The sequence below is a fragment of the Ruminococcus sp. J1101004sp1_RTP21198st1_B9_RTP21198_201120 genome (assembly GCF_040924245.1).
Classification (GTDB): domain Bacteria; phylum Bacillota; class Clostridia; order Lachnospirales; family Lachnospiraceae; genus Blautia_A; species Blautia_A faecis.
On sequence record NZ_JBCOMI010000007.1, the window covers coordinates 57,672 to 115,342 of the forward strand.

Genomic DNA, 57,671 nt, shown 5'->3' on the forward strand with positions numbered 1-57,671 from the left:
CCAACTGGTAACAATACCGCAAAGACCACCAATTATCAGGACTTTAGCCATATTAGCATTATTAAATGCAACACCCATTGCATCGGCAGTTACAAGGCCGGTGGCGGAAGACGTCGATGTCTTAATCTGTCCTGCATCCATAACATATCCAACAGCCAGAACAACCAGAACATAAAAAGAAACTGCCATAATGATAGAAAAAATCATCATCTTCCCCAATTTTTTCAATGGGACATTAATTTCCTCAGCTGCCTGTGGTATAACATCAAATCCAAAAAGAAAAAAAGGCGTCATTATAGCAACTTTCGCAATATTTTGAATAATCTCGCCACTGGTGTCTCCAATCAACAACTGATTCTGAAGATTGCTTACGTTTCCTGAATATGCAGCTCCTGCAACCAGTGCGATTCCTACTGCCGCAATTACACAAGTTAATATTTTCTGAAATCTTGCAGCTTTCTTCATTCCAATAATATTGAGGAATAGAATTAACAGCGCCATTCCAATTGCAATAAGCAGCCATGTAAAATATATATCAAATCCGCCAACCGAATATAAATATCCTCTGGCTATTTTAGGAAAAACATATTGAAGGATAGTTGGAAATGATACTGCCTCATAGCATACAACGCCAATGTAGCTTAAAATAATAGACCATGTACATATATAGGCTCCAATAGAGCCAAATGCCTTATAGCTAAATACATGTTCACCACCACATTTCGGCATTGCGGTAGTCAGTTCAGCATAACACAAACCTACAAAGTAGATCATAATACCGCCAATAATAAATCCAAGTACCGTTCCAAGAACTCCACCACTGGTAATCCACTGACCAGAGGACACAACCCATCCCCATCCAATCATAGCACCAAATGCTACGACCAAAACATCACCCGTGTTGAGCACTTTGCTAAATTCTGACTCTCTATTACTCACTAACATCCTCTCTTTCCTTAATCCTGCGAGAATTTTATACCGTCATTCTTTAATATGGATGACCTCCAATTCTCCCAACAAGTACTTTTTTACCATCTCCAACCTGATTGTCCATCCATGATTTGTTCTGAACAAACTCATGGATTGTAGTTAATCTTTCCACACCGTCAATAACACTCTTATGCCCATTTTCATCTTCATCAAAACAAAACGAAGAAAATTGCATACGCAATAAAATAATTTGTATCTATATCATCTATGTCCTGCTCTTCAATTCCAATATAATCCTTTTCAAAATTTTTCTTAGCTTCCAGATACTCAGTAATTTTATTCACTCTTAGCTGTTTCATTTATACGTCACCTCAAAAAAAATCCCATGGAAACACTATCTTCATTTAAGATAATGATACCATGGAATTGTAAAAAAATCTATAAAATTTGGCACCTGTTAAAAGATCAATCTCATAATCATGTTACAGTTACAGAGATTTTTATGAAGCATACCTTATATAGCGGCTGATTGTATGATTGATATCATAACTTCCATTACCATACACACCACGATACCAGCCCGCAAACTGAGCTTCCGGATCATAATATGCTCCATCAATCATTACCCATCCATGTCTGGTAAGACCATCCGCAGCACCATCTCTTGTACCAGAAACGCGACCAAGAACTACATACGGATTATATCCCAATTCTCGTGCCATCGCTGCAAATGTGCAGGCAAACCCATAACAATCTCCACCGCCTGTAGTAAGCATGTTATATGCAACCTCACGCTGCCATCCTTTTTTATTCAGATCCGGCCAGTATGTTGAATAATAGAAATTTCCACTGCTGGTAAGATATCGCCAACAGGAATAAAGCTTTTCAGATTTACTCATTTCTGTAGTCGTAATTCTGGAAATTATAGTCATAAGTTTCATCTTTAGTTTGGCATTTAAATCATTTTTGGCATATCCCTTGCTGTTAAAGGTAACGTTTGCAACCGTTTTGTTTTTTGTCAGACGTCCTTTAATGTCGCCTCTGTAGAGTTTGTTTCCGATTTTGAAAAATCCTTTTATTGCCTGTCCTTTTTTGTTTACATAATATAATTGCTTTCCTACTTGTACAATTTTCGACTTTGATGGCTTGAGCAATCTTCCCTGGAGATCAAAAACATATGTGTATTTTCCAATTTTTGTTCCACCAACTGCTGCTGTTCCATCAGCTTTAAAATAGTAACGTCTTTTCTGAATGGTTTTCCATTTACTTTTCAGTTTATTGCCTTTCTTATCATAGAAAAAGTATTTTGTACCTTCTTTTATAAGACCGCTTTTCTTCACTGTCACTGGCTGAATCTGAATTGTATCAGAAGCACCTCCATTTTCTGCCTGAACAGGTACTGTGCAAACAGTCATTACAGATATCGCGGCAATGGCAAGAATTTTTCTTATCCTTTGCATACTTTCTTCCCCTTATGTACTACAACATTCAAATCAGTCTTTCAGACGGCAGACCATTTCCCAAAGCGCCGTTGCAGAGTTAAAGTTCTCCGGAATAATATCTGCCGGAGTAATAGCAATATCAAACTCATCTTGAAGTTCGCTGACAATTGACAAAATTGCAAAAGAATCAAGCAAACCATCATCAATCAGAGTATCACAGGTTTCATAATCTACCCCTGGCTTAATATCCTCAAGAATTTCTATTAATTTGTCCATTTTTGTTTCCTCGCTTTCCAATTATCGTTTTTGCACAAATACCTGCTGAAGCAGGATACATTTATTTTCCAATTACGAGCATAACACAAATCCTAAATCATTTCAATACGAAGAAAGCTTCACTTCTTTATACGTTACTGTTCAGCTAATCTGTGTTGCCAGAAGTTTTCTGTTAATTTTTCCATTCTGATTATGAGGCATTTCAGGTAAATGATTGATTTTTCTTGGCTGCATATAATCCGGTAATTTTGACCTTAATGTTTTTAGCAATGTTTTATCGTCAATTGCGCCAGAATAGAATAACACAATTCTCTTTTTAGCCGAATCAAATACACAACAATTTTCATCTACTCCATCAATGCTGCTTACATTTGCCTCAATTTCGCCGAGTTCAATTCTTCTTCCCATATATTTAATCTGGAAATCTTTGCGACCATAGTACTCCAATTCACCATACTCATTGAAACGTACCAGATCGCCCATTTTATATACTGTTTCCGGATAACAGGAATTCAGTGGATTCTGAATAAATACTTCCGCGGTCTTTTCGGGATCTTTATAATATCCATATCCTACTGAATTTCCTCTGACAACCAACTCACCAACACCTTCTGTTATAGGATTGCCATGCTCGTCAATCACAAGAACATCACAATTGCTGTACGGAATGCCGATTGGAAGGATATCTTCATCTTTAAATTCCCGGTCTACAATATAGTAAGTACATCCATCTGTAATCTCAGTAGAACCATATGCATTAATATATACAGCATCCGGAACCGCTTGCTGCCATGCCTTCAGCTGTTTTATTGGCATAACTTCACCGCCGAAAACAATGAGTCTGATTGCTGACAGATCTGCTACAGAAAATGCATTTGTATTAGCTATCATGCAAAGTGCAGATGGAACCCAGCTAAGTAAATTAATCTTATTTTCGTACAAATATTGAACCAGATAAGCTGGGAAAAGAAATTTGCTTTTGGGAATCAGGTAAGCATGTGCTTTGGCCGCAATTGTTCCATAAATATCAAGAGCCGTCATAACATAGTAAAACGGAACCTGAACACCCAGTACATAGGTATCGTCCATTTTATAGTCTGAAACCAATGCAACTATGTAACTGGTGATTGCTTTATGAGGTGTGACTACTCCTTTTGGAACTCCTGTCGATCCAGAAGTAAAAAGGACATAAAGCACATCCGTCTCCAGAATCTTTGCTTTACTCTCTTCAATTGTTTCTTCAAATATTTCAGAATCATTTAATTCCTCTGTAACAATAATCCTGTCTTCACAAAAAAACTCTTTTGCATTTTCAAAATGCTTTCTGTCTGTAAGTACCAGTTCTGGCTCAAGTACTTCAAATATTTTATTAATTCGCTCAACCGGCATTTCCGTATCAATTACAGAATAAAAATTGCCACTATAAGCGACTGCCATCATTGATGAAATACAGTAAATGGATTTATCAAAATAAAGGGCTACTGGTTTCTTACGAAATCCCGACTTTATAATCGGCATTGCAATCCTGTAAGCCTCTTCCTGAAGCTCTTTATATGTAAGGGATCTTGCTTCTTCCGTAAAAGCAGCTTTATTTGGATGTGTTTTTACAGCATCATCCAGAAAATCTGTCATAATTCTTGGCATATGACACCTCCATATATTAAATTTGGTTTAAAATATTTGCCAACACTTTAGAATACTCTTTTGCAGCATTTCCATTCATATGACCATTATAGTCCGTATAACTGCTTAAGTCGTGAGAAAATGCCTTGAAGTATTGTGTATTAAAATTCAGGTAAGTAATTCCTTTTTGATTAAAATACTCTCCCAAATATTTTGAAGCCGCATTAAAATTATCACTGTAAACTTTCAGTGTATCAATTGGAATCGGAGTAGTTACAGCTACAAATTCAATATTATTTTCCGCGCAAAAATCAATCAGCTTTCCAAGATATTCCATATTCTGCGGGTTTACCTGATCTTCTGTAAAATCCTTCATAGACTGCATTTTCAGCTTGGTTGTATCAACCGGATAACGCTCAATCAGGCCACTTTCATGGTATTCCTGGGTATCGCTCTTTAAATGGGAAATATCATAATCTTTATTCCATTTCTGAGAAAAAGTTTCCTTTACTTTTCCAAGCTCATAGCTAAGTGAATATTCATACCACGGAAACAGAACAGTTCTGAAATTGCAGTCCGCAATAGAATTCCAGAAATATTCCAATTTAGCTTTTGAGAAAGGAAACTCGTGATAAAACAGAAGATAATTGTTTCCTTCTTCTTTTTTGGAAACCAGATATTCCGGATCCACTTCATAAATAATTCTGGTAGGCTTCTGCTTCTCTGCAATCAGCTTCGCAATATGATACGCGTCAATTACGTATTCTCCTCCAACGCACATATTGTGACCAGTTCTTCCTGTAATTTCTTCCATTACTGCCGGATCAATATCTGTCATTCCGTGAGAAGTTCCCAGAATAATGTCATCATATTGATTATTTACCACTGCATGAATATCATTCCTCATAAAGGTACATGGATAAAGCGCCATATCCAATCCTACAAGAAGTGTTATACACACAGCAAGTACCAGTACTGTCTTTACGATTTTCTTAAAATTGTGCATAAATAAAACCTCTCGCTACTGCAGTGGAACCAAACAAGCCAATGGATACCAGCATGCAAAAATAAATGGCAGCTGTAACAGGTAAAGGAAGCTTTGCAAGAGACTCGCGAATTTTCACTCCTCTTTCCTGAAGTACACTGACAATAAACTGAATCACACATAAAACACCAATGATCAAAAGAGCATAAGGAGTAAATGCAGTCCCCTGTTTACCTGCCGGAATCATAAGAAGCTGAGATGGAGCAAAACTTGTCAGGGACTGCTTCATCATAAGAAAAGCCTGTCCTACACTGTCTGCCCGATCAAAATAATTACCAATAAGAACCAGTATAAACGTTCTGACTACTGTAAATACGTAATACCAGGTTTCTTTACCGGAAATATTCAGTTTTTTCTTCCAACTGCGATAGTTATCAGCCATAATTCCACTAAATGCAATAATGATACCATTATACATACCATATACGATATATTTCCATGCAGCTCCATGCCAAATACCCACAAGGAAAAATACAATCAGATTTGCTGCACCAATTGGAATAGCACGGCCGATTTTCTTACCAAATACTTTTTTGCATTTCTTACCGAATTTACTCATCCAACGAGATAATGTAACCGGATAGAATACATAATCCTTCATCCAGGTTCCAAGGGTGATGTGCCAGCGATGCCAGAAATCTGCAGTCGATACTGCAAAATAAGGTCTTTTAAAGTTCTCATCCAATTCAATTCCAAACATAGAAGAAATACCGATCACAACATCCATTCCACCAGAGAAATCTGCATAAATCTGAATCAGATAAAATAATACTCCAAGCAGAGCAACTCCATTGTATTTCTCCGGATCACAAAAAATCGCATCTGAAAAAACCGCAGCCCAATCTGCAAGAATCATCTTCTTAAAAAAGCCCCAGAGAATTCGTTCAAACCCTCTGACAATATTCTGACTTTCAAATTTGTGCTCTGCATAAAGCTGGTTTGCCAGACGACTGTATCTACCAATAGGTCCCTGTAAAATCTGGGGAAAATAAGATACAAACAGCGCATACTTAAACGGCTGTCTTTCTGCCTTACATCTCTTCCAATATACATCCAGAAGATATCCGGAAGACTGAAATGTGTAGAAAGAAATTCCAAGGGGAAACAGAAGTTCAATTCCTCTTAAATGTAAATGAAACAGGGCGTTGATATTCTCTATTGTAAAGTTGGTATACTTTACCACGCCAAGCATCCCGAAATTGAGAATCAGCCCAAGAATTAAAAGTTTTTTTGCACCTTTGTGATTGCCGTTTCCTTCTGTTTTTTCAATGAGAAGAGCCAGCAGCCAGGTTACAAGGGTGGAAAAAAGAATAAAGACAACGTAACGGGGACCGCCTGCTATGTAATAGATATAACTGAAAGCAAGAAGAACGATCCACTGAAATCTGCGTGGGACAAGATAGTAAATAAGTACACTTGCCGCCACAAATAGTATAAACAGATTAGATACTAACGACATATTTTTCTCCTAAACCGGACATGGCTCTGCACTGCTCCTCACAGTGCAAGAGCCATGTCCTGTATTTGAGTTGCAAAGCAACTGAAAGTCCTATATGGTGTGCCCCTCTATAGGAAGCAAATCTTTTTAATTTAAAAGACCATTATCCAGGCAGCCGTCTCCGCCGTCATCACCGCCGCTATAATCATCCCCACCGCCGTAATCATAGGAATAATCATTGTTGTCGTAGGAGTAATCATAACTCTCTGTCTGCTGTGCAGCTGCCGCCTGGTCTGCTGCTGCCTGAGCTGCGGCTGCATCAGCAGCTGCCTGGTCAGCGATTGCTTTCTCAGTATCGTATGTACTCTTCTTCTCTTTGGTGCTCTTCAGTTTATAAGTACCATAAATAATTCCATCCTTCTCGCGAAGAGTAAGGGTACCAAGATCCTCAAGTACAATACCGTGAACATCTGCTGTTGTTCCGTCTTCAAAGGTAAGCTGCATATCATAAGTTGGAGCAGTATCCTCAGAAGTTTCTTCCGCTGTCTCTGCTTCACTGTTTTCTTTGGAAAAATATACTCTCTTCTTCTCTTTTAACTCAAATACATCGTCAGCTTCCATCATATTCTCAGGGAATTCTGTCTCATCAGCAGTCTTGATCGCAAGTCCTGTAATCTTTTTGCCTGTACCATTTCTCAGTTTAAAAGCAATGCAGCCTTCTGTCTTTTCGCCAACTGTTTTTAAGTCTTCTTTCTTTTTGGCAGCGGTCCTTTCTTCTTTTGCATCATCAGAATCAGCTGATTCCGCATCTGCCTCTTCTGCATCTGCATCCTCTTCCTCATCAGAGCTGTCTTCTGCAGCATCTGCCTCAGCTGCTTCAGTTGTCTCTGCTGCAAAGCAGCTTACCGGAGCTGCAATGGCTAATGTGCCTGCTAATAATGCCATTAATAATTTTCTCTTCATGATCAATCTCCTTATGTCATTCTTTTTAGTTATAAAAAATCAGAAGCTGATTTTTGTTCTTTTTTCATTATATTTGTAAGTTCCCTTAGCACCGTATTTGAATTTGTATCCACTGTTGACATTTGGGTTATTGCGGTATGTATATGCAAAGTTCGGATCATATACATAAGTGGTTTTGCCGGATTTAATCTCGCACCATGCATGCTCGCCGTCTTTGCCGTTGCGCTGCGGCACAGAACCCATAACAAATTTAACATTCAGCCCTTTTACTTTCGCCATCATAGCAAAAGTTGCAGCCATTACATAGCAGTCACCTTTGCCATATTTAAAGCCATACGCTGCATAATATTCAACTGCATTCTTACTTTTTCCCGGTTTCTTTACGCCGCCGAAATATTTAATTTTTGTGGAGCTCCAGGTAAATGCTTTTTTAAGGTTTCCGCCGCATTTTTTAAGTCGGATTGCTGCCAGTTTCTCGGCTGTGGAAGCTGTGGTTACCACACCTTTTTTGTTGATATGATAATATTTATTTTTGATTTTGTAGCCATATTTGTTTTTTACAAGTTTTCCATTCTTGTAATAATAGGTCTTACCTGCTTTTTTGTAGAAACCTGTTTTCGGTGGTTTGTTTTCCTGCGCAGGTGTAGGTGTAACAACCGGAGCTTCAACTACAGTTGTCACAGTAGTACTGCTGTCCGCGGTTCCTTCTGCAAATACAGGAGTTCCCATTGTAAGTGTCATACTCAGTGACAGAACAACTGCCAATGTTTTGGTAATCTTTCTCATATTTATTTTCTCCAATCTTATATTTCTTTTATTATTTAGAGTCCGTTAATCTAAAAATCCGGCTCCAAATATCATTTTTGCAATCTGCATATTCTATCGGGGCTGAATACCGTATATGATTTCACCACCGCTGATTTTTTTTCCAAGTGATACATAGATATTTGCATATGTCAGTTTCATATCTTTGCTTACACCATTCATACAGCTGGAATAGGATCTGGTCTTGGAGGGTTTGCCAAGAAGTTTGCGAAGTTTCACACCGTTTTCCATATATTTGCTGGCTTTTTTCAGCTGGCTGCTCTTCTTGGCTACACGTACACCATTCTTATCAAAGTAATAAGGGGTTCCTTTCAGGTCTGCATATACACCTTTTTTTACTTTATATCCATTTCGGTCAAATCCATAGTACTTTTTGCCAATCTTCTTAACTACAACATTTTTCTTATAACCGCTCTCCTTCGGCGCTGCATAAGCCACTCCGTTTTTACCAAAGTACTGTTTCTTATCTGCACTCCAGCAGTTCTTCTGCATTACGCCGTCTTTGTAATAATAGGTTTTGGAACCTTTCTTAATAATTCCATTTAATAATGCAGGTGTGGGAGCTGCAACCGGATTTTCGACTACAGCGGCTGCTCCATCACTGCTGCCAGCTACCTCTGCATTTGCAATTACTGGTGTCTGCAGCATAAATACACACATTGCAGGAAGAAGTAATTTTTTCCACTTTTTCATTTTCTAAATCTCCTTTATAAAAATTTTTAGCTTTGTAACTTTTTCGTACCTTCTCAGTTGAATCATGATTTGCATGAATTCGCGCACCTTGCGGAATACTGTCTTCTGAATAGTTACTTCGCTTTTTATTTTTAAAGCAGTTTCTGCCTTAAAATTTCACACTTGATCTTACAGAATATGCAAAATGGGTAGATGCCCCGAACAAAGGTCCCATATTGTCATAATAAAGCCCATCAATCATTACAAATCCATGATCGCCAGTGGTGGCAATTACATACGGCTCATATCCTAAAACCTTGGCACATGCAGCAACTGCACTTGCAACACCGTAACAGCATCCTGAAAGATTATTATCAAACATGTAAATGGCAGACTGATAAGGCCAGATCTGAGTCCTAAACTCTTCATCAGTAGGATAAATCCATGGCTTGAAATCAGTATAGCCCATAAGATAATTGAAACAGGTTCTGAATTTCTGGCTGTTGGACATATTCGGAGCAGTATGCTTCTCCACAAATTTCCTTGCTTTTCGCATACACTCAGCTTTAAGTGCAGAAACCTGAATGGCAACTCCTTCTGAATTGATCTCGTATTCCTTTCCCTTTATCTTATAGCTGGTTTTATTTCTGATGAGAACACCTTTTGAATTAAAATAGTATTTCTTCCCCTTAATGGTCTGTAAACCGGTCAGCCGATAGCCTTTTCTTCCAATGTAATATCTCTTACCTTTCACAGTAAGCCATTTACTCTTCGGCGCGCTGGTTCCGTTCTTTCGGATGTAATAATAGTTTCCTTTGTATTTTATCCATCTGTTTCTTGCCGCATCACCATTCGACAGATAATAGCGTTTTTTGTTCTTATATATCTGCCAGCCTGAATAGCGAATTCCACTCTTATGGAGATAATATTTCCTGCCGTTGATCGTTACCCAACCCGATTTCTGAAGTAAAGTACCATCTTCCTGCCGCCATTGATACCCTTTTTCTACAGCTACCCAGCCAGGATCAGCTTTCGGTGGAACAACTGCAGAGTTATCTGCATTTTCCTCTTTTGGATTAACGGAAGTACTTTCAGAAGTCACAGGCGTCGCTTCTGCAGTTTCCGCATATACAATTTGGACTGGTTCTGTGGAAAGCATGGCTGTCAGTATCAATACCAGAATGCGACTTCTCTTTTTCATATTCCTTTCCTCCCATATCTTGTTTCATTATAACAGCATTTCTTCTTCCACTGTAAAAGCATTTTTCCATATTATACCAAAATCATATACAAATTTCCATGTTTGTTGCGTAAAATGTATAAAATTAACTTTTCTGTAAAGACTTTTATATAAACTTTACAAGGAGGTTTTTATGTTGCCTGTAATTTTACTTATTGTTTTATTTTTTGCGTTGCAGCTGCTTGTACTTTTCTGTTGTGTTGCGGCGGGAAATGATCCTTATTCACAGTTTCTTTCAGACGAGGAACAGGTGGAATATCTGGCGCGCTGGAAAAAAGAACATGGATATAAATAATCTTTGATAAGGAAAGGGAAGCACCACAGTTTTCCGTATATTGGTAAGTACCCATAAAGTATTTTTATATATGAAAAAAAGGCAGTGCTTATAACAATACTGCCTTTTTTCATAAAAATGCCTATATGATAATACACACAAGACCGCCTTTACTGTCATTTACGATTTTCTGCATGGTATCCTGGAGCTTCACCTGGCTTTCCTCGCTGATCATGGTCAGCTTGCTGCGGATGCCATCCTGTACCAGCTGTTCAATGGATTTTCCGAAAATATTCGTCTCCCAGATGCTCTCTCCTCTTGCATCGCTTTCCCCAATATAAGTGATCAGGTCTTTTGCCTGCTGCTCCGTACCTACGATCGGAGCAATTTCAGTTTCAATATTTGCTTTGATCATATGAATAGACGGACTCTTTGATTTAATTTTCACACCATATTTATTTCCCTGGCGGATCACAGCCGGCTCTTCCAGCTGAATCTGGGAAAGCTCTGGTACAACTACACCGTAGCCGCTGCTATTTACTGCATCCAGGGCATCTTTAACCTTTACATACTTTTCCTTCATTGCAGCAAGCTCCTTCATCGTATGGATCAGCTCATACTCACTTTCCATAGGAATTCCACTCATATCGCTAAGCATCTTATAGTAATATTTATCATCTATCTGAAGCCGTATCTGAATGGTTCCATCAGAAAGACCTACGTGATTCAGAAGAGTATCCTGTACATAAGGACCTTCCAGTTTTACCGATTCCCTGGTAACATCACGAATGTGTAAAAGCTTCTTCATGCACACTTTGATCTGGGAAAGGATCTGGCTTTTCAATTCGCTGTCTGCAGGCAGCATTTCCACCCATTTGGGAATAAAAAACTGCAGCTGGGTAATGGGAAATTCATATAGGATTTTTTCCAGGAGCAATGCGACATCTTCTTTTTTCAACTGCTCACAGTTAACCGCAACAACTGGTACCTGGTACTTCTTCTGAAGCCCGTTAACCATCTGAGTGGTTTCTTCTTTATAGGGAAACTGAGAGTTTACTACAATGAGAAATGGCTTTCCCTGTGTTTTCAATTCAGCCACAGTCTGTTCCTCGGCCGGAACAAAATTTTCCCTTGCTATTTCTCCAAAACTTCCATCGGTGGTGATCACAAGACCGATCGTAGAATGTTCCTGGATAACCTTTTCTGTTCCTGCTTTTGCAGCTTCATGAAAGGGGATTGCCCTGGAAAACCAGGGTGTTTTTACCATCCTCTCTTTACCATCCTCAACGTTTCCTCCAGCATCCTTTACAAGAAAACCAACACAATCGATAAGCCGCACTTTCGCCTTCCTGTCTTCGCCAAGATCAACTGATACAGCTTCTTTTGGGATAAATTTGGGTTCCACAGTTGTGATCATTTTTCCGGAACCACTTAATGGAAGCTGGTCCCTGACCTCTTTCTGCATTTTTTCATCCATTCCGGGCAAAGCCACCAGTTCCATAAATCTGCGGATAAATGTTGATTTTCCTGTACGGACAGGGCCTACAACGCCTATGTATATATCGCCTCCGGTTCTGGCCTGTATATCACGGTAAACCTGAAAATTTTCCATACAAAAAAGCCCTCCTGCCTGATTATTTAAAGGTCTGCAAGATTTGTTTACAGCGTAATGCTTATATTCTTCCTCTAAATAATATGCAGTCGGGCTTTTTATTATACCAGTCTTAATTATTCTCTGGAGCGTGTCCAGCTACTATACATCAGCATCAATAGAAATCATTGTGGAGCAGTTTGTGCTCTTTTCCTTTAAGCAGTCCCTGATACAGTTCCAGAACCATAGGGTTCTCGTCGGATTTCTTGATCAGCATTGTATTGTCGGCATTATACAAACCTTTCGCTCTTGCAGCTTTGGTTCTGTCACCGGCCCGTACCGGCTGGCCACCGCCCATAATACAGCCACGGCGGCATGCCATTACTTCAATGAGATGATAGTTTGCTTCGCCGTTCTTTACACGTTCCATAACGGTTCTTGCATTTGCAAGACCACTGGCCACACATACATTGATATCCATTCCCTTGTATGGAACTGTGAATTCTTTGATTCCTTCATCTCCACGGACACCACACTCAGAAATCTCCCGCATGGTCTCCTTGGAATGATCCGGGCTTAAGCGGCGTAGAACCGCCTCTGTAACACCGCCGGTAACACCAAAAATAACGCCTCCGCCGGAGCCAAATCCAAATGGCATATCACATGCTTCAGGCTCTAACTGTGCAAAATCAAGGCCAAAGTTATCGATCATGCGCAGCAGCTCTGTGGTTGTAATTACAATATCCGTATCCTGTTTCTCATCAGTAAAACTGTTCGGACGGATTGCCTCCGCCTTCTTGGCTGTACATGGCATAATAGATACCATAACGGTCTTTTTACCCTTGGCATTCTCCGGATCACGGAAGTATTCTTTAATAACTGCAGACATCATTCCCTGTGGGGATCTACAGGTAGACAAATTCGGGATATAATCCTTATACTGGTCTGTAATAAATTTCACCCATGCAGGGCAACAGGAGGTAAGAAGTGGAAGCTTCTCCCCCTTCTCAACTCTTTTTAGAAATTCTGCTGTCTCCTCCATAATAGTAAGATCGGCGCTGAAAGTAGTATCATAAATCTCGTCAAATCCCATTCTGTGGAGTGCATTGACAATTTTGCCCATTACGCTCCGTCCCTTCGGAAGGCTGTAATGATCACCTACCGCAACACGAACTGCCGGCGCAATCTGTGCTACTACACGTACATCCGGATCTGCAAGAGCTTCCCAGACTTCATCCATATGCGTCTTAATGGAAATGGCACCTGTCGGACAATATACACGGCACTGTCCGCAGTTTACACACTGGGTTTCTGCGATTTTCTTATTAAACGCAGGAATTACAATAGCCTCTGTTCCACGGTATGCAAAGTTCAATGCTCCGATTCCCTGAAGCTCCTCGCAGGCACGGACACAGTCACCGCAAAGGATACATTTGTTCGGGTCACGGATCAGAGATGGTGAACTATCATCAATCTCATACTGCTCTCTTGTATTCTGAAAACGGATGTTATGTACTCCAAGACGGTGAGCCAGCTCCTGAAGCACGCATTCTCCACTCTTTACACAGGTTGTACAGTCACGGCAATGTGCTGCGAGAAGCAGTTCCACAATCAGTTTCCTGTATTTTTTGATCTTACCTGAGTTTGTATAAATTACCATTCCATCCCTTGGCTCCTCAGAACAGGAAGCGAAGGTTCTTCCTCTGTCATCCTCTACTGTGCATAGACGACAGGCTCCAAAAGTGGAAACCTCTGAGTGATAACAAAGTGTAGGAATATTAATGCCTGCCTTGCGGATTACGGTCAGGACATTTTTTTCATCTGTAAATTCGACTTTTCTGCCGTCAATCGTCATTGTACCCATAATCTGTCCTCCCTACATTTCCACATATATTGCATCAAAGTTACAGTTATCCTTACAGCTGCCGCACTTGATGCATACATCATTATTAATATGATAAGGTGATTTAATCTTGCCGGAAATTGCCCCGGCAGGACAGTTCTTGGCACATTTTCCGCAGCCAATACAGAATTCCGGATTAATGTGGAACTGACGGAGTGCTGTGCAGACCTTGGCCCGGCACTTCTTGTCCCGGATATGCTCTTCGTATTCCTCGCGAAAACGCTTCATGGTACTGAGGACAGGAAGAGGTGCACTCTTTCCAAGTCCGCAAAGAGCCATGCTCTGAACCATTTTGGCAAGCTCTTCCAGCTCGTCAAGATCAGACATCTCCCCATTGCCTGCTACAATCTTCTCCAGGATCTCCAGCATGCGCTTGGTACCCTCACGGCATGGAACGCATTTTCCACAGCTCTCCCGCTGGGTAAAGCTCATGAAGAAACGGGCAACCTCTACCATACAGGTATTCTCATCCATGACAACAAGACCGCCTGATCCCATAATAGCATCAAGCTTCTTTACAGAATCAAAATCAAGAGGAGCATCCAGCTGGTCTTCTACAAGACATCCGCCAGATGGTCCGCCAATCTGAACGCCTTTAAATGCAGCGCCGCTCTTCAGACCGCCTCCAATATCATAAATAATCTCACGAAGTGTGGTTCCCATTGGAACTTCAATAAGACCTGTATTCTCGATTGCTCCGGTCAGAGAGAAGGTCTTGGTTCCCGGGCTTCCCTCTGTTCCGATGGTGTGGAACCATTCAGCACCCTGCAGGATAATCTTCGGAACATTTGCGTAAGTCTCAACGTTATTTAATACAGTTGGCTTGCCCCACAGACCTTTCTCAACAGTACGAGGTGGTTTTACACGAGGCATACCTCTGTTTCCCTCAATGGAAGAGGTAAGGGCAGAACCTTCACCACATACGAAAGCTCCTGCACCACGATTAATATGTAAATGGAAATTCACACCGCTGCCAAGGATATGATCTCCAAGGAGACCATATTTCTCAGCCTGGGAAATAGCAAGACGAAGTCTGGCTACGGAAAGAGGATACTCTGCACGAACATATATGTATCCGTTCTCAGCGCCAACTGCGTAAGCGGCAATGATCATGCCCTCGATCATCTTATACGGATCGCCTTCCATAACGGAACCATCCATAAATGCTCCCGGGTCACCCTCATCACCGTTACATACTACATATCGAGTTTTCTCAGCCTGTCTGGCTACCTGAGACCACTTCTTGCCTGCCGGGAAGCCGGCGCCTCCGCGTCCGCGAAGACCAGATCTGGTAACTTCATCAATTACATCCTGGGGAGTCATCTCTGTAACTGCCTTGGCAAGAGCAGAAAAACCGCCTGCTGCAATATATTCGTCAATGGATTCCGCGTCAATCTTACCACAGTTTTCAAGAACGATCCTAGTCTGACGGTTAAGGAACGGGATATCCTCAGGCTTCGGACAGACTTCATCTCCATGGCGGTAAAACAGACGATCTACAGGATGTCCAAGGCGTACAGTTCGCTCCACGATCTCCAGGCAGTCCTCCTCCTGAACATGTACATACTGATATCCGTATGGTTCAATCCTTACAAGAGGTCCCAGCTCGCAAAGACCCTGGCAGCCAGTCTTGATAACGCCTACGTGAGGGATATCTTTCTGCATTTCAATCTCTACACCATCAATACCTTCACAGAGTCTTACCATCTCATCATAGATTTTCTGAGCACCGGAAGCCATACATCCGGTACCGGAACAGACAAGAACACGGCATGTGAAGCTCTGGATATTTTGTTCGATCTCAGCTTTTTTGCTTTGCAGCTCTTCTTTACTGTTAATCCTCATCCGTTCTCACCTCTCAATCTGTTAATAAGCTCTACTACCTTCTCCGGTGTCATCTTGGCATGCACTTCTTCATTCACCATACAGGTGGGAGCAAGCCCGCAGGCACCAAGACAGGATACGGTCTCCACAGTGAACATCATATCATCTGTGGTATGCTTCTTATTGCTTAATCCCAGTTCTTTCATGAATGCTTCTTTAACCGGGATTGACTTTCTTACATGACAGGCTGTGCCATCGCATACCTTGATAATGTATTTTCCTTTCGGTTCAAAAGAAAAGTTCTCATAAAAGGTTGCAACACTGAAGGCCTTCGCTTCAGTAACGCCGATCTGTCCGGCTACGTAGGTCAGAAGTTCTGCAGGCAGGTACCGATATTCCGCCTGGATATCCTGCATGATGGGGATTAATGAGGCAGCACACCGCTCATAATGCTCAATAATCTCATCTGCTTTCTTGTAATATGACTGATCTACCATTTTGTTAACCTCCTTACTTGCCAGATGCCTCCAGGTCTTTTGTCCCCGTCCTCCAAAGCTTCCGGCTTTGCGTATTTTTTAACAGACATGACTATTTTTGTAATGAAATTATATATTTTTTTGTTCATTTTGGCAAGCAAATATGAATAAGTTTATTTATTAACAATATTTTTGCACAATTTTGTATCTGAAATTATATTGAAATATACAAAAAGCCGGATTGCTTAAGTTGTACAAATGATACAACAGCAAATCCGACTTTTCTAAATTGTGTTTTCTTTTATTTTTCAAAATCATCCACCGATTTGAGCCATGATGTGGGATTCTTCGTTTCCCTTCTTATGTTCCTGAAAATTGTGGCCTACAGGCTTTTCATAAATGACTTTTTCTATCGTTTCTTTAAGCATCCCATCAGAACAACCACTTCGAAACAAAACCTTCAGATCTGCTCCGTCCTCAAATTGCAGGCAGCCTTTCAGAAATCCGGTAGAAGTAAGCCTTACACGGTTGCAGCTGTCACAGAATTTGTGGGACAGGGCACTGATAAATCCGATCCTGCCTGTAAACTTCTCCAGGGTATAATAATGACAGGGACCATTTCCAAGCTTTTCTTCCGTTGGTGTCATTGACCCATATTTCTTTTCCAGAACAGACTTTATCTGTTCCTCTCCCCTGGCTGCAAACTCCTTGCCCAGACCGATTGGCATCATTTCAATGAAACGCACATGAAGAGGATTCTCCCTTGCAAGAGCTGCCACCTGTAAAAGTTCCTCGTCCGACTGAAAAGTGGGGACACAGTTCAATTTCACTTTCAGGGAAGGGTAGGAAAGTGCTGCCCTAAGTCCCTTTAAAACCTGGTGAAAATCGTCCCTGCGGGTGATTTTGCGAAATGTGGTTTCTTCTAAAGTATCCAGACTGATGTTTACGGCATCCAGACCGGCCTCCATCAGTCCCGGAAGCTGTTCTCCCAAAAGGATTCCGTTGGTGGTCAGTGTAACCTGACAGATCCCTGGAATGGCTTTCAGTTCTTTTACTAATGGGGTGCAGATTCTGCGGACAAGAGGCTCTCCTCCTGTCAGTTTGATTCTGGAAATCCCAAGTTCACTGGCTGCCTTACAGATTCTCACGATTTCATCTGTATTCAGAAGTTCTGTCCTTGGAATCTGACGGATTCCATCTTCCGGCATACAGTAGATACAGCGGAGATTGCACCTGTCTGTCAAAGATATCCGCAGATAGTCAATATTTCTTCCGTATCTGTCAAGCATAAACCATTTCATCTCCCTCAGAGATCATACCGCCTTTGATTACTCTGGCAAAAACACCTTCGCGGGGCATAATGCAGTCTCCCATGATTTTGAAAATCTCGCAGCCGTTGTGACACTGCTTTCCAATCTGCGTGATTTCCAGAATCACATCGTTGCATTTCAGACGGGTTCCTACTGGAAGGGTCTTAAAGTCAAATCCCTGTACGATCAGATTTTCCCCGAAAGCACCATCCTTTACTGGTGCGCCTTTCGCCTTAAATTCTTCTATTTTTTCATAAGACAGAAGGCTGACCTGACGGTGCCAGTTTCCTGCGTGGGCGTCATTCTCCAGTCCATAATTTTCAATCAGTTTTACAGTGTGCACATTGACCTTCTGAGTTCCTCTTTTAACACTGATGTTCACTGCCATCACTTTTCCCATAATGAGTTACCTCCATATATCTGTACCCTCTATAGTACAATATCTTACGGAGAAAAGCAAATTTTTTGTAATAGCAAAACAAACTTTTGCCGCAATAAGGATTTCAATAAAGTTTTCTGCAACAAAAAAACTCTCCAGTTTTTACCCTGAAGAGTTTTTCTTCCGCTTGTACACATGATGTACTTCAGGTACATCGTTCTATTAACTCTAAACCAATTAAATATTAAGCGTTCACTTTGCGCATAGCAGCCTCTACAACATGTCCAACCAGGACAGATGTTGTAACGCTTCCAACTCCGCCAGGAACTGGTGTAATAGCATCTACGATCGGCTCTACTGCTGCGTAGTCAACGTCTCCGCAGAGCTTGCCTTCTGCATTTACGTTGATTCCTACATCAATAACTACCTGTCCTGCTTTTACATAATCAGCGCCAACAACGCCAGCACGGCCTGCTGCTACGATGATAATATCCGCTTCGCGTGCCACAGACGGCATATCCACTGTTCTTGTGTGGCAGATGGTTACAGTTGCGTTTTTCTTAACAAGCATCATAGCTGCCGGTTTACCTACAACAAGGCTTCTTCCGATTACTACTGCCTTCTTGCCTGTGCAGTCGATTCCGTAATGATCAAGGATTTCCATACATGCCTGTGGTGTACATGGCGGGAAACCGATCTTCTTGCCTGTAAAAACACCAGACATGGAAAGGTCTGTCATACAGTCAACGTCTTTCTCAGGAGCAAGTGCATTCTCGATCACAGCCTGATCCAGATGTTTCGGAAGCGGACGGAACAGAAGGACACCATGGATATGATCGTCTTTGTTTACTTTATCAATAACTGCAAGAAGCTCGTCCTGAGCAACATCCTCCGGAAGAAGAATTTTCTCACATGCAACGCCTAATGTCTCACAACGCTTTGTTGCACCTTTCTCATAGGAAATATCACTTGGATTCTCTCCTACACGGATAATGCAAAGTGTGGGGTTAACGCCTTTTTCCTGAAGAGCTGCCACATTGCCTTTGATACGCTCGTTTAATGCAGCAGTTACTTCTTTACCTAATAACTGTTTTGCCATTTTTTAGTAATCTCCTTATATTATGATAAATCCAGTCATGCTCATACCAATTTCATGATAATACAGCATTTTGAGACCGCAAAAAAGACTTGCAGGATTTTGCTCCTGACAGTTCTTTTCTTTTTTATCTTTATTTCAGTCTTCCAAGTACGCTGTCAAATGTCTCGTCTGCAAGCTTGCAGTATTTTTCAAGCATTGCATCTGCCTTTGCATTTAATTCTTCTGCATACTCTCTGTCTGCCATGGACTTTGTGTTGATATAAACGTTCAGGCTTGCACCTTTTAATGCAGCTTTGCAGAAGGTTGCAGCTACACCAGCGTCACTGATGGCAAGCTTGGAGCCTTTTGCAGCAAATTCCTTGATCAGGTCAAGTGCCTCACAGCATTTCTCCATGATTTCCATAGGAACAGAGCAGGCATCTTTTAATACGATTGCCATAACTCTTGCTTTTTCAGCTTTCTCTTCTTCTGTTTCTTTCGGCATTCCATATGCTTTGGAAAGCGGCTCGAATACTTCGGCGTCACGCTCGATCAGACGAAGGAAATCTTTCTGAAGCTGGTCGCATTTACCTTTCAGCTCCCACATTTCTTCCTCAACATCAGCATATTTCTTCTTACCAACAGTAAGGCTTCCTACCATGTTTCCAAGTGCAGTTCCCACAGCACCTACCAGTGCAGATGCTCCGCCGCCGCCTGGAACCGGGGCTTTAGAAGCAAGAACTTCTACAAATTCTGTACATGTACTTGTTGAAAATCCCATTTCGTTGTCTCCTTATTGTTCTTAGTCATCATGTAAGCCATGACCTTTTTATAACGCCAGGCGGACAGGTATATCCGCCTGATGTTTCTTTTTTCTTTGATTAGAACAGACCTGTGATCTTACCAGTCTCGTCAACGTCGATTCTCTCAGCTGCCGGAACTTTCGGAAGACCTGGCATGGTCATGATCTCACCAGTCAGTGCAACAACAAATCCAGCACCTGCGGAAACCTTCAGGTTACGAACTGTGATCTCGAAATCTGTCGGTGCACCGAGTTTTGTCTGGTCATCTGTTAAGCTGTACTGAGTCTTTGCAACACAGATCGGGCAGTTGCCAAAGCCAAGAGCTTCTAACTGTTTTGCCTGTTTCTGAGCGTTTGCTGTGAGAACAACTTTCTTTCCGCCGTATACTTTCTGAACGATCTGGTTCAGCTTATCCTCTATAGAACCGTCAAGCTCATAGGAATAAGAGAAGTCATTTGGCTCTTCGCAGAGACGGATTACTTCCTCAGCAAGCTTCAGGCCGCCTTCACCGCCTTTTGCCCATACTTCGGAAAGTGCAACGTTAACACCAAGCTCTTTACATTTTGCTTCAACAAGGTCAAGCTCTGCCTTGGTATCGGTCGGGAATGCGTTGATTGCAACAACACATGGAAGTTTGTAAACATTTTTGATCGTGTTTACATGTCTTAAAAGGTTCGGGATACCTTTCTCAAGAGCCTCAAGGTTCTCATTGTTAAGGTCTGCTTTTGCAACACCGCCGTTGTATTTAAGGGCACGTACAGTAGCAACGATCACAACTGCATTTGGATGAAGACCTGCCATACGGCATTTGATGTCAAGGAATTTCTCTGCACCAAGGTCAGCACCGAATCCAGCCTCTGTGATGGCATAATCAGCCAGCTTCATAGCCATCTTAGTAGCTGTTACAGAGTTACATCCATGAGCGATGTTTGCAAATGGTCCACCGTGAACGATTGCAGGTACATGCTCCAGAGTCTGAACCAGGTTTGGTTTCAGAGCGTCTTTCAGAAGAGCTGTCATAGCACCTTCTGCGTGAAGATCACCAGCTGTTACCGGTTTCTGCTCAGATACTTTGCCATATGTATAACCAATGATCATCTTGGAAAGTCTATTCTTCAGGTCTGTGATGTCGCTTGCAAGACAGAGAACTGCCATGATCTCGGAAGCAACTGTGATGTCATAACCGTCTTCACGAGGCATACCGTTTGTTCTTCCTCCAAGACCATCGATCACGTTACGAAGCTGACGGTCGTTCATGTCCACGCATCTCTTCCATGTGATCTTACGTGGGTCAATGTTCAGTGCATTGCCCTGGAAAATGTGGTTGTCGATCATTGCTGCAAGAAGGTTGTTTGCAGCTCCGATTGCATGGAAGTCACCTGTGAAATGAAGGTTGATATCCTCCATTGGAACAACCTGTGCGTATCCGCCGCCTGCAGCGCCGCCCTTAACACCGAATACCGGTCCAAGAGATGGCTCACGAAGTGCAACCATTGCGCTCTTTCCAAGTCTCTGCATTCCATCAGCAAGTCCTACAGTTGTAGTTGTTTTTCCCTCACCAGCCGGGGTCGGGTTGATTGCTGTTACAAGGATCAGTTTTCCGTCTTTCTTGTCGCTCTCTTTTAAGAGATTGTAGTCGATTTTTGCCTTATACTTTCCATACTGCTCCAGGTATTTGTCATCAATACCAGCTTTCTCTGCAATCTGGGTAATCGGCAGCATTTCGCATTCCTGTGCGATTTCAATGTCACTCTTGTATCCCATTGTAACTTACCTCCTTTTTACGTCACCGCTGTTACAGCATGACGCCTCCGCTTAATTTGGATTTATCAAAACGGATCCTGGTGCAGGCTCAAACACCCGCACTCCAGTCCGCTTTAATCAAAAAATATACAGCTCATGCATTTAGAAAACTTTAAATCTCGGTTAACTTTCACGCAGAATCTGTTTTACAATAACCTTACTGCTCTTTCGCTGCTTTCAGAAAAGCCTTCAAAGAGCCAATGATCACATCTCCCATAACCGCCATATCTTCCGCAGCAAAGGATACCGGGAAATTGTCGGAAAACAGGATCTGGGAAGACGGCGGGAACTCATCGTCCCCCTCCCACAGGATCATCTGGATCTGATATCCCGGATAAATGGAAAGCTCATAAGCCACATCTCCGAATTTCACCGGAGTGCATTTCATATGATCCATTACAAGCCGGAAATCATCCAGTCTGTTTCCATAGGTAAATGCAAGCCTTTTGATACAACGTCCGTCAAACTGTCTCAGGTACACTTCTCCCCATGGCATTTCCCGGTAAGTTTTAAACCTGCCAGTCCCCACAGAGGCGGAACCATTTAACAGAAAACGAATGGTAAGAATCTTTGCGTAGATCATATCCTCCAGAGGATAACATTTCTTCTCATCTGCCACATGTTTTACCTGGAAATCCGGATATGTGATCTTATATTCAGAGCCCAGGAAAGTCAGAGTAAATTCCTTAGCCTCTTCATCATATGGAATGGAAAGTCTGGATGCGATCTCCTTCGGGTCAGCTTTTGCATACAGCTCAAGATAATGCTCCCATGGCATTCTCTCCTTGCTGTCTTTATCATAATTTAAGTCATCAATTGTAAATGGCATTTTATTAATTACTTCCTGTTCTGTAAATCATTCATTACATCAGGGAACATTCCCGTATCTGTATGAGGAATAAAGCACGCTCCTACAAATTCGTCCATATAAGTTGGCACTGTAGAAAGCTCCATATATGTCATGTTTGCAGCAAGCTCATAGGTCTTCTTCTCGGCCTCTGTAGAAAGAAGCATCAGATAGGAACCCGTCAGGGAAGAGTTGCCGATATAATGGAATTTCTCCAGAGGAATATCCGGGAACATTCCGATATTTACAGCATTTCTCATATTGATTCCACTTCCGATACCACCGGCAACGTATACGTCATCGATCATGCTCACGTCAAAATCAAGACTGTTTATCATAGTTCTGATGGCTGAGAAAATAGCACCTTTGGCACGGATAAAGTTGTCAATATCAACCTCTGTGATTTCAATATCCTTCACAGAGCCTGCATCCTTTTCAAATGCAATCACATAACTTCCCATTCCGTATTTATCGTGACGGATTCTCTCACCCTCACGGACAAATTTGCCCTTAGGATTGATGATTCCGCACATAAAAAGCTCGCTGATCACATCAATGATTCCGGAACCACAAAGTCCAACCGGCTTGGTTCCCGGTTCTCCAACTACTTTATAAGTTGGTTCCATAGTCTCCTTATCAATGGTACAAGCTTCAATAGCTCCATCAGTTGCACGCATACCACAGCTGATATCACCACCCTCGAAAGCCGGACCGGCGGAACATGCACAGCTCATCATAAAATCAGAGTTGCCAAATACCAGCTCACCGTTAGTTCCAAGATCGATAAATAAAGAAAACTCTGGTCTGTTCCAGATCATACTTACTAAAGTTCCGGCAGTGATATCACCGCCTACATAGCTTCCGATATTCGGCGCAATGATAATATGCGCGTCTTTATTAATAGCAATTCCCACATCAGAAGCAAAAAGGGAATTAGTCTTAAAGAATGCAGGAATATACGGTTCCATACGGACCGGATCCGCATTGATTCCGGCAAACAGATGATTCATTGTTGTATTTGCTCCCACAGACATTCTGTAAATATGACTGGCAGGAATGCCTGCACTTTTACACATCTGTGCGATCATTGGATTGATTGTCTCTTTAATTACTGCATCCTGCAGTTTCTTCTTACCACCTGGTTTCTGCTGCTCAATGATACGATTGATAACATCTGCACCAAAACGGATCTGTCCGTTTCCAGAGGAAGCCTTGGCAAGAATCTCTCCAGTCTCCATGTTGAGCAGAACTGCGGAAACAGTTGTGGTACCAATATCCACTGCAAGTCCGCCCACTACCACCTCTTCATCTTTTCCGAAAATATCGTATACAAAAAGATCATTGGGTGCAGTGCGAACCACACATTTTACCTTAAAATGATTTTCCCGGAGTACATCCGGCAATTTTCTTAATACAGCATAAGGAATCCTTACCTGTTTCAGATTCATATATTTCTTTAATGCTCTTGTAAGGCGCTCATTGTCCGGCATGGTGTCATCAAGACTTGGCTCATTCATATCAAGTTCAATTACATCCAGACTGTTTCTGAGCTCAATACCGGTCATTTCTACGTCTCTTTTGGAATTCTCGAAAATGGCAATTTCCTCTTTGGAGCTGAGATCTGCAACCTTCATTCTGCTCTTATAGGCAGATGCAATATCAGGTACCAGCACAGTTACGTCTGCACAGATTTTACTCGTGCACGCAAGGCGCCACCCTTCCTTATATTCCTCGTCACTGATATGCAAAGTTTTCTTGCTGTCCAGTTCTCCTTTTTTTAACTGTACCCGGCACTTTCCGCAGGAAGCATTTCCGGAGCACGGCGCATCGATGGCCACATTGGCCTCTCTGGCTAATTCAAGTAAATTGTCCCCCGCATTGGCAAAATGTTCTACCACACTGCCATCTTCAAAAGAAAATGTAACCTTAAACATCCGGCACTCACCTTTCTCATATGGTCATATATCTGCCAAAACAGACATCATTATTATTCTTATCCGTTAGAAAAAGGGACTGAGGCCAAAGCCCCAGCCCCTTTTGTATCTTACGTCCCTATTTAGAAACGAATTACAAATAATTACAGTTCAAGATAGGAATCAGCATACAGGGTGTTGCCCTTGAATACATCGCAGGATTTGATTGTTTCCATAAGACGAAGGTCGTTAGGGTTAACAATTGCGGATGTAAGGCCCTGCATCATAGCCATAGCAACTAATGCGGAATCCATGATCGGACGGATGTTCTTCGGCATACCGTTACTGTTGTTGGACAGACCACCTGTAGAGTTCAGTCCCATATCGGAGAACATTTTAATAGCCTCAAGTACTTCCATCTGTTTGTCCTGCATTCCTTTAACAACCAGGAACAGCGGGTCAAACCACAGATCACTTGCGTCCATACCATGCTCCATACCTCTTTCAAGAAGCATCTGGCAGTACATCATACGCTCGTCGTTGTCTTTTGCAATACCTTCACCGTTGCAAAGAGCGATAACGATTGCATCGTTAGCTGCTGCAAGGTCGATGTTCTCAATTCTTCCAGCTGCATCAGCAGAGTTTACGATTGGTTTTCCTTTGGAACGGTTGTATACGGAAATACCAGCCTCAATTGCTTTTTTGTTGGATGTATCCAGAGACAGCGGAACGTTGTCGAAGTTCTCCTGAAGAAGCTTAACAGCCCATTTCATCAGGTCTTCTCCATCGTTCTCAGCTGGTCCGATGTTTACATCAAGATAAACAGCACCAGCATCAAGCTGCTGTTTTGCTCTCTTTAAGATCGGCTCAGGATCTCTCTCTGTAAATGCTTTGTTTACAGAAGGTGCTGTTGTTGAAAGTCTCTCTCCAATTGTAACAAATTTTGCCATGTCAAATGTTCTCCTTTACATTTATAGTGGTGCCGCCCATAAGCGGCATACCCTTTTAGGGTCTTAAAGGCTTAAATCAGCCTTCAAGATCCTTTAAGAACTTCACAAGCTGTACAGCTTCTCTTGGTCCAACGATGATTTCCCATCCTGGAAGTTTTGCTTCCAGATCACCCTTCAGGACTGCAACCTTACCTGGGATTACCAGACGTCTGCTCTTAACATTTGGCTCTACTTTCTCTTTGAAGAATGTAGAAATACTGTTTCCGGAGAATTTTCCTGCTGCCCAGGATGTCAGTACGGATAAACCGCCGGCATCGTTGATAACAAGATTAAGCGGAACACCGGAACGCTCCAGCTCTCCAGATACAAGGAAATATGTAAGAGCGAAGTCAACAGTTGTAACAACAAGAGAATTCTCATCTCCACCGTTCATCGGGTAGATACCTGGCTCTACACGCATTGGCTTCTGCGGGTCAGTAAATACGTTCTGACGCAGACCATATAACGGAAGTGCCTCTGCATATGTCATACGCTCCATAACAACGATGGAACCGTATTTCATTGTAAACATAGCTGCCAGACCTGCCTGAAGGTGATAGTCACCACCAGCGATCTTTGCAAGGTTTACGATGGATGGATAACCGAATGTTCTGTCCTGATCCTTCAGAGCTGCACGACGTACCTGTACGGCATTGCCGAAGGTCTCTTTGATGTCAGCGCCTGTTACATCAAGTACCAGATTCTTGTTTCCAAGTTTCTCGATTGCTGCTGTAGTATCATATAACTCGTTAAGATCTTTGCCAGATACACCAAGAACAACACCAGCTGCTGTTGCAACTGCGTTCATAGCCTCATAGTTAGAAGCATTTGCTCCGTTTAATACCGGCTTGCTGTCTTTGCAAACCTCAAGGGCTGCTTTTGCGATCTCCGGATCAGAACATCCAAGGATCAGGGTACGTCCAAGAGCTGCTGCTTTCTGTACAAGTGCTACATATTTGTCAGCTGTTGCTTCTGCATCGCAGTTTACGTAAACGATCTCTGCGTACATTCTCTCACCGATACGGTCATAATCAACCTTCGGGATCTCAGCCAGTTTTGCATCTACAGTAGCGTCATCCATGCATGTGCAAAGCTCTACTGCATATCTTGTCTTGTTTACAAAGGTCTTCTCATGTCTGAAAAGAACGGTCTCACCACCAAGGGTAAGCTCCTCATCGCCAGTACCAATCTTGATCGTCTTCATTGGCGGAGCAGTTGCCTCGGAAAGAGATGCTAATGCTTCCTCAGACATATGTGGACACTGCTCAATCTTTAAAGCGCCCTGTGCAACTTTCATGGAGAAAGCCATACATGTCGGGCATCCACATTCCTTACAGTTTTTCTTTGGTGTTAATTTAAAAATCTGAATACCATTCAGTGCCATATCAATTTTTCCCTCCTAAAAATATTACACAAGTGCTTTGATCATCTTAGCGATGGTCTTTACAGACTCTGGATGTCTTAAGATAACTGCGTCAGATCCTGCTGCCAGGTCTGCTGCTGCTGTCATAACTTCCATGTCGATACCACGCTCATCCTCTGAGCCCCATTCTGGCATATCTTCCTCAGTTGCAACTGATTCCTTTACGCCCCATGTCTCTGAAGAAACTGGTGTAATAATAGGCATCTGCAGCATGTTATCATTCTGGGATAATGCTGCACCTTTGATACGGTCCATAGTGGAAACAACATACTCGTAACCATAACCAACGGTAGCTGTTCCTACGTTCATAACGATCTTCTTCGCATCAACACCTAACTGTGTTGTTACTACGTTCAACTGTTTTGCAAGGTTGATATCATCAGCGGACTCAGCGCCTACGATCTGGTTGTAAGCAAGTCCTGCTGCAGCACCGATTGCCTTGTAGTTTTCTTCCTTCTCAGACATCACGATCACGTTTCTGCCCTGAAGTGCCTCTGCAACCTTCGGAAGAAGTTCCGCATCCTTCTCCACATTTTTGCAGCCTTCAACTACTAATGGACAGTCGATTGCATCTGCAACCTCTTTTACGATTGCAATAAGTTCTTCTGTAGATTTGTTTACTCCGTTTGGATCTCCGCCTTCCAGGTTGAGTACAACGAAATCTCCACCTTCCATAGCTGCTGCTTTCTGAGCGATCTCAGCCATGGTGGTGCATCCTTCATAATATGCTTTGATTCCAGGTGCAAAGTCATCAAGTCCCATATCCGTGATCTCTACACCGATTTTCGGGCTGTTCTCGGTTGGTGCGTCAAATGTATAGAAAGGAAATGTAGAATTTCCTCCAATAGTAACCGCTTTATCGCCAGTTCCAACCGTAACAGTGTTGATCTTTGCGTTGAACTTCTGTGGTTTCTGATTAAATGGCATTTCTTAAAGCCTCCTTAAAAATTTGTAAAAATTATACAGAACCATTATACTACATCATCGGATCCATTGACAATGCAGGATGGTTATGTTCTGTTAAAAATGCAACAAGAACTTCCGGATCTGTGGCAACGGTCTCATCACCGATCATATCAGTGAAGTTGTCAATGCCATAGAGTTCTTTTGCAGTCTTATTGAGTCGCTCCGCCACGGTCTCTTTTAATTCCTTTGGCATCCATACGATACGCTCAATTCCGCCCTCTGCCTTCATGAATTTCTTGGATGAAATAAAGTGTTTTCCATGTCCCATAAAGCCTGGTGTCTGAACACCGCCGCCGGTCATGGAAGCCATCTCGGAGAACGTCATTCCAAGAGGTGTCATGCCTGCATACTCACGGTTTGCGATAACCACACCATTAGAAAATGGCTCAATACCGCAAATACACTCGAAGCATCCGCAGGAGGTCATAGGATCCTGCATGATGGAGTACAGAGTAACATGCTCCAGAGCACCCTGGGAATATTTCTTTACTGCTTCATCAACATCCTCGTAAGAGCCCAGATTTACATCGATCGGGCGCTCCTTGGTGATGATCTGACATGGGCCGTTTGGATCCAGTTCATTGGTTGCTTTTGCATCCAGCCATGAAACGGCTCCACAAAGTCCAAGTCTCTCCGGTGTTACTACGCAGACATGTGACGGAGAAAATGCCTGACACAGGATACAGCTGTAATAAACATCTACAGATTCATCAGTCAATGTCTCCAGACGTGCATCACGTTTGTCAAAAGTAGGGATTGCTACTTCATGACGCATTCTGGTACACTCATCCGGATCTGTATAGACAGTTACCTGACACTTATCTACAACAGCCTCGAACTCATTCTTTACCTGAGTGTAAAGAACTTCACCAAAGTGTTTTGCTCTGAAACCTGCTGCAAAAGCATCATTGCTGATACGGATACGGAACATATCCCTCTGTCCTGTGTGATATACACCTTCAATGCAGTTTATATAATTGTGGAATTTACGCTCGATAACCGGTTCAAAATCCGGCTGCATCTTCTTACCAGCTACTTCTACCACGTAGGCAAGGCTGTGCTTGCTTCCAGGTTCGAAGCTATCGACTTCCGGACCTACGACAGTAATCTTGTGATCCTCGACCTCGTTCATTTCCTTAGTCTGCACAAGCTCTACGCAGTCCACACGGGAACCGTCAAATTCCACACGCATATCTTTACGACGAATGATCTCACCTTCAAAGGCAGACGCAAATGCTACCGGAATATCCACCTTTGTGATCTTGATCTTGATTCCTCTTGCTTCAAGGGAAACCTTATTAAAGTCAGCAACGTTCGGACACGCGATCAGGGCTCCTGGTACTTCCACAATGTTCTCATCCTCATTGGAGATTACCGGGAAACCAAGCTTGATCGCACCAGCACCGGCTGCAAGAACTACATCATCAACAGGTTTGAAAGCATTTACAAATGCCGGAACCCTGTCTTTGGTGTATGTAAGAAGGCTTGCTGCATCGCCAGGTGTTACATTGCCGAAGATCAGTGCTGCACGAAGTGCAACAGATACAACGTGGATAACAGATGTTACGTCTTTTCCCAAAGGAACAATTCGTAAATTATAGCCCATCTTAAGACCAAGCTCCTGTGCCTGGTCAATGATACCGCCAACTAATGTTACCAGGATACCCTGTGCCTGATAGCTCTTGATCAGGTCAACACCTTCCTGTGCAGTCGGTGCGCTACCAAGGATAACGGCTACACCAGGGATATCTCCTGTTACAAGCGGTACACCAAGCTCACGGATAATGGAATCCGCAAGATGGCCATAACAAGGCTCCTGATAGGGTTCTGCCCCATCAAGATACTTCAGTGCTTCAATAAATTCCGCACAGAGGGCTGTTGCTACACCTGACATAAGAGCATCATCCAGAGCATGCTCTCTTGTCATAAGAGATTTTACGACGCCAAGGGCTGCCTGCAGTTCTCCAAGTGTTTTGATCTTCACACCGGTTACTGCATAATAGCATGGAAGACAATATGCTGTGTGTGGAAATCCCACTGCCTTATCTGCACCATGCTGCTGTACAGCATCGTTTACGGCTTTTTCTGTTAGACCGTATACTGCATCATTACCGCTGAAAATTCTGTTAATTAACAATTTTCTGCATCTCCTTTTCTGTTAATCTTCTATCACAAACCATGTAAGGCTCCGCCTCTATCCATTGGTTTGCTGCTAAATAAATTATCAGATACAGATCATTTCATTCCGCAATCAAAATGATCTGCTTGTTCGCCCTCCGCAGCGAAACTATAAATCAGTATTCCTGCCGGAAATAGTGAATCCCGGAGCCTGTCTAAAGGAGACAGACTCCAGGGAAATTATCTCCATTTTGCAGCAGGAGCTGCTGGATAAATTACATCATCGGGTCAAGTCCAAGTGCCGGATGTCCCTTCTCTGTAAGGAATCCTACCAGAGTCTCAGGATCTGTAGCAACAGTCTCATCACCGATCATATCTGTAAAGTTATCGATTCCGTAAAGTTCTTTTGCAGTAGCATTTAATTTCTCTGCGATGAACTCTTTTAATTCTTTCGGCATCCATACGATACGCTCGATACCGCCCTCAGCCTTCATGAATTTCTTGGAAGCGATGAAGTGTTTACCATGTCCCATGAATCCAGGAGTCTGAACACCACCACCTGTCATGGAAGCCATCTCAGAGAAGGTCATTCCGAGAGGTGTCATACCTGCATACTCACGGTTAGCAATAACTACACCGTTGGAGAATGGCTCGATACCGCAGATACACTCGAAGCATCCGCAGGAAGTCATAGGATCCTGCATGATGGAGTACAGGGTAACGTGCTCCAGAGCACCCTGGGAGAACTTCTGAACCGCTTCATCAACGTCTTCATAAGAACCAAGCTCTTCATTGATCGGACGCTCTTTGGTGATCACCTGGCAAGGTCCGTTCGGATCAAGCTCGTTGGTAGCTTTTGCATCCAGCCATGAAACGGCACCGCAAAGTCCAAGTCTCTCTGGTGTAACAACACAAACGTGAGACGGGGAGAATGCCTGGCAGAGGATACAGCTGTAATATACATCAACAGACTCGTCAGTGAGGTTTGCAAGACGATCATCACGTTTCTCGAATGTCGGAATTGCAACTTCATGACGGATTCTGGTACACTCAGCAGGATCTGTGTAGATCACAACCTCACACTTGTCAACAACTGCGTCAAATTCGTTCTTAACCTGAGTATAAAGAACTTCACCGATATGTTTGATACGGAATCCTGCATCAAATGCTGCATGGCTGATACGGATACGCTGCATATCTCTCTGACCGGTGTGATATACACCCTCAATACAGTTGATGTAGTTGTGGAATTTACGCTCGATAACAGGCTCAAAGTCAGGCTGCATGTTCTTACCGGCAACCTTAACAACGTATGCAATGCTGTTCTTGCTTCCGTCTTCCATCTCGTCAACTTCCGGTCCTACAACTGTGATCTTGTGATCCTCGATCTCAGAAGCGTCACAGGTATGTACAAGCTCAGCACAGTCAACACGGGAACCATCGAACTCAACACGCATGTCTTTACGACGGATGATCTCGCCCTCGAATGCAGATGCGAATGCAACCGGGATATCGATGTTTGTGATCTTGATCTTGATGTCACGAGCCTCAAGGGAAGTAGCGTTGAATTTGCTTACGTCCTCCTGAACGATAAGGCTCTTCGGTACACGGAAGATGTTCTCTGTCTCGTTTGTGATTACCGGGAAGCCAAGTGCGATAGCGCCAGCTCCGCAAGCAACTACAACGTCATCCAGAGGTCCGAATGCGTTAACGAATGCCGGAACACGGTCCATTGTATATTTCATAAGTGTACCTGCATCTCCAGGTGTTACGTTACCGAAGATCAGAGCTGCACGAAGTGCAACAGATACAACGTGGATAACTGCTGTAACGTCTTTTCCAAGAGGAATAACACGTACGTTTGCTCCAGTGTTCATGCCAGCTTCCTTCACCTGGTCAATGATTCCGCCAACCAGTGTTACAAGAATACCCTGTGCCTGATAGCTCTTTACAAGTGCAACACCCTCTTCTACAGATGGAGCTGTTCCAAGGATAACGGCTACACCAGGGATATCGCCTGTTACAAGCGGTACACCAAGCTCACGGATCACAGCATCTGCAAGGTGGCCATAGCATGGCTCCTCATATGGTGTTGCTCCGTCGATATATTTCAGAACTTCGATGAACTCTGCGCAAAGTGCGGTAGCAATACCGGACATGAATGCGTCGTTCAGTCTTTTCTCTCTTGTCATAAGAGTTTTTACAACGCCAAGAGCCTCTTTTAACTCTTTTAAGGTTGTAACCTTGGTTCCTGTTACTGAATAGTAGCAAGGAAGGCTGTAAGCGGTATCAGGGAAGCTTACTGCTTTGTCTTCGCCATGCTGTGCGATGGCTGCATCAATAGCGCCCTCTGTTAATCCATAAACAGCGTCGTTTCCGCTGAATACTCTATCAAATAAAGTCACTGTAGTACCTCCTATTATTTACAGACTTGATTCGTTGTCTATCTTTTCTTTAATCTTTCTGATCTCAGATGTTACTGTCTCACTGAAATCATAGGGTGATTTACCCTGGCGGTCTGCGTCCATAACTTCTACATTGTAATGGATCATTCCAAGAAGATCTTCTGCCGGAATCTTGTTGCGGATAAATTCTTCATCCTCTTCGTTCCGTACTTTGTTGGCCACTACCTTAACCTGAGTAATGCCAAGATCCTTTGCAAGACGTTTTACGTTCTTGTAGGTCTGTACACTTCTTGCACCTGGTTCGATCACCACAATAAATTCGTCCATGCTCTCCGTGGTTCCCCGGCCCAGATGCTCCAGACCGGCTTCCATATCCATAATTACCACATCATCCCTGTGCACTACAAGGTTGCTGATGATTCTTTTTAACATGACATGTTCAGGACAGACACATCCGCCTCCGCCTGTTTCCACGGTTCCAAGGACAAGCAGCTTTACACCATTACAAACCTTTCCGTAGGTGTCCGGAATGTCGTCTACCTTCGGATTCAGTGTATAAAACTGATTCTGGCTGTTGGCTCCGGTACGCTCCTCTACCAGCTTACGCATCTTGGAAATGGGAACGATGGAATCTAAAGTCTCCTCATCAAATCCAAGAGCCAGTCCCAGGTTTGCGTCCGGGTCAACATCAGCTGCAAGGACCTTTTTCCCTTCATCTGCATATAGTCTGGCAAGTGTTGCTGCAAAAGTTGTCTTTCCTACTCCGCCTTTACCGGTTACTGCTATTTTCATAAGTTAATCGCGCCTTTCCTTCGATCAGATTCCGAGAGCGTCACGTTTCTCTTCGATTCTCGCAATCATAAGATCGCCTAATTTATCAATATCTTTCTCAACTGTATATGCTGCTTCTACCCAGTCACGTACACCCTCTGTAAGGAGGCTTGCAACCTCTGTAGAACCGGAAACATATGGGTCTACACCAAGATATGTATCAAGACCAGTTGCTACTACATAGTTTCCAATGGAAACTGCCTTCTCAGACATCCACTCAGGAGCACATCCTACTACTGGAAGCTGGGAAATGTTCAGTCCGGAATCCTTGGCAAGCTCAGAAGCAAGGATCAGCATACGGCTGATATCAACACAGGATCCCATATGTAATACTGGCGGGATATCTGCAAGCTCGCAAACACGTTTCAGACCAGCACCGCAAAGGTCTTTTGCAGCTTTGTCCATAAGTCCTGCACGAGCAGCTGCCTGAGCAGAACATCCGGAAGCGATGATCACGATATCGTTTGCGATCAGTTTCTTCATAAGTTCGATGTGAGCTGTGTCAGGTCTGACCTTCGGGTTGTTACATCCAACCATAGCAACAGCACCACGGATAACACCAGATGTAATACACTCAAGAAGAGGTTTGGTGGTACCAGTCTCGTCTACCTGAGAGTTTGTTACGCCGTCAAGTGTCTTAACGATTGCTTCTACAGAGTAACCAACAGTAGCTTTATGTTTCAGATCCGGGATATGTACAAGCTCTGGTTTTCTGTTCTTGAAGTTCTCACATGCAAGTTTTACGATCTGTTTTGCTTTCTCTCCTGCTGTACCTGCATCAAATTCAATGAAATCGGAATCTGGCATCTGGCAGATTGGAGAAGTTGTGATGAATTTTGTATGGAAGCATTTGGAAAGAGGTCCAAGTGCCGGGAAAATACACTGAACGTCAACTACGATTGCCTCACAGGCACCTGTCAGTACAACGTTCTCCTGCTGTAAGAAGTTACCTGCCATCGGAATACCGCGACGCATTGCAACCTCATTAGATGTACAACATACACCGGAAACAGTGATTCCCTTAGCACCCATGGATTTCGCATAGTCGATCATCTCTTTGCTGTCTGCATACTCACAGATCATCTCAGAAAGACTCGGGTCATGTCCATGAACAACGATGTTTACATTTTCTGCATTCATAACACCAAGGTTAGCCTCGGTATCGATTGGCTTTGGAGTTCCGAAAAGGACATCAGAGAACTCAGTTCCGCACATGGAACCGCCCCATCCATCGGAAAGACCGTTACGAAGCGCCTGACGGATCAGAGCCTCCGGTTTACTTGTGTTACCCATATGAGTCATATGAAGTGCACAGGAAACCTCACGGTCAATTGCTCTTGGCTCAATTCCAGCTGCATGCCACAGATCCTGTGTATGCTGAGGTGCTCTCTTAAGCCATCTGGAATATCCTCTGATCTTTCCGTATTCTTCCTGAGCCAGATCAGACATTTCATGAGCCAGATCATAGATATCTTTGCCTTCTGTCTCAACGCCCCACTCTTTTGCAATACGAATCAGCTTCTCAGGATCTTTTACCTGATAGTCGCCGCCCTCTTTTGCATGTCCAAGTGTGATACAGATCTCACGTCCGTGATCAGAGTGTGTAGCTGCGCCGCCTGCTGTGAAACGAAGGAAGTTTCTTCCTACGATACCATGTACATCGCATCCGCAGATACCTCTCGGTGCCTTAGGTGTAATACGGCACGGACCCATTGAACAGATTCGGCAACATACGCCCTGCTCACCGAATTTACAGTGTGGAGTCTGATTCTTAACACGCATCTGCCAGGAATCAGCGCCTACCTTTGCACCAGTCTCAAGAAGACGGGCTGTGGCAGCTTCGAATTCTTCCACTGTAGTTAATTTGAATTCACTCATTATTGACCTCCTCTAAGTATGTGTTACTTTTGATAAATTTATTTATATTCCGTTTTCCGGAACCCATCCCCTCCCATGGGATAAATACCTGACAAAAATTCCGCAGCAGCGTTCTTGCCTGCTGCGAATTATAATGCCATTTCTATCCTCTTATCACATAAACATGTGGGGTAAGGGGGACTTCCCTTATAAAACAAGCTTATCTACGATCTCACGAAGAGCCATCTTTACCGGATTATCTTCCGGAAGCCCTGCGGTCGGTTTACCCTCGCAGTCATACTCGTAAACAGTCTCATCCTGCGGCACTACGCCAAGAAGATGAAGACCCTGCTTCTCAATCTCTTCTTTGATTCCGTCATTCAGCTTTCCGCCAGGAGCACGGTTAATGATAAGGCCTACTGTATCCGGGTGCATATCACATTCTTTAATAAGCTCTGCAATACGACCTACAGCCTGTACACCTCTTCTGGAACAGTCGCTGACCAGAATCGCTGTCTGCATGGACGGAAGTACTCCCCTGCTGATGTGCTCCATACCAGCTTCGTTATCAACTACGATATAAGGATAATTATTCTGGTATTTGGCAAGCTGGGTCTGAAGAAGTCCATTTACAAAACAGTAGCAGCCTTTTCCCTGGGTTCTGCCCATAACCAGAAGATCAAAATCATCATCTTCTACCAGAGCATCCTCAAAACGTCTTTCAGCGTAATCCGCCTTGGACATTCCCGCCGGGATCGGATTCTCGCTTGCAAGCTCTGCGCGGGCAATTTCTTCCCTTACATCACCAAGTGTAGTCTCCACTTCTACTCCAAGAACTTCGTTCAGATTTGAGTTTGCGTCAGCATCTACTGCAAGGATCGGTCCTTTGCCTTTCTCGCAGAGATACTGAATCAGCATTCCGCATAGTGTGGTTTTACCAACGCCGCCTTTACCTGCGACAGCAATTACATGTGCCATAATACTATCAATTGCCTCCTGAAAAATTTAAGTAAAAATCGATTAGATTAAAGTACAAAGTCCGGATCTGTCAATGATCTCGGATACATCTTTCCATTTATTCAAAGCATACAGATGGATGCCATCTACGCCGAGAGCGCGGTACTCGTCGATCTGTCTGATCGTGTACTCGATTCCCTCTTCTTTGAATCTCTTGATCTTATCATCATAGAACATATCAAACGGCTTGCCATCAGAATCTTTTGCTGCAAATGGATTCGGGAACAGCCAGTTTCTGGAGATGAGTCTGCAAAGCTCACGGTCCATTACACAACCGTTACGGGAAAGTGCCATATTAATTGTAGCGGACATGTCAAGAATTGGCATAACTCCTACGTCTACAGGCATTGTAACACCAGCCTCACGGATTGAATCCAGCCAGTATTTAAACTGCTCCATATCCCAGCAAAGCTGAGTCATGATATAATCGGCACCATTGTCCTGTTTCTGTCTCAGAACTGCAATATCAGCATCAAGGCTGCGGCATGCAATGTGTCCCTCCGGAGATCCTGCAACTGCGATTTCGAATTTGTCACCAAATTCGTCACGGACAAATTTAACAAGATCTGTAGCGTAGTTGAAATCACCGCAGGTTGTTGTTTCACCAAGCGGAATATCTCCACGAAGTGCAAGCATATGATCTACACCCTCTGCAAGGTACTGATCCAGCTGCTCTTTGATTCCCTCTTTTGTGTTCTTGATTACTGTGAAATGGGTAACCGGTGTTGTTCCGGCTTTCTTGATCATCTGGCATACTTCTCTGTTAGCACCAACGTTTCCGCCGCCTGCACCGTATGTACAGGAAATGTACGCAGGTTTGTATTTCATCAGATGATCGATCGTCCCAGGAAGGTTATCCATCCCCTTTTCTGTCTTCGGCGGAAATAGCTCGAAAGACAGAAGCATTCTTTCTCTCATTGCTTCTGACAATTTCATAATTACATACCTCCACGTATTAAGTAATTATTATTCTAAAGGCATAATGCCTCAAGATCTGATAAGCATCACGGATTACTGAAGCAATCCGCTTTTGTTCTTCTGTATCAGCAGAAAACGTTACTGTACACTTTGTTTGCAAATGCACCTTATGAAACATTTCCACTGAACAGTAATCAGAAAATCCATGTCAGTCACATTTTACTTTAACGATACTGTTCGCAAGGTCTACCATAAGGATGGTTCCCTCTACCACTCTTTCATCACCCATAATATCGCGGAGAACAAGTTTGTTTCCATCTACATTAATACGGCTGACGTTCTTGAAGATTACAGAATCGTCATTTTCTTTATATACAGTTGCCAAACACATAATAATGCCTCCTTATTTCATTTCCTCTTTCACAAGAGTCAGGGCAAGGCCAAGGCGCATGTTGCCTTTCTGGAAATCGGATACGCTTTCCTTAATGGTCTTCGCAGCGGCATCCATTCCCATCTTGGCAAGATTATCCGCCATCTGGTCAAGTTCTGCTGCATGGTGCTCATTGTGCTGAAGCATATAGGTAAGAAGAGCTACTGTCTCATTCCTGCAGTCCCCTCCCTGGCAGCCGCCGCAGTCTGTACTGCAGTTCTGTCCCTCATTATGTGTATGGTCATGACCTTCTGTTCCGTCATGGGTATGCGCATGTGTATGGCTCACTCCGTCTGCATGGGTATGCTGGTGGGTATGCTCATGACCATGCTGGATCAGATTGCCGTTTTCATCTTTGATCAAATGCATAGTAACTACTCCTTTCCGCCTTGAATGCGGCAGACAAATCATAACATTGTTTCTCTTCCAGGCACGAAAAAAACTCACGCCGGCAACGTGAGAAAACATGTAAGAATGGATATAAAGATATTCTATTCCCTTTTAATATAATGAGATTCCGCATACCTCATACCTTCATGCATAACACATTTTCTTTCTTCTACCTAAAAAATCGCAGAGTTATGACATAAATTTATCAAATTTTTCTTTTATTATACAACCTTTCTCATTATTACGCAAGGAGATAATTATAAAATTTTACCAAATTTCAACGCTTTACCACACAAATATATGTTTTAATTTCTGTACAATTTTACCAGTTATTTCTAAAGTTTGTCTAAAGATTAACGAATGCGTATTTAAGCAAAAAACAGGTGAATGTTTTGTAATTATATGCTATAATGAATGAAATTTATTGGTTGCTGATTACTTCATGAGCAGCAGCATTTATTGTTTAATGAGGAGGAATTAGCTTTGAGAGAAACCGTATTCCTGAATACCGACAGAGAAATGCCCCTTTTAGGGCTTGGTGTATATAAAACAGCAGATAACGAAGCAGAGACAGCCATTACAGCTGCAGTGAACGCGGGCTACCGTCTTATTGACACTGCTTCCGCTTACAAAAACGAAGAAAGTGTAGGCAAGGCAATTGCTAAATGTGGTGTCCCACGCAAAGAACTTTTTATCACCAGCAAGATCTGGAACAATGCGCAACGACTTGGAGATGTAGATGGTGCTTTTTACAGAAGCATGGAGCGGTTGAAGCTGGATTATCTGGATCTTTATCTGATTCACTGGCCGGTGCCTGGCTGCTATACCGGAACCTGGCTGGAGATGGCCAAACTTCTTGAAACCGGCCGTGTACTTTCCATCGGCGTCAGCAATTTCCAGATTCATCATCTGGAAGAGCTTAAGAAAATTTCCGGTATTGTACCTGCTGTCAACCAGATCGAATGTCATCCGCTTTGCTATCCAAAAGAACTGATTGAATATTGCCAGTCGGAAGGAATTCAGGTTCAGGCTTATGCGCCGCTTGCCAGAGGTGCTTACCTTGACAATGATGTAATGTGCGTCCTTGGAACCAAATATGCGCATACCCCAGCTCAGGTCGGTCTTCGCTGGGCAATCCAGAAGGGTATTTCCGTAATTCCGAAATCCGTCAATCCGGACCGCATCGCTTCCAATGCCAATATTTTTGATTTCAACATTGAGGATGAAGATATGGCGATCATGGATACTTTGAACGAAGATCTCCATACATCCCATGTGCCGGATGATCTGAAGGATGTTATTTTTTAATCTTTTCACCCTTTGCAAATTATTAACTGCCAGGACAGTAAGCATACTCTTTCGTTTTTTGCTCACTGCCCTGGCAGTTTTTTGCGGTTCTATTCTTTCAGTTATATTTTCTGTATTTTATATTTTGCAACAGCTTATTTGCTGAATATAGCATTCACAGTTCCCAGGAAATTTCTCCCTGTTTCTCTCTCTGCATCAGGTCTTTCACAGCTTCAGATGCAGGCTTGTTTTCAAACAGAAGCTTATTTACTTCCATAATGATCGGCATTTCCACATTATATTTCTCAGCCAGCGCTTTGGCTGCCTTTGCGGAATAAACGCCCTCCACAACCATCTGCACTTCATCCATAGCCTGCTTCATGGTGTAACCCTGTCCCATCAGATAGCCGGCGCGTCTGTTTCGGCTGTGCACACTGGCACAGGTAACAATCAGATCACCAATTCCGGAAAGGCCGGCAAAAGTCTCCAATTTAGCGCCCATCTTGACACCAAGCCGCGCCATCTCTGCTATTCCTCTTGTGATCAAAGCAGCCTTTGTATTATCTCCATACCCTAAGCCATCAGCAGTCCCTGCTGCCAGGGCGATTACATTCTTAAGGGCACCGCCAAGCTCTACCCCCAGCATATCCGGTGTAGTATACACCCGGAAAACAGGGCTCATAAAAAGGCCCTGGAGATATTCAGCGGTCTCTTTTTTGCGGGCACTGACTACACACGTAGTAGGGAGTCCGCGGCTTACTTCTTCCGCATGGCTTGGTCCTGAAAGCACACAAACATCTGCCTGAGGAATCTCTTCTTTAATAATATCACACACAGGCATAAGCGTATTTTCTTCTACACCTTTCGCCACATTTACAATAATCTGTCCCCGTCGAATCAATGGGGAAAGTCGTTTGCTGATAGCACGCATATAAGCAGATGGTGAGGCAAATACAACTATATCTGGTGAATCCAAAGCTGTCTTTTCATCACCGGTTATCACAATTCCATCCGGAATTTTAATTCCGGGAAGCTTTTTCGGATCCTCCCGGGTTTGATTCAGACTGGCTGCCTTTTCCGGATGTGCAGACCACAACATAACCTGATGACCATTGTTGTGAAGCAGTATTGCAAGTGCTGTTCCCCAGCTTCCGGTTCCCATTACGCTGATTTTTGCCATTTTATCACCTCATCTTATTTGGCTGCAGTTTTCGCTGCACCAAGCTTATTCTCAGTTCCATTTAAAAGGCGGTAAATATTCGCCCTGTGTCTGTAAATTGCAAGTGCTGTCATAAGTCCCATGATCACATCCATCTCAAATGTATGAGGGAAATCCATGCCATAACTTCCCGCAGCGCCAAACCCAATGAAACAAATCAGCGCACCTACATATGCTGCCATTGACCCCAATGACACATAGCGGGTAATAGCTACCAGCCCAATAAAGATCACCGCGCAGATCAGAAATACTCTCCAGTCCATTGCCAGCAGCATTCCCGCAGAAGCTGCAATTCCCTTACCGCCCCTGAATCCAAGATAAAACGGAAAATTATGTCCAAGCACGCAGCCTGCTGCCGTGTACATGCCAAGCAATGGAAGAATTTCCTGATACCGATTCTTAAATACTGCATCCACGATCAGAATGGCAATCACACATTTAAGCATATCGCCAATAAGAGTCATTGCCCCCGCTTTTTTTCCAAGGGTACGAAGGGCATTGGTAGTTCCTGCATTGCCGCTTCCATATTGACGGATATCCATGTGATGGATTTTTCCGATAATGTATGACGTCTGAAACATTCCAAACAAATATCCAATAGCCAGACAAATAATACGTTCCATCTTTATTCCTTCTCTCCGCGCTCTCTTACAATAAATTTCAGCGGTGTACCGCCAAAGTCAAAGGCATCCCGGATTTTATTTTCCAGATATCTGGTGTAGGAAAAATGCATAAGTTCTTTGTCATTGACAAAGATTACGAATGTAGGCGGTTTTACCGCAACCTGTGTCATGTAGAAAATTTTCAGACGGCGGCCCCTGTCAGACGGCGGCTGCTGCATGGCAACTGCTTCTGCAAGGATCTCATTAAGCACACCAGTCTGGATACGCATAGTTTGATTCTCAATTACCGCATCCAGTGTCTCAAACATTCTGGAAATCCGAAGTCCTGTTCGGGCAGAAATAAACACAATTTCTGCATAAGGCATAAAGGAAAGGACCTCCCGAATACGGTTAGTATGTTTGTAAATGGTCTTGTCATTTTTCTCAATAGCATCCCATTTATTCACTGCAATGATCACGCCCTTGCCTTTCTCATGGGCAATTCCGGCAATTTTTGCATCCTGCTCTGTAACGCCTTCTGATGCATCGATCATTACAACTACAACATCTGCACGTTCTACAGCTGTTACAGTACGGATCACACTGAAGCGCTCAATTTCTTCTTTTACTTTTGCTTTACGGCGGAGTCCGGCTGTATCGATAAAAATATAATCTTTTTCGTTCCAGGTAACCTTCGTATCAACTGCATCACGAGTGGTTCCAGCAATATCTGAAACGATTACACGGTCTTCCCCCAGCAGCTTATTGATCAGAGAGGACTTACCAACATTAGGTTTACCTACAATAGCAATCTTCGGAATATCAGAATCCTCATCCTCTCCCGTATCCTCCGGGAAATGTTTTACGACCTCATCAAGCATATCTCCAAGTCCCTGACGGTTAGCTGCAGAAATGGCAAATGGCTCGCCGATTCCCAGATTATAAAATTCATAAACATCCATCATATATTTCTGAATGCTATCCACCTTATTCACTGCAAGTACCACTGGTTTGCCGCTGCGGCGAAGCATATCTGCAACTTTCGCATCAGAATCCACAAGTCCCTGATGTACATCTGTAATAAAGATAATGACATCCGCAGTATCAATAGCGATCTGAGCCTGCTCCCTCATCTGAGAAAGAATCACATCGCCGCTATCCGGTTCAATACCACCTGTGTCAATAATAGTAAAATCATTATCCAGCCATGATACATCTGCATAAATTCTGTCTCTGGTTACACCTGGCGTATCTTTAACAATGGAAATCTTATCCCCTGCCAGTACATTAAACAATGTGGATTTTCCTACATTAGGCCTGCCCACAATTGCTACTACCGGTTTGCTCATACATTTGTCTCCTTTTCTGTTTCTTATGTTCAATCTGATCAAGGACTGCAGACACAAGGTCTGAACCACCTTCATCCACAATTACAATTTCTACGTTCAGTTTCCTGGAAAGCTCTTCCACAGAGATATCATCCAGAAAAACATCTTCTTCATTTTTCAGCATGTTGCAGGGAAGCAAAAGCTTCTCTCCAAGGTCTCTGCCGCTTAATTGTCTGATCAGATCCTGTCCCGTGATCAAACCAGACACCGTAATCGTTTCTCCGAAAAATTCGTTTCTTATGGAGATCACATCCACTTCTACATTTGGAAATTTCTCATGGATCATCTCCATATATTTCTTAATAAATGGTGCCGCCAAAGCTCCTGTAGCACTGACAGCCTTTATCCTTCGGTCATCTCCCGTCCTGCCTGCAACAGCTTCTTTCACTTCTTCGCCAAGGAGCCGAAGCATTCCCACACCGTTTTCCAGCTGAAGATAGCCATCATAGGACTCTTCCAGGGGCAGATCCTTCCCTGCCAGAATGTACCATTCATCTGAAGCATGGATAAAATGAATGCCATACTGGTCCATCATTTTCTTCTGCCAGGAATGAATAATATCCAGAACTTCTAATGCATCTTCCTTCTGAAACTGTTCCATCGGATACAGCCCCTCACGAAACTTAGTCAGACCAACCGGAACTACTGAAACGCTCTGAAGTACTGGTGCATAGGCAGACATCTTGCGAATACTGTCATCCAGTTCCTTACCGTCATTAACTCCTTTGCACAAAACAATCTGCCCATTCATAGTGATTCCTGCATCATACAGTTTCTGAAGCTTCTTCAATGCATCCCCGGCGAAGCGGTTATGGAGCATTTTACATCTCAGTTCCGGATTCATGGTCTGGATGGAAATATTAATGGGCTCCAGATGGTACCGGATGATCCGGTCTATATCATGATCACTCATATTGGTCAGGGTCACATAATTTCCCTGTATGAAGGACAATCTGGAATCATCATCTTTAAAATAAAGAGTATCTCTCATTCCAGGCGGCATCTGGTCAATAAAACAGAAAATGCAGTGATTGGAACAGGAACGATAATCATCCATCAGATCCTTCTCAAAGGTAATCCCAAGGTCTTCTTCATATTCCTTCTCCACCTCCAGCTCCCAGATCTCTCCGTTTGCCTTTTCCACTTCCAGAACAACGAATTCTTCATTCATCAGATATCGGTAGTCAAATATATCTTCCACAGGCTGACCGTTTACAGTGAGCAGTATATCTCCCGGCACAAGCTCCAGTTCCTGTGCGATACTTCCATCCTGCACAATTGCAATCACGTGTTTATTTTGTTTCTTCACATTTATCTCCATTATAAGTCAAATGCGATCTGTCGCGTCAGCTCTGTTCCAGAATCTGTTTGAAAAATCATTTTTCAAATACATTTTAAGATTCAGAGACCCGAATACAACATCACAGATCGTCCATCTCTGGCTCAGCATAATAAAGCCATTATTTTTAATATAACAAGTTTTCCCGAAAAACACAACAAAAAATTTCATTTCATTCTCACGTCCGGGTAATTTTTCAAGTAAAAATCAATAAATTCCTTGACGACATTTAGGGCAAATGTTATAAATATAAAGAAGAGATCTGTAAAGGTAAAGGACACGTGTCCCCATTTTTTGCAGATAATCGAATCGATAATTAGCATACTACTTAGGAGGAATATCATGCCGAACATAGAATTGCTTGAGAAATCTATGCCTGTCGCACCTATTCGTATCGCAGCGCTGGAGGGCTGCCGCGAACTTGCAGAGGAGGTAGACAGAAACCTGGTAAAATTCCGTAAGGAACTTGTAGAAAAGAAGGGTCTTGACAATGTCCCACAGGGATACAGCGAAGACTCTTTTATCGTGGAGTGCGAATGTCCGCGTTTCGGTACCGGTGAAGGTAAGGGAATCATTAAGGAATCTGTCCGAGGAACCGACCTTTACATTATGGTAGACGTTACCAACTACAGTTCCACATACACTGTCTGCGGTCACGAGAATCACATGTCTCCGGATAACCATTTTCAGGATCTGAAGAGAATTATTTCCGCAGCTACAGGTAAGGCACATCGTATTAATGTAATCATGCCATTCCTTTATGAAGGCCGTCAGCACAGACGTAAGAAGAGAGAATCTCTTGACTGCGCACTGGCACTTCGTGAATTAAGTGATATGGGCGTATCCAATATCATCACGTTTGATGCTCATGACCCGCGTGTGCAGAACTCCATTCCGTTAAATGGTTTTGACAACTTTTTCCCAACCTATCAGTTCCTGAAAGCTCTGATAAAGAACGTTGACAATTTCCAGGTTGACAATGATCATCTCATGATCATCAGTCCGGATGAAGGCGCTATGTCCAGAGCCGTATATTTTTCCAACATTCTGGGCGTTGATATGGGCATGTTCTATAAGAGACGTGATTATTCCACAGTGGTAAACGGCAAGAACCCCATCGTAGCCCATGAGTTCCTTGGCGACTCTGTAGAAGGCAAAGATGTTGTTATCATCGACGACATGATTTCTTCCGGAGAAAGTATGCTTGACGTTGCCAAACAGATCAAAGAGCGTCATGCCAACCGTGTATTCATCTGCACTACTTACGGTCTGTTTACAGAAGGCATGGATAAATTTGACGCTTACTATGAGAAAGGCTGGATTGACAAGGTTATCACAACCAACCTGAACTACCGTATTCCGGAGCTTCTTACCAGACCTTACTATGTGGAAGCAAATATGAGCAAATATCTTGCAAGTATTATGGATATCATCAACCACGATGTTTCTGTTGAGAAGGTTCGTTCCAGCAATGAGAAGATCATGGATCTGATGAAGCGTGTAAATCAGTAATAGACAATAAGTGCTGTTTCTGTGTATACAAGGGACTAAACTGACATATCAGCTGCCGTCCGGAATTTTGCAATAAACAAAGCCCTGTGCCACATTATCTCGTTTGCGGTGCAGGGCTTCTTTATATTTACATGGGCAGTAAAACGCATCTGCACTTGTCTGTCACATTATTTTTCCCGACGAATGCCCAGAAAAGCTGCCAGATTTCCTCTCCTTCCATGGGATGCCCTGTGGGAAAAGAGGAATTCCGGATTGCAGCAGGTGCAAATTCCAGACATGGAAATATGCTCTTCTTTTATTCCTGCCTCCAGAAAAATAATGTGGTTTGCTTCCCAAAGATCCAGCTGGTACTTACCATTCTTCTTTTTATAAAAAAGCTTTTCCCAGTATTTCTCTTCAAAAGCTTTCTGAAATTCCAGAATCACATCTTCGCTTACTTCATAGCAGTCCTGACAGATGGAGGGACCAATTGCCGTAAAAATCTCCTCCGGATCTGAGCCAAACTGCTCTGCCATTTTCTCTATAGTCACCTTACCGATTTTTCCAACCGTTCCACGCCATCCGGAATGAGACAAGCCTACGGCTTTGTGAACCGGATCTATGAAATACAGCGGCACACAATCTGCATAAAAGGTGCATAAAACAACACCTGGAACATTGGTGATCATTCCATCCACATCTTTATATGTTCTTGGACGCGTTACACCTTTCCCCCTGTCTTCTGCCCCCACCAGCTGCACGTTTGTAGTGTGTGTCTGATCAGATGTGACAATATCTTCCAAAGAAAAGCCTACCGCTGCACTAAGTCTGCGATAATTGTCTTTTACCGCGTTTTCCTCATCACCTCTTGTAAAGCTAAGATTCATAGAGGAGAAAATCCCCTGGCTTACACCGCCAAGTCTTGTACTGAAACAATGCACAATATCCGGGAACTGTTCAAAAGAGGGATAAGTAAGATAGGTGACTCCATTATTTTCTTTTACTTGCATATGAAGTTTATTTTCGTTATGCCATTTAATCTTCATCTGATTCTCCTCTTCTTCTTATCTCGCAGTTCTTCTCGAACCTGTTAAGAATTTATTCTCTAGAGCGTGTTTGAAAAAGGTTTTCTGCAAGATGTGCGTCACAATTTGCGGGAGATTTTGTCCGGATAAGGGCGCCGTAGCGGGCTACGGCAACCGAATTCAGGCAAAGTATACCGCAAAGTGGGGCATACAGATTGCAGGAATATTTTTTCAAACAGGCTCTGGTTCACTGACAGAAATCAAAGGCATTTTTTATCCAACAAATCTTATCGCCATTGATTCCCACCACATCAAACCTGCATCTCACATCCATGCTTCTGTAATGGTTCTTCAAATATTCCACTGCCACCTTGGAAATCACCAGCTGCTTTCTGCCGTCCACTGCTGCCAGTGGACTTCCGGAGCGTTCCGTACTTCTGTACTTAACCTCCACAAAAATCAACCATCCATCAGCAGTCATTCCGATCAGGTCGATTTCCCCCAGCCAGTTCCTGTAATTTCGCTCCAGAATCATCACGCCCTGGGAAACCAGATAATCTGCAGCGATTTCTTCATAAAAAGCACCTACTTTTCGCTTGTTTTTCTGCATAAAAACTCCCATATATACTTCTGTGTAGGTATCTTTTGTATTCATAACTGCAAAACATATTCATATCCGGACCATCGGCCTTTTCAAAATTTCACATTATCCTATAAAATTCTTTATAAAAGTTGCCCTGTGGATCGGACTTGGGCCATATTTTTTCAGGGCTTCTATATGTGCTGCAGCTCCATACCCCTTATTTGAGGCAAAACCATATTCCGGCATCACTTTATCGTACTCTACCATCATCCGGTCTCTTGTAACCTTAGCTACAATGCTGGCAGCTGCAATGGAAATACTCTTGGCATCCCCTTTTATAATCGGCACCTGAGGTATGATCACGTCGGGAATGGTTACTGCGTCATTAAGAAGAATCTGCGGCATCGGCTCCAGCTTGCTGACAGCCTCACGCATTGCCTCATAGGTAGCCTGAAGAATATTGATCTCATCAATTCTCTGCGGACTTGCCATTCCGATTCCAACAGCTACCGCGTTCTCCATGATCACATCATACAATTCATCCCTTTTTTTAGCGCTCAACTGTTTGGAATCATTAAGATACAAGATTTTGCAGTCTCTTGGCAAAATAACAGCGCCCACTACAACCGGACCTGCCAGCGGACCTCTTCCAACTTCATCAATTCCGCACACATAGCCCAAATCTTCGTATTTGTGCTCAAATTCCTTCATCTTTTCTGTGCGCAGAAGTTCTTTCTGGTAAGCCTCTTCTTTCTTATGAAGCTGCTCCAGAAGCTTCCTGACTCCACTTCTTGTATCCTCTTTGTATTTTTCAAAAAGAGCGGCATATTCTCCCGGTTCTGCTGCCTGGATCTCACTCTTTATTTCTCCGATTTTCTGCATATTATTTACCTTCTTCTGGCACCCACTCCAAAGTGATTCTTCCAATCTTTCCAGAGCGGAAGTCATCGAACAGAATCAGAGAGGCCTTTGCATAGTCCAGTTCCTCTCCTTTCTTCAGACATCCTCTGGAGCGCGCGATTGCTTCTAATATCTGCACAGCTGTGCCTTCCTCCTGGATCTGATAGCGTTTCTCCAATGCACCAGAATATTTTTCCCGAAGGAAATCAATAAGCGTAAGGGAAAGCTCCTCCATATTCAGAATATCATCCTTGATAGAGCCAATATAGGCAAGACGCATTCCCACTGCCTCATCTTCAAACTTGGGCCAGAGAATCCCAGGAGTATCCAGAAGCTCCACATTCTTATTTAGGCGGATCCACTGTTTGCCCTTGGTTACACCTGGCTTGTTTCCTGTCTTGGCGCATGTTCTTCCAGCAAAAGTATTAATAAAAGTAGACTTACCAACGTTAGGAATTCCTACTACCATAGCACGGATCGGGCGGTTTTTGATTCCTCTTCTTCTGTCCCTCTCAGTCTTCTCCCTGCAGGCTTCCTGAATAGCCGCCTGAATCGCTTTCATACCAGAGCCGCTGCGGGAATCTACTTTTACCACATAGAACCCTTTCCCCTGAAAATAAGCTTTCCATGCTTCATTCTGGCGTTCATCTCCAAGATCTGATTTGTTCAAAAGGATCAGCCTTGCTTTATTTTTCCCAAGCTCGTCAATATCCGGATTCCGGCTTGCAAGGGGAACCCTGGAGTCCACAAGCTCAATGATCAGGTCGATCAGCTTAATGTCCTCCTGCATCTGTCTTTTCGCTTTGGTCATATGACCAGGATACCATTGTACGTTCATATTTACCTCATTCTTGCAGCTGTTCAGCAGATACTGTTCCACGAAGCGTGTAACCGCAAATGTGCTGAACAATCACTTATTTTTAAAATCTCACAGTTTAATTATTCAACGGCCCTATGTCTTTCTTCGGGGATATCTGGAACCAGAGCTTACCAGTTATATATTTCTTATTCACTCGTCCGATATCGCCATAACGGCTGTCTTCACTGTTATTACGGTTATCGCCCAGGACAAAGTACTCTCCCGCTTCCAGTGTAATAGCATTGGCTGCCATTCCCGGATTGTTGATCATAGGAAAATCTTTGCCTTCTTTATATGTCTCTCCATTGATCAGAATTCTTCCATTCACGATCTGAATGGTCTCACCTGGAAGTCCGATCACACGGCGGATATGAAGAGCCGCATCATCACTTGCATTTGTGCGAAATACAATAATATCGCCACGTTTCGGCGAGGACGCTTTATAAGCAAGCTTGTTTACAAAATACCGGCTTCCAATTGCCAGAGTAGGCTCCATGGAGCTCTCCTGCATCGTCACAGACTGAAACAGCATCATAGAAGTCAGCACTGCAAAGATCAGTGTAACTGTGATCTCGAATACCCAGATCAAAACTTTTTTCAGTTTACTGTCTTCTAATTTCTCTATGGCACCAGAAAAAGATTTTTTCTCCAGTTTTGCAATTTCCGGCATGTTGAACAACTGCTCTTTTTCTCTTTTATTTCTTCTGTCGCTCATATCTACTCCATTCGTGTCATAATTGCATGTCCTGCGTCTGGTTCCAAAACACTTTTTTCATCTCAGGCCAGATACTTTATTATCTTATCACATATCCCGAAAAAGAAAAAGAAAAAATAATCAAAAAAATGCTGCCCAGACAGTCATCACGGCCATCTGCGCAGCAAATGTCACTGTTCGTATTCACTTCGTTCACGAAAGCACTTCGCGGAACATCACCAGTGAACAGCAACCAGCAATTTTCGATTGAAATTATTTAACAAGCTCTTTAACCTTAGCAGCTTTACCTACACGGTCTCTTAAGTAGTTCAGTTTCGCACGGCGAACTTTACCACGACGGATAACTTCTACTTCTTTTACGTGTGGGGAATGAAGCGGCCATGTTTTCTCAACGCCAACGCCGTTGGAAGCTTTTCTTACTGTGAAAGTAGCTCTGGTGCTTCCGCCCTGTTTCTTTAATACAGTTCCCTCAAAGATCTGGATACGCTCACGGTTACCCTCTTTGATCAGTGCGTGTACTCTTACGGTATCACCTACGTTAAACTGTGGTACGTCTTTTTTCAGCTGTTCTGCTTCGATGTTTTTAATAATTTCGTTCATTTTAATCTCTCCTTATTCTCTGGATGTTCTTAATACCCATCACGGTAACAGCGGACCATCTTTTTTCACAACATAAGTGATTATACTATAATTATTTTCTGTTTGCAACCATTATTTTTATAAAAAGCTCATAAAACAAGTCACAAAATTTTTTTCAAAGACAATCTTCCAAAACCATTACCAACAGATAACCTCGCAGCCATCCTCTGTTACCAGTACGGTTACTTCCCACTGGGCAGAAGGCATACCGTCCTCAGTGCGTACTGTCCAATCATCTTCCTCATCTGTATATACTTCATCGCTTCCCATATTTACCATAGGCTCAATGGTAAACATCATTCCCGGCTCCATGATCACGCCGCTGTTCTCTTCGGAAGTATAGCTTACCCAGGGATCCTCATGGAATTCCAGGCCAACGCCATGTCCGCCGATTTCTTTTACAATTGTGTAGCCATTTTCAAGTGCATGCATATGAACAGCGTGACCCATATTTCCAATAGGTTCCCATGGTTTTACCTTGGAAATACCGATTTCCACACATTCTTTGGTTACGCGGACCAGTTTTTCTTTCTCAGGACTTACATTTCCAATACAGAACATACGGGATGAGTCAGAAAAATAGCCATTGTAAATTGTAGAAACGTCTACATTTACTATATCACCATCCTTCAAGATCTCATCCTCAGATGGAATTCCGTGGCATACCACCTCATTCACAGAAGTACACACGCTTTTTGGAAAACCTTCATAATTCAACGGTGCCGGGATTCCTCCATGACGCACAGTTTCCTCATGTACCCAATGATCGATTTCTTCTGTTGATACACCAGCTTTAATATGCTCTGCCACATAATCAAGTACTGCAACATTGATTCGACAGCTCTCTTTAATCTTCTCAATCTGCTCTGGAGTCTTGATCAGTTTATGGTCCAGAACCGGATATCCTTTCTGACGCAGGATTTCTACTTTCGCATCAAAAGCCTCATGGCATTTTTTGTATTTCTTTCCACTGCCGCACCAGCATGGATCATTACGTCCGATTTTTGTTGACATTTCACTCTCTCCTTTTATCTGTGGCTGCTGTGAATGCTACAGCAGCACTTTTTCTTTTGTAAAACATGATATAAACTCACTCTGTTTTTCATTTTATACTTGAAACAGATAAATTGCAACTAATTTTCTATAGAAGTCTCTACCTCCTGCAATTCATGTGTTACTGTTCATATTTTTTCAGCTGTTTTCATTTTCCCACGCAAACAGTTAAAAAAGTTTCAAACGTAAACGCAAAAAGAGTATTTCATTTTCTCTGATCTAAGAATTTGAAATACTCTTTTGCTTTTGAAAATTATATGTAACTAATTAGCTGCTGCATCTGTGCCTGCCTCTGTGGCAGTATCTGCTGCACTCTCTTCACTTCCCGCCATGATCTTACTCAGTTCTTCGATCATCTCGTCATCCTTCAGTCTGAATTTGACCTCAACACGACGGGAAGCCTCTTTATCTACATTTCCATCTGCATCCAGAATCGGATTCGCCATGGAATGTCCGTTTACAGTCAGGTAATCCTGCAAATTCAGGCTCTGGTCCTCAGTCAGAAACTCCCCCTGAATATCAAGAAGATACTGCGCCACTGCAAGTGAACGCTGCTGGGAAAGCTCCAGGTTATACGCATAATCACCATCTGTATCTGTATAACCGTCAATAATGATCTCAGCAAGATAATTCTTATAAGTATCCTCCATCAACACCTTACAGTAAATCGGAAGTACATTTCGGAGTGCTTCCTTACCAGCATCTGTAAGCTCCGACTCATCAACGTCAAACAATACACTGGCATCCAGTGTCAATGCACCAGTCTGGGAATCCAGATTTACATTGATATTATTTTTCTGGAATTCTTTTTGAAGTGCTTCCACAACTTCAGCCTTGACACCAATAATATTATCGATCTTTGTCTGCTGCTCACTAAGCTGCGTGGTCTTCTCATCCAGATCCGTCTGCTGCTGATTCAGAAGAGCCTGCTGCTCTTTTAACTTGGCTTCCTGCTCTGCCAGAGTCTGTGCCAGTGCAGTCAGCTTCTCATCTTTGGTCTTAATAGTTCCTTCCTGTTCTTCAATGGTATTCTGCTTGGCAAGAAGATCAGCCGTATACTCTGCCTGCAGAGCCAGCTTCTCATCTCTCTCCTGAATACTCTCGTCGTAGCTCTTCTGAGCCTGGAAAAGCGTCAATGACATGATCAGTATGAAAAGAAGCAGAACGCCGGCCATAACATCGGAATAAGAGCGCCATACATTAAAGCCTCCATCCCCTGATTTTCTTTTTTTGCGCATGTCTATCTCCTCTTATCTGAATAAGCCAAATTTTCCTTTCTGTGCTGCCTTAGAAAGCTCTTTCATGTTCTTGTTGATTTCCTCAAGAAGAGCCTGCTGTCCCTCATTCTGCTGAGCAATCAGATTGCCCAGCTTCTCTACAGAATCATTTCTTCCGCTTGCGATCAGAGATACATCTCTGGTATTCGCTGCAGTCACCTCACTGAGGAGCTTGCGGACCTGTTCCATTGTTTTATAGGAAAGTCTCTGATACTGGGCAAAATCCTCCATCTGGGCCGTAAACTGCTCTGCCATCTTGCTGTTTGCCTGGATCAGATCTGCACTTGCCTGACCTGTAGCACCTACTCTCTCAATAGAAGAAGCTGCTGTTTCAACATATTTCTGCATTGCCTGGTTGCAGGCAACCCAGAACTTAGCTGCAGATTTCTCGGCATCCTTCAGATAATCCACAATATGCTGATAATCCTGCTGCTGCATCTTCTGGATCTCCTGATTCTCAGAAAGGATACGATTGGCAGTAGACATGTAGCGGGTCTGCATACCTCCCATCTCCCTTACCATATCTGTAATGGCTTTGTCCTGCTTGTCATAGGTCTCAGAAAGCTTCTGGCTCATAGTCTGGTACATGGCAGAAGTATAAGCTGTATTCTCTTTCTGTGCCTTTTTCAGCTGGTCCAATGCCACGTTGAAATCACGGAACTGCATATGGAAAGAATTGTTCATCTGCTTTAAAAATTCGTCCGATATTTCACGAATAGCATCCTCCTGACATCTGGTTACAGAAGAAACCAGCATATCCAGAGAATCATTCATCTTCTGGAAGGTAGGTGTGATAACCTTCTCAAAGCTGTCTGCCATCTGAACGGAAAACTGCTCTGCCATCTGTTTCATGGCGCTTGTCTGCAGCTTCTGGCTTGCAAGCAGCAGATTTCTGGACTCATTCTCCGCTGTAGGCATTACATAAGAATGAAACTTTTCAAGGAATCCCTGAAGCTCCTCTGTCATGGATGAATACTCTCCCTTCATCCCAAAGGTATAAATAATGGAAAAAGAGATACCATAAATAGAGGTAAGGAATGCTACTTTAATACCTTCCACCAGCGCTTCTACAGAAGAAGTCATGGCGCTGTAATCTGTAGGCTGGAAATCCCGAAGACCCCAGACAAGACCAAGGAAAGTACCTAAAATACCAAGACTGGTAAAGATATCCGGAACCATTTCCAGAAGCTTCTTATGAACATGGATATCCAGCTCATCTTCATTAATGAATTCTTCAATATCTCCAAGACCTTCTTTACTATTGTTAATGCTGTCTGTAAAGCTATCCATCTTCTGATCCAGATATTTATCATCGAAGAGCTCGCCTAAATATGTAAGATTCCTGGGATCTGTCTTCCCAGGAGTCTTGAACATACCGTTCAACTCCTCTACTGCTCTGTGAAATGCCGTACTCAGATTATTCATACGGAACATTCCACCAAACATTGCGATCAGATACAGGACTGCGATCACCGCCAGAAATACGAAATTGTAGATCGTAGATGATAAGTTCCCCCTGCCGGCAAATAAAGTCAAAGCAGTGGTTCCTGCAAGAACCGCAACAAACAATACAGAATGTGTGATTTTTTTCTTCATTGTCTGCCTCCCCATTTGTATTTTCACAAAATAGATATGCCGTCTGTCGACGGCATCACCATATATGAATGCCAACCACTCTGCGCTTATAGTATCTCCAGAACCTGTAAAAAAATCATTCCCGCAATCTGAACGCCCAGGGCTTTCATCGTAATAAATTGGTGCATTTTGTGAATTTTCCATTAATAATGGTACATTTTTTATCATAATATCACAATTTTCTAATAATAACAAGAAAAAACATACCCCTTGCCTAATGAAAAATGTTACTGAAAAACGTTACCAGTGAACAGTAATCGTTTCACACCTTTTTCACACAGCCAGGGGTATTATATCATATTTCATATTTTCAGGCGTAAACCTTATCTTCCTCCAGAAATCTTGTCTTACCATCCTTCACTTCTACCAGGTTAATGCTGCAGTTAGGAGGCACACATCCATGCCAGAAATGCTCAGGATCCTTGTACAGGTTCTGGAGAAGAGCCCGCACTGCACATCCATGGGAAGACACCAAAATCGTCTTGTCTGCCAGAGACGGATCTGAGGTTTTTTCAAGCCAGAATTCTCTGGTACGATCCAGGACATCCTGAATATTCTCTCCGTTTTCCGGACGCGGAAATTTTAGAGGATCCTTAAAAAACAGATCAAATTCTTTGCAGTTGGACTCCATAGTATTTCCAGTTCTCATAATGTGCCCTTCCAGAACCCCGAAATTAATTTCCTGAATCCTTTTATCCGGTATCACAGGAATATCACGACTGCCCAGAACCAACCGGGCAGTCTGTCTCGCACGGGTAAGGGGACTTGTAAAACAGATATCAAACTTTACATCCATCAGAGCCTCGCCTGTTCTTCTGGCAAGATCAATTCCCTCCTGAGCAAGAGGAATGTCTGCTGAACCCTGAGCCTTATGAAGGTGATTCCAGGGCGTCAGACCGTGTCTTACAATATATAAAAGCATCAGCTTCTCAACTCGATTCCAAGTCCTTCCAGACCATTTAAAATTTTCTTCATTGCTGCAGAAATCTCGCTTTCTTCCAGAGTCTTGTCGTGATCACGGAATACAAGCGCATAAGCCATAGACTTGTAGCCACCCTTGATCTGGCTTCCTTCGTAGATATCAAACAGCTGATAACTCTCCAGGATCTTTCCGCCTCTCTGAGCAAGAATGTCCTCGATCTGACCTGCAAGCACCTGCTTCGGAACCAGCATACTGATGTCACGGGTTACTGCCGGATATTTTGCAATTCCGGTAAACTTGCGGTCAAAATTTGCAAATTCAAGAACGCTCTTGATATCGATCATTGCGATATATGCGCGCTCCCCAATTCCATAATTATCTGCAACCAGCGGATGAACCTCTCCAAGATAACCTACAACGGTTCCCTCGTATACCATATCGGCCTGTCTTCCAGGATGAAGAAATGGTTTTCCGCTTACCGGATCATACTCCATTTTTTTCTTCATACCGATTTTTTCGAAGAACTCCTCACAAACGCCCTTCATGTCAAAGAAATCACCGGTTCCGTACATTCCAAGTGTAAACATGGTTCTTTCATCTGGAAGCTCGGTAAGTGGAAGTGCCTTCGGAAGATATACATTTCCAAGCTCATAAAGACGAACGTCTTTGTTTCTTCTGTTATAGTTAGTTGCCAGAGAAGAAAGCATTCCATTCAGTGTACTGGTACGCATAATGCTGTAGTCCTCACCAAGAGGATTGCTGATGGTGATCACCTGACGAAGTACATTATCTTCTGGAATTCTCAGTTTGTCAAATACCTTCGGGCTCTCAAATGAGTAAGTCATACCTTCTGAGAATCCGCAGTACTCTGCAATATCTCTTGCGATATTTTCAATGCGAAGCTTGAATGGCATTTTTCCTGTAGTAGCCTCACCGGATGGCAAAGTTGTAGGAATCTTGTCATATCCGTAGAAACGTGCAATTTCTTCTGCAACATCTGCCATGCAGTGGATATCCTGGCGGAAAGTCGGTGCTACGATTTCATTTGTCTCCTCATCATAGGTGAGTTCGATCTTTGCAAGATAGCCAAGCATCTCTTCTTTGGAAAGATTTGTTCCAAGAAGACCGTTGATACGGTCTGGCTCAAATTTTACACGGGATGGCTTGCTGACCTTATTGCAGATATCAACCATACCGCCAACAACCTCACCGGCACCAAGCTCTTCCATCAGCTGGCAGGCTCTGTCGATTGCAGCCTTTGCATTATTCGGATCAAGACCTTTCTCAAACTTGCCGGAAGCATCTGTACGAAGTCCGATTCTCTTGGAAGAAAGTCTGATGTTTGTTCCATCAAAGCAGGCTGCCTCAAACAGAACTGTGTGTACGTCATCTGTGATCATGGAGTTCTCGCCGCCCATAATACCTGCGATTCCAACTGGTTTCTCACCATCGCAGATCATCAGGACGTTCTCATCCATAATACGTTCCTGACCATCCAGTGTGACAAATTTCTCATCTTTACCCGCACAGCGTACAACAATTTCATGGTTTGCAATCGTATCGAGATCGTAAGCATGCATTGGCTGTCCAAACTCTTCCATTACATAGTTGGTGATATCTACCAGATTGTTGATCGGGCGGATTCCATTGGAAGCCAGGCAGCGCTGCATCCATTTCGGAGATGGTCCGATCTTAACATTTTTTACAACTCTTGCACAATAACGTGGGCAAAGCTCCGGTTTCTCTACAGTTACCTTTACGTAATCAGAAGCTTTTTCATCATTTCCTGTCTCTTTAACTTCCGGAGGGTAAAATTTCTTACCAAAAGTAGCTGCTGCTTCTCTTGCAATTCCAAGAACACCATAACAGTCAACACGGTTGGATGTGATCTCATATTCAAATACAACGTCATCAAGTCCAAGAGCCTTAATAGCGCTTTCACCTACAACTGCGTTTTCCGGGAATATATAAATTCCATATTCTGGGGCTTCCGGATACATATCCCGGTTGCTTCCCAGCTCTTCGATGGAGCACATCATGCCGTTGGACGGTACTCCGCGAAGTTTTCCGGCTTTGATCCTGATTCCGCCAGGAGTCATTTTTCCATCATGTCCTCCTGCTACACGACCTCCGTCAAGAACAACCGGAACCTTGTCTCCCTCTTTTACGTTTGGAGCGCCAGTAACGATCTGGATCACCTCAGATCCGATATTCACCTGGCAGATGATCAGCTTATCTGCATCCGGATGTTTCTCAATTTTCTCAATCTGTCCAATTACAATCTTGTCAAGGTCAGCATCAAGCCTAGTGAAGCCCTCTACCTTTGTACCTGACAATGTCATTGCATCTGTATATTCCTGTGCGGTTACGTCAAGATCCGGCACATACATTTTCATCCAAGATAATGAAGTATTCATTTATTTAATCCTCTTCTCACTCTAATATTTATATTATGAAAGATAACTGCTCAGTATCTTCACAGTTACACGCTTCGCGACGCCAGAAATCAGAACTGCTTCAGGAAACGGACATCGTTCTCATAAAGCAGACGCATATCATCAATCTCATATTTCAGAAGCGCGATACGCTCAAGGCCTACACCAAATGCAAAACCCGTGTACTCTTCCGGATTGATTCCACACATGCGAAGTACATTGGGATGAACTGTTCCACAGCCAAGGATTTCGATCCAGCCGGATCCTTTACAGAAACGGCAACCTTTTCCGCCGCATTTGAAG

At 43.1% G+C, this 57,671-nt stretch carries 53 protein-coding genes (2 of these 53 cut by a window edge); 3 read left to right on the top strand and 50 right to left on the bottom strand.

Annotated features, from left to right (window positions below):
- The 11 genes from AB5618_RS06220 to AB5618_RS06270 all read right to left on the bottom strand — a co-directional run.
- Positions 1–945: the 5' portion of an APC family permease gene (locus tag AB5618_RS06220; RefSeq protein WP_202031464.1), read on the bottom strand. The gene continues 480 nt to the left of window position 1, outside the view; 945 of the gene's 1,425 nt are visible here — the first part of the coding sequence; its start codon is at positions 943–945; its stop codon lies off the left edge, out of view.
- A gap of 194 nt (positions 946–1,139) precedes the next feature.
- Entirely contained in the window at positions 1,140–1,289 is a 150-nt protein-coding gene (locus AB5618_RS06225) for a hypothetical protein (RefSeq protein WP_173718673.1), read from the bottom strand.
- A 141-nt stretch (positions 1,290–1,430) separates the two neighbouring features.
- Positions 1,431–2,390, bottom strand: a complete 960-nt coding sequence (locus AB5618_RS06230; RefSeq protein ID WP_148462586.1) for a transglutaminase-like domain-containing protein — start codon at positions 2,388–2,390, stop codon at positions 1,431–1,433.
- Positions 2,391–2,423: 33 nt separating this feature from the next.
- A complete protein-coding gene (locus AB5618_RS06235; RefSeq protein WP_148462587.1) occupies positions 2,424–2,648 on the bottom strand; it encodes an acyl carrier protein in 225 nt (74 codons plus the stop codon).
- A 141-nt stretch (positions 2,649–2,789) separates the two neighbouring features.
- Positions 2,790–4,292, bottom strand: coding sequence for an AMP-binding protein (locus AB5618_RS06240; protein WP_148462588.1), 1,503 nt, complete (start codon positions 4,290–4,292; stop codon positions 2,790–2,792).
- 16 nt (positions 4,293–4,308) lie between these two features.
- Positions 4,309–5,277 carry a hypothetical protein gene (locus AB5618_RS06245; protein ID WP_148462589.1) on the bottom strand — a complete coding sequence of 323 codons (969 nt, stop codon included), beginning with the start codon at positions 5,275–5,277 and terminating at the stop codon, positions 4,309–4,311.
- Positions 5,264–6,775 carry an MBOAT family protein gene (locus AB5618_RS06250; RefSeq protein ID WP_148462590.1) on the bottom strand — a complete coding sequence of 504 codons (1,512 nt, stop codon included), beginning with the start codon at positions 6,773–6,775 and terminating at the stop codon, positions 5,264–5,266. Before AB5618_RS06250 ends, AB5618_RS06245 begins: the two co-directional genes overlap by 14 nt.
- Positions 6,776–6,901: 126 nt before the next feature.
- The gene (locus AB5618_RS06255) at positions 6,902–7,717 is read right to left on the bottom strand and encodes a hypothetical protein (protein WP_148462591.1); all 816 of its coding nucleotides are present in this window, start codon (positions 7,715–7,717) and stop codon (positions 6,902–6,904) included.
- A 39-nt stretch (positions 7,718–7,756) separates the two neighbouring features.
- Positions 7,757–8,503 carry a transglutaminase domain-containing protein gene (locus tag AB5618_RS06260; protein ID WP_202017098.1) on the bottom strand — a complete coding sequence of 249 codons (747 nt, stop codon included), beginning with the start codon at positions 8,501–8,503 and terminating at the stop codon, positions 7,757–7,759.
- A gap of 93 nt (positions 8,504–8,596) precedes the next feature.
- A complete protein-coding gene (locus tag AB5618_RS06265; protein WP_148462592.1) occupies positions 8,597–9,235 on the bottom strand; it encodes a hypothetical protein in 639 nt (212 codons plus the stop codon).
- 148 nt (positions 9,236–9,383) lie between these two features.
- On the bottom strand, positions 9,384–10,415 hold the full coding sequence (locus AB5618_RS06270; RefSeq protein ID WP_148462593.1) for an N-acetylmuramoyl-L-alanine amidase family protein: 1,032 nt from the start codon (positions 10,413–10,415) through the stop codon (positions 9,384–9,386).
- Positions 10,416–10,587: 172 nt separating this feature from the next.
- Here AB5618_RS06270 and AB5618_RS06275 point away from each other — a divergent pair, with 172 nt between their 5' ends.
- Positions 10,588–10,749 carry a hypothetical protein gene (locus AB5618_RS06275; protein WP_173715531.1) on the top strand — a complete coding sequence of 54 codons (162 nt, stop codon included), beginning with the start codon at positions 10,588–10,590 and terminating at the stop codon, positions 10,747–10,749.
- Between the two features lie 121 nt (positions 10,750–10,870).
- On the opposite strand, the gene spoIVA is transcribed toward AB5618_RS06275, so the two are convergent.
- From spoIVA to AB5618_RS06385, 22 genes are all read right to left on the bottom strand, one after another.
- Complete coding sequence (gene spoIVA / locus AB5618_RS06280) at positions 10,871–12,340, bottom strand: stage IV sporulation protein A (protein ID WP_368366584.1); 1,470 nt, start codon at positions 12,338–12,340, stop codon at positions 10,871–10,873.
- A gap of 154 nt (positions 12,341–12,494) precedes the next feature.
- Positions 12,495–14,183: a [FeFe] hydrogenase, group A gene (locus AB5618_RS06285; protein ID WP_148462595.1), complete on the bottom strand. Its 1,689-nt coding sequence runs from the start codon at positions 14,181–14,183 to the stop codon at positions 12,495–12,497.
- Between the two features lie 12 nt (positions 14,184–14,195).
- Positions 14,196–16,067, bottom strand: a complete 1,872-nt coding sequence (locus AB5618_RS06290) for an NADH-quinone oxidoreductase subunit NuoF (protein ID WP_148462596.1) — start codon at positions 16,065–16,067, stop codon at positions 14,196–14,198.
- A complete protein-coding gene (locus tag AB5618_RS06295; protein WP_148462597.1) occupies positions 16,064–16,543 on the bottom strand; it encodes an NAD(P)H-dependent oxidoreductase subunit E in 480 nt (159 codons plus the stop codon). The genes AB5618_RS06290 and AB5618_RS06295 overlap by 4 nt, the downstream gene beginning before the upstream one ends.
- Before the next feature lie 293 nt (positions 16,544–16,836).
- Positions 16,837–17,811 (bottom strand): GTP 3',8-cyclase MoaA, encoded by a 975-nt coding sequence (gene moaA / locus AB5618_RS06300; protein ID WP_368366585.1) that lies wholly within the window; start codon positions 17,809–17,811, stop codon positions 16,837–16,839.
- A complete protein-coding gene (locus AB5618_RS06305) occupies positions 17,804–18,232 on the bottom strand; it encodes an MOSC domain-containing protein (RefSeq protein WP_270413834.1) in 429 nt (142 codons plus the stop codon). Before AB5618_RS06305 ends, moaA begins: the two co-directional genes overlap by 8 nt.
- A gap of 223 nt (positions 18,233–18,455) precedes the next feature.
- Complete coding sequence (locus tag AB5618_RS06310) at positions 18,456–19,310, bottom strand: bifunctional 5,10-methylenetetrahydrofolate dehydrogenase/5,10-methenyltetrahydrofolate cyclohydrolase (protein ID WP_118578432.1); 855 nt, start codon at positions 19,308–19,310, stop codon at positions 18,456–18,458.
- Between the two features lie 130 nt (positions 19,311–19,440).
- Complete coding sequence (locus AB5618_RS06315) at positions 19,441–20,070, bottom strand: cyclodeaminase/cyclohydrolase family protein (protein ID WP_118578433.1); 630 nt, start codon at positions 20,068–20,070, stop codon at positions 19,441–19,443.
- Between the two features lie 100 nt (positions 20,071–20,170).
- Positions 20,171–21,856, bottom strand: coding sequence for a formate--tetrahydrofolate ligase (locus AB5618_RS06320; RefSeq protein WP_118578434.1), 1,686 nt, complete (start codon positions 21,854–21,856; stop codon positions 20,171–20,173).
- A 196-nt stretch (positions 21,857–22,052) separates the two neighbouring features.
- Positions 22,053–22,724 (bottom strand): DUF3786 domain-containing protein, encoded by a 672-nt coding sequence (locus AB5618_RS06325; protein ID WP_118578435.1) that lies wholly within the window; start codon positions 22,722–22,724, stop codon positions 22,053–22,055.
- An 8-nt stretch (positions 22,725–22,732) separates the two neighbouring features.
- Positions 22,733–24,676 carry a corrinoid activation/regeneration protein AcsV gene (gene acsV, locus AB5618_RS06330; RefSeq protein ID WP_148462600.1) on the bottom strand — a complete coding sequence of 648 codons (1,944 nt, stop codon included), beginning with the start codon at positions 24,674–24,676 and terminating at the stop codon, positions 22,733–22,735.
- 143 nt (positions 24,677–24,819) lie between these two features.
- Positions 24,820–25,605 (bottom strand): carbon monoxide dehydrogenase/acetyl-CoA synthase methytransferase subunit, encoded by a 786-nt coding sequence (gene acsE, locus AB5618_RS06335; RefSeq protein WP_118578436.1) that lies wholly within the window; start codon positions 25,603–25,605, stop codon positions 24,820–24,822.
- A gap of 76 nt (positions 25,606–25,681) precedes the next feature.
- A complete protein-coding gene (gene acsC, locus AB5618_RS06340) occupies positions 25,682–27,028 on the bottom strand; it encodes an acetyl-CoA decarbonylase/synthase complex subunit gamma (RefSeq protein WP_118578437.1) in 1,347 nt (448 codons plus the stop codon).
- Between the two features lie 24 nt (positions 27,029–27,052).
- Positions 27,053–27,994 (bottom strand): acetyl-CoA decarbonylase/synthase complex subunit delta, encoded by a 942-nt coding sequence (gene acsD, locus AB5618_RS06345; RefSeq protein ID WP_118578438.1) that lies wholly within the window; start codon positions 27,992–27,994, stop codon positions 27,053–27,055.
- A gap of 49 nt (positions 27,995–28,043) precedes the next feature.
- Complete coding sequence (gene acsB / locus AB5618_RS06350) at positions 28,044–30,170, bottom strand: acetyl-CoA decarbonylase/synthase complex subunit alpha/beta (RefSeq protein ID WP_118578439.1); 2,127 nt, start codon at positions 30,168–30,170, stop codon at positions 28,044–28,046.
- Positions 30,171–30,426: 256 nt separating this feature from the next.
- Positions 30,427–32,556, bottom strand: a complete 2,130-nt coding sequence (acsB, locus tag AB5618_RS06355) for an acetyl-CoA decarbonylase/synthase complex subunit alpha/beta (RefSeq protein WP_118578440.1) — start codon at positions 32,554–32,556, stop codon at positions 30,427–30,429.
- 18 nt (positions 32,557–32,574) lie between these two features.
- The gene (locus tag AB5618_RS06360; protein ID WP_118578441.1) at positions 32,575–33,348 is read right to left on the bottom strand and encodes an AAA family ATPase; all 774 of its coding nucleotides are present in this window, start codon (positions 33,346–33,348) and stop codon (positions 32,575–32,577) included.
- A 24-nt stretch (positions 33,349–33,372) separates the two neighbouring features.
- A complete protein-coding gene (cooS, locus tag AB5618_RS06365) occupies positions 33,373–35,265 on the bottom strand; it encodes an anaerobic carbon-monoxide dehydrogenase catalytic subunit (RefSeq protein WP_148462601.1) in 1,893 nt (630 codons plus the stop codon).
- A gap of 186 nt (positions 35,266–35,451) precedes the next feature.
- The gene (locus tag AB5618_RS06370; protein WP_118578442.1) at positions 35,452–36,222 is read right to left on the bottom strand and encodes an AAA family ATPase; all 771 of its coding nucleotides are present in this window, start codon (positions 36,220–36,222) and stop codon (positions 35,452–35,454) included.
- A gap of 42 nt (positions 36,223–36,264) precedes the next feature.
- Positions 36,265–37,197 (bottom strand): methylenetetrahydrofolate reductase, encoded by a 933-nt coding sequence (locus AB5618_RS06375; protein WP_148462602.1) that lies wholly within the window; start codon positions 37,195–37,197, stop codon positions 36,265–36,267.
- A gap of 190 nt (positions 37,198–37,387) precedes the next feature.
- Positions 37,388–37,570 carry a CooT family nickel-binding protein gene (locus tag AB5618_RS06380; protein WP_118578444.1) on the bottom strand — a complete coding sequence of 61 codons (183 nt, stop codon included), beginning with the start codon at positions 37,568–37,570 and terminating at the stop codon, positions 37,388–37,390.
- Positions 37,571–37,582: 12 nt separating this feature from the next.
- A complete protein-coding gene (locus AB5618_RS06385) occupies positions 37,583–37,978 on the bottom strand; it encodes a cobalt transporter (RefSeq protein WP_148462603.1) in 396 nt (131 codons plus the stop codon).
- A gap of 504 nt (positions 37,979–38,482) precedes the next feature.
- On the opposite strand from AB5618_RS06385, the gene AB5618_RS06390 reads away from it, so the two are divergent.
- Positions 38,483–39,307: an aldo/keto reductase gene (locus AB5618_RS06390; RefSeq protein WP_118578446.1), complete on the top strand. Its 825-nt coding sequence runs from the start codon at positions 38,483–38,485 to the stop codon at positions 39,305–39,307.
- A gap of 154 nt (positions 39,308–39,461) precedes the next feature.
- Here the strand turns inward: AB5618_RS06390 and AB5618_RS06395 are convergent, their stop codons facing one another.
- Genes AB5618_RS06395 through AB5618_RS06410 form a run of 4 tightly spaced genes read right to left on the bottom strand, consistent with a single transcriptional unit; the run spans position 39,462 to position 43,804 of the window.
- On the bottom strand, positions 39,462–40,466 hold the full coding sequence (locus AB5618_RS06395) for an NAD(P)H-dependent glycerol-3-phosphate dehydrogenase (protein WP_148462604.1): 1,005 nt from the start codon (positions 40,464–40,466) through the stop codon (positions 39,462–39,464).
- A gap of 14 nt (positions 40,467–40,480) precedes the next feature.
- Positions 40,481–41,128 carry a glycerol-3-phosphate 1-O-acyltransferase PlsY gene (gene plsY, locus AB5618_RS06400; protein ID WP_118578447.1) on the bottom strand — a complete coding sequence of 216 codons (648 nt, stop codon included), beginning with the start codon at positions 41,126–41,128 and terminating at the stop codon, positions 40,481–40,483.
- Positions 41,129–41,130: 2 nt separating this feature from the next.
- Positions 41,131–42,456 (bottom strand): ribosome biogenesis GTPase Der, encoded by a 1,326-nt coding sequence (der, locus tag AB5618_RS06405; protein WP_118578448.1) that lies wholly within the window; start codon positions 42,454–42,456, stop codon positions 41,131–41,133.
- A complete protein-coding gene (locus AB5618_RS06410; RefSeq protein ID WP_368366586.1) occupies positions 42,419–43,804 on the bottom strand; it encodes a DUF512 domain-containing protein in 1,386 nt (461 codons plus the stop codon). Before AB5618_RS06410 ends, der begins: the two co-directional genes overlap by 38 nt.
- Before the next feature lie 372 nt (positions 43,805–44,176).
- On the opposite strand from AB5618_RS06410, the gene AB5618_RS06415 reads away from it, so the two are divergent.
- Positions 44,177–45,346 (top strand): ribose-phosphate pyrophosphokinase, encoded by a 1,170-nt coding sequence (locus AB5618_RS06415; RefSeq protein ID WP_148462606.1) that lies wholly within the window; start codon positions 44,177–44,179, stop codon positions 45,344–45,346.
- 167 nt (positions 45,347–45,513) lie between these two features.
- On the opposite strand, the gene pgeF is transcribed toward AB5618_RS06415, so the two are convergent.
- The 13 genes from pgeF to pheS all read right to left on the bottom strand — a co-directional run.
- Positions 45,514–46,371, bottom strand: coding sequence for a peptidoglycan editing factor PgeF (gene pgeF, locus AB5618_RS06420; RefSeq protein WP_148462607.1), 858 nt, complete (start codon positions 46,369–46,371; stop codon positions 45,514–45,516).
- 52 nt (positions 46,372–46,423) lie between these two features.
- On the bottom strand, positions 46,424–46,585 hold the full coding sequence (locus AB5618_RS06425; protein WP_368366587.1) for a DUF6783 domain-containing protein: 162 nt from the start codon (positions 46,583–46,585) through the stop codon (positions 46,424–46,426).
- A 12-nt stretch (positions 46,586–46,597) separates the two neighbouring features.
- Positions 46,598–46,960 carry a YraN family protein gene (locus tag AB5618_RS06430; RefSeq protein ID WP_148462608.1) on the bottom strand — a complete coding sequence of 121 codons (363 nt, stop codon included), beginning with the start codon at positions 46,958–46,960 and terminating at the stop codon, positions 46,598–46,600.
- Positions 46,961–47,056: 96 nt separating this feature from the next.
- Complete coding sequence (locus tag AB5618_RS06435) at positions 47,057–47,815, bottom strand: ribonuclease HII (RefSeq protein ID WP_148462609.1); 759 nt, start codon at positions 47,813–47,815, stop codon at positions 47,057–47,059.
- A gap of 1 nt (position 47,816) precedes the next feature.
- Positions 47,817–48,671: a ribosome biogenesis GTPase YlqF gene (gene ylqF, locus AB5618_RS06440; protein ID WP_148462610.1), complete on the bottom strand. Its 855-nt coding sequence runs from the start codon at positions 48,669–48,671 to the stop codon at positions 47,817–47,819.
- A 97-nt stretch (positions 48,672–48,768) separates the two neighbouring features.
- Entirely contained in the window at positions 48,769–49,407 is a 639-nt protein-coding gene (lepB, locus tag AB5618_RS06445; protein ID WP_330602651.1) for a signal peptidase I, read from the bottom strand.
- A gap of 252 nt (positions 49,408–49,659) precedes the next feature.
- Entirely contained in the window at positions 49,660–50,007 is a 348-nt protein-coding gene (rplS, locus tag AB5618_RS06450; RefSeq protein WP_118578454.1) for a 50S ribosomal protein L19, read from the bottom strand.
- Positions 50,008–50,184: 177 nt separating this feature from the next.
- Positions 50,185–51,060 carry a methionyl aminopeptidase gene (locus AB5618_RS06455; protein WP_148462611.1) on the bottom strand — a complete coding sequence of 292 codons (876 nt, stop codon included), beginning with the start codon at positions 51,058–51,060 and terminating at the stop codon, positions 50,185–50,187.
- A 302-nt stretch (positions 51,061–51,362) separates the two neighbouring features.
- Positions 51,363–52,337, bottom strand: coding sequence for an OmpA family protein (locus AB5618_RS06460; protein WP_148462612.1), 975 nt, complete (start codon positions 52,335–52,337; stop codon positions 51,363–51,365).
- Between the two features lie 12 nt (positions 52,338–52,349).
- A complete protein-coding gene (locus AB5618_RS06465) occupies positions 52,350–53,972 on the bottom strand; it encodes a MotA/TolQ/ExbB proton channel family protein (protein WP_118578457.1) in 1,623 nt (540 codons plus the stop codon).
- Between the two features lie 349 nt (positions 53,973–54,321).
- Positions 54,322–54,933 (bottom strand): histidine phosphatase family protein, encoded by a 612-nt coding sequence (locus AB5618_RS06470; RefSeq protein WP_148462613.1) that lies wholly within the window; start codon positions 54,931–54,933, stop codon positions 54,322–54,324.
- Positions 54,933–57,350, bottom strand: coding sequence for a phenylalanine--tRNA ligase subunit beta (gene pheT, locus AB5618_RS06475; protein ID WP_148462614.1), 2,418 nt, complete (start codon positions 57,348–57,350; stop codon positions 54,933–54,935). The genes AB5618_RS06470 and pheT overlap by 1 nt, the downstream gene beginning before the upstream one ends.
- A gap of 89 nt (positions 57,351–57,439) precedes the next feature.
- A protein-coding gene (gene pheS, locus AB5618_RS06480) for a phenylalanine--tRNA ligase subunit alpha (protein ID WP_148462629.1) crosses the window boundary here: on the bottom strand, positions 57,440–57,671 show its final stretch. It continues 788 nt past the right edge of the window; the window shows 232 of its 1,020 coding nt (coding positions 789–1,020); its start codon lies beyond the right edge, outside the window — the gene reads right to left on this strand; its stop codon occupies positions 57,440–57,442.

What these genes read in the sequence shown, in the direction of transcription:
- AB5618_RS06250 (WP_148462590.1), bottom strand. Translation starts at nt 6,775, where the DNA reads ATGTCGTTAGTATCTAATCTGTTTATACTATTTGTGGCGGCAAGTGTA.
- AB5618_RS06395 (WP_148462604.1), bottom strand. Translation starts at nt 40,466, where the DNA reads ATGGCAAAAATCAGCGTAATGGGAACCGGAAGCTGGGGAACAGCACTT.
- AB5618_RS06470 (WP_148462613.1), bottom strand. Translation starts at nt 54,933, where the DNA reads ATGCTTTTATATATTGTAAGACACGGTCTGACGCCCTGGAATCACCTT.
- AB5618_RS06375 (WP_148462602.1), bottom strand. Translation starts at nt 37,197, where the DNA reads ATGAAATTGTCAGAAGCAATGAGAGAAAGAATGCTTCTGTCTTTCGAG.
- AB5618_RS06435 (WP_148462609.1), bottom strand. Translation starts at nt 47,815, where the DNA reads ATGCAGAAAATCGGAGAAATAAAGAGTGAGATCCAGGCAGCAGAACCG.
- plsY (WP_118578447.1), bottom strand. Translation starts at nt 41,128, where the DNA reads ATGGAACGTATTATTTGTCTGGCTATTGGATATTTGTTTGGAATGTTT.
- acsD (WP_118578438.1), bottom strand. Translation starts at nt 27,994, where the DNA reads ATGCCATTTAATCAGAAACCACAGAAGTTCAACGCAAAGATCAACACT.
- der (WP_118578448.1), bottom strand. Translation starts at nt 42,456, where the DNA reads ATGAGCAAACCGGTAGTAGCAATTGTGGGCAGGCCTAATGTAGGAAAA.
- moaA (WP_368366585.1), bottom strand. Translation starts at nt 17,811, where the DNA reads ATGCTTGACAGATACGGAAGAAATATTGACTATCTGCGGATATCTTTG.
- AB5618_RS06385 (WP_148462603.1), bottom strand. Translation starts at nt 37,978, where the DNA reads ATGCATTTGATCAAAGATGAAAACGGCAATCTGATCCAGCATGGTCAT.
- AB5618_RS06380 (WP_118578444.1), bottom strand. Translation starts at nt 37,570, where the DNA reads ATGTGTTTGGCAACTGTATATAAAGAAAATGACGATTCTGTAATCTTC.
- AB5618_RS06290 (WP_148462596.1), bottom strand. Translation starts at nt 16,067, where the DNA reads ATGAGGATTAACAGTAAAGAAGAGCTGCAAAGCAAAAAAGCTGAGATC.
- AB5618_RS06275 (WP_173715531.1), top strand. Translation starts at nt 10,588, where the DNA reads ATGTTGCCTGTAATTTTACTTATTGTTTTATTTTTTGCGTTGCAGCTG.
- AB5618_RS06430 (WP_148462608.1), bottom strand. Translation starts at nt 46,960, where the DNA reads ATGCAGAAAAACAAGCGAAAAGTAGGTGCTTTTTATGAAGAAATCGCT.
- spoIVA (WP_368366584.1), bottom strand. Translation starts at nt 12,340, where the DNA reads ATGGAAAATTTTCAGGTTTACCGTGATATACAGGCCAGAACCGGAGGC.
- cooS (WP_148462601.1), bottom strand. Translation starts at nt 35,265, where the DNA reads ATGAGTGAATTCAAATTAACTACAGTGGAAGAATTCGAAGCTGCCACA.
- AB5618_RS06460 (WP_148462612.1), bottom strand. Translation starts at nt 52,337, where the DNA reads ATGCGCAAAAAAAGAAAATCAGGGGATGGAGGCTTTAATGTATGGCGC.
- AB5618_RS06270 (WP_148462593.1), bottom strand. Translation starts at nt 10,415, where the DNA reads ATGAAAAAGAGAAGTCGCATTCTGGTATTGATACTGACAGCCATGCTT.
- AB5618_RS06325 (WP_118578435.1), bottom strand. Translation starts at nt 22,724, where the DNA reads ATGCCATTTACAATTGATGACTTAAATTATGATAAAGACAGCAAGGAG.
- AB5618_RS06225 (WP_173718673.1), bottom strand. Translation starts at nt 1,289, where the DNA reads ATGAAACAGCTAAGAGTGAATAAAATTACTGAGTATCTGGAAGCTAAG.
- AB5618_RS06285 (WP_148462595.1), bottom strand. Translation starts at nt 14,183, where the DNA reads ATGGGTACAATGACGATTGACGGCAGAAAAGTCGAATTTACAGATGAA.
- AB5618_RS06465 (WP_118578457.1), bottom strand. Translation starts at nt 53,972, where the DNA reads ATGAAGAAAAAAATCACACATTCTGTATTGTTTGTTGCGGTTCTTGCA.
- AB5618_RS06295 (WP_148462597.1), bottom strand. Translation starts at nt 16,543, where the DNA reads ATGGTAGATCAGTCATATTACAAGAAAGCAGATGAGATTATTGAGCAT.
- acsE (WP_118578436.1), bottom strand. Translation starts at nt 25,605, where the DNA reads ATGGCAAAATTTGTTACAATTGGAGAGAGACTTTCAACAACAGCACCT.
- pgeF (WP_148462607.1), bottom strand. Translation starts at nt 46,371, where the DNA reads ATGAAGATTAAATGGCATAACGAAAATAAACTTCATATGCAAGTAAAA.
- AB5618_RS06360 (WP_118578441.1), bottom strand. Translation starts at nt 33,348, where the DNA reads ATGAAAATAGCAGTAACCGGTAAAGGCGGAGTAGGAAAGACAACTTTT.
- pheT (WP_148462614.1), bottom strand. Translation starts at nt 57,350, where the DNA reads ATGAATACTTCATTATCTTGGATGAAAATGTATGTGCCGGATCTTGAC.
- acsV (WP_148462600.1), bottom strand. Translation starts at nt 24,676, where the DNA reads ATGTTTAAGGTTACATTTTCTTTTGAAGATGGCAGTGTGGTAGAACAT.
- AB5618_RS06230 (WP_148462586.1), bottom strand. Translation starts at nt 2,390, where the DNA reads ATGCAAAGGATAAGAAAAATTCTTGCCATTGCCGCGATATCTGTAATG.
- AB5618_RS06455 (WP_148462611.1), bottom strand. Translation starts at nt 51,060, where the DNA reads ATGTCAACAAAAATCGGACGTAATGATCCATGCTGGTGCGGCAGTGGA.
- AB5618_RS06255 (WP_148462591.1), bottom strand. Translation starts at nt 7,717, where the DNA reads ATGAAGAGAAAATTATTAATGGCATTATTAGCAGGCACATTAGCCATT.
- AB5618_RS06245 (WP_148462589.1), bottom strand. Translation starts at nt 5,277, where the DNA reads ATGCACAATTTTAAGAAAATCGTAAAGACAGTACTGGTACTTGCTGTG.
- AB5618_RS06415 (WP_148462606.1), top strand. Translation starts at nt 44,177, where the DNA reads ATGCCGAACATAGAATTGCTTGAGAAATCTATGCCTGTCGCACCTATT.
- AB5618_RS06305 (WP_270413834.1), bottom strand. Translation starts at nt 18,232, where the DNA reads ATGGGAAAAGTGATGGCAGTGAACATCAGTGTTAAAAGAGGAACTCAG.
- AB5618_RS06260 (WP_202017098.1), bottom strand. Translation starts at nt 8,503, where the DNA reads ATGAGAAAGATTACCAAAACATTGGCAGTTGTTCTGTCACTGAGTATG.
- AB5618_RS06315 (WP_118578433.1), bottom strand. Translation starts at nt 20,070, where the DNA reads ATGGGATTTTCAACAAGTACATGTACAGAATTTGTAGAAGTTCTTGCT.
- AB5618_RS06240 (WP_148462588.1), bottom strand. Translation starts at nt 4,292, where the DNA reads ATGCCAAGAATTATGACAGATTTTCTGGATGATGCTGTAAAAACACAT.
- ylqF (WP_148462610.1), bottom strand. Translation starts at nt 48,671, where the DNA reads ATGAACGTACAATGGTATCCTGGTCATATGACCAAAGCGAAAAGACAG.
- AB5618_RS06265 (WP_148462592.1), bottom strand. Translation starts at nt 9,235, where the DNA reads ATGAAAAAGTGGAAAAAATTACTTCTTCCTGCAATGTGTGTATTTATG.
- acsC (WP_118578437.1), bottom strand. Translation starts at nt 27,028, where the DNA reads ATGGCACTGAATGGTATTCAGATTTTTAAATTAACACCAAAGAAAAAC.
- AB5618_RS06235 (WP_148462587.1), bottom strand. Translation starts at nt 2,648, where the DNA reads ATGGACAAATTAATAGAAATTCTTGAGGATATTAAGCCAGGGGTAGAT.
- rplS (WP_118578454.1), bottom strand. Translation starts at nt 50,007, where the DNA reads ATGAACGAAATTATTAAAAACATCGAAGCAGAACAGCTGAAAAAAGAC.
- AB5618_RS06310 (WP_118578432.1), bottom strand. Translation starts at nt 19,310, where the DNA reads ATGGCAAAACAGTTATTAGGTAAAGAAGTAACTGCTGCATTAAACGAG.
- AB5618_RS06320 (WP_118578434.1), bottom strand. Translation starts at nt 21,856, where the DNA reads ATGGGATACAAGAGTGACATTGAAATCGCACAGGAATGCGAAATGCTG.
- AB5618_RS06370 (WP_118578442.1), bottom strand. Translation starts at nt 36,222, where the DNA reads ATGGCACATGTAATTGCTGTCGCAGGTAAAGGCGGCGTTGGTAAAACC.
- lepB (WP_330602651.1), bottom strand. Translation starts at nt 49,407, where the DNA reads ATGAGCGACAGAAGAAATAAAAGAGAAAAAGAGCAGTTGTTCAACATG.